The sequence below is a fragment of the Paenibacillus camerounensis genome (assembly GCF_000723885.1).
Lineage (GTDB): Bacteria > Bacillota > Bacilli > Paenibacillales > Paenibacillaceae > Paenibacillus_AQ > Paenibacillus_AQ camerounensis.
The window spans coordinates 1-42,729 of sequence record NZ_CCDG010000096.1; the positions used below are offsets into that span (position 1 = coordinate 1).

28 protein-coding genes are annotated in these 42,729 nt (G+C 53.2%); 11 read left to right on the forward strand and 17 right to left on the reverse strand.

Annotated features, from left to right (window positions below; translation table 11 throughout):
* Positions 1-122: 122 nt before the first annotated feature.
* From BN3772_RS27880 to BN3772_RS27905, 6 genes are all read right to left on the reverse strand, one after another.
* The gene (locus BN3772_RS27880) at positions 123-968 is read right to left on the reverse strand and encodes a carbohydrate ABC transporter permease (protein ID WP_042203674.1); all 846 of its coding nucleotides are present in this window, start codon (positions 966-968) and stop codon (positions 123-125) included.
* Positions 969-984: 16 nt separating this feature from the next.
* Entirely contained in the window at positions 985-1,863 is an 879-nt protein-coding gene (locus BN3772_RS27885) for a carbohydrate ABC transporter permease (RefSeq protein WP_042203676.1), read from the reverse strand.
* An 84-nt stretch (positions 1,864-1,947) separates the two neighbouring features.
* Positions 1,948-3,219, reverse strand: a complete 1,272-nt coding sequence (locus BN3772_RS27890; protein WP_086074798.1) for an extracellular solute-binding protein — start codon at positions 3,217-3,219, stop codon at positions 1,948-1,950.
* A 153-nt stretch (positions 3,220-3,372) separates the two neighbouring features.
* Positions 3,373-4,194 (reverse strand): hypothetical protein, encoded by an 822-nt coding sequence (locus BN3772_RS27895; protein ID WP_042203679.1) that lies wholly within the window; start codon positions 4,192-4,194, stop codon positions 3,373-3,375.
* Positions 4,195-4,392: 198 nt separating this feature from the next.
* Positions 4,393-5,505, reverse strand: coding sequence for a response regulator transcription factor (locus BN3772_RS27900; protein WP_042203681.1), 1,113 nt, complete (start codon positions 5,503-5,505; stop codon positions 4,393-4,395).
* On the reverse strand, positions 5,483-7,315 hold the full coding sequence (locus tag BN3772_RS27905; RefSeq protein WP_042203682.1) for a sensor histidine kinase: 1,833 nt from the start codon (positions 7,313-7,315) through the stop codon (positions 5,483-5,485). The genes BN3772_RS27900 and BN3772_RS27905 overlap by 23 nt, the downstream gene beginning before the upstream one ends.
* Positions 7,316-7,505: 190 nt before the next feature.
* Here BN3772_RS27905 and BN3772_RS27910 point away from each other — a divergent pair, with 190 nt between their 5' ends.
* The 3 genes from BN3772_RS27910 to BN3772_RS27920 all read left to right on the forward strand — a co-directional run bounded on the left by BN3772_RS27910 (position 7,506) and on the right by BN3772_RS27920 (position 12,753).
* On the forward strand, positions 7,506-8,492 hold the full coding sequence (locus BN3772_RS27910) for a LacI family DNA-binding transcriptional regulator (protein ID WP_042203684.1): 987 nt from the start codon (positions 7,506-7,508) through the stop codon (positions 8,490-8,492).
* Positions 8,493-8,547: 55 nt separating this feature from the next.
* Complete coding sequence (locus BN3772_RS27915; protein ID WP_042203712.1) at positions 8,548-10,827, forward strand: alpha-galactosidase; 2,280 nt, start codon at positions 8,548-8,550, stop codon at positions 10,825-10,827.
* Between the two features lie 213 nt (positions 10,828-11,040).
* Positions 11,041-12,753 (forward strand): methyl-accepting chemotaxis protein, encoded by a 1,713-nt coding sequence (locus BN3772_RS27920; protein ID WP_042203686.1) that lies wholly within the window; start codon positions 11,041-11,043, stop codon positions 12,751-12,753.
* A gap of 77 nt (positions 12,754-12,830) precedes the next feature.
* Here BN3772_RS27920 and BN3772_RS27925 read toward each other — a convergent pair whose 3' ends face one another.
* Together BN3772_RS27925 and BN3772_RS27930 are read right to left on the reverse strand one after the other, a co-directional pair.
* Positions 12,831-13,322, reverse strand: coding sequence for a pyridoxamine 5'-phosphate oxidase family protein (locus tag BN3772_RS27925; protein ID WP_042174350.1), 492 nt, complete (start codon positions 13,320-13,322; stop codon positions 12,831-12,833).
* A 174-nt stretch (positions 13,323-13,496) separates the two neighbouring features.
* On the reverse strand, positions 13,497-15,029 hold the full coding sequence (locus tag BN3772_RS27930; protein ID WP_042203688.1) for a glycoside hydrolase family 31 protein: 1,533 nt from the start codon (positions 15,027-15,029) through the stop codon (positions 13,497-13,499).
* A gap of 114 nt (positions 15,030-15,143) precedes the next feature.
* Here BN3772_RS27930 and BN3772_RS27935 point away from each other — a divergent pair, with 114 nt between their 5' ends.
* The 5 genes from BN3772_RS27935 to BN3772_RS27955 all read left to right on the forward strand — a co-directional run bounded on the left by BN3772_RS27935 (position 15,144) and on the right by BN3772_RS27955 (position 22,314).
* Positions 15,144-16,013 carry a helix-turn-helix domain-containing protein gene (locus tag BN3772_RS27935; protein WP_086074794.1) on the forward strand — a complete coding sequence of 290 codons (870 nt, stop codon included), beginning with the start codon at positions 15,144-15,146 and terminating at the stop codon, positions 16,011-16,013.
* Between the two features lie 111 nt (positions 16,014-16,124).
* A complete protein-coding gene (locus BN3772_RS27940) occupies positions 16,125-18,494 on the forward strand; it encodes a helix-turn-helix domain-containing protein (RefSeq protein ID WP_042203690.1) in 2,370 nt (789 codons plus the stop codon).
* Positions 18,495-18,754: 260 nt separating this feature from the next.
* Positions 18,755-20,386 (forward strand): extracellular solute-binding protein, encoded by a 1,632-nt coding sequence (locus BN3772_RS27945; RefSeq protein WP_042203691.1) that lies wholly within the window; start codon positions 18,755-18,757, stop codon positions 20,384-20,386.
* Positions 20,387-20,460: 74 nt separating this feature from the next.
* A complete protein-coding gene (locus tag BN3772_RS27950) occupies positions 20,461-21,420 on the forward strand; it encodes an ABC transporter permease (RefSeq protein WP_425280470.1) in 960 nt (319 codons plus the stop codon).
* Positions 21,421-21,432: 12 nt separating this feature from the next.
* Positions 21,433-22,314 carry a carbohydrate ABC transporter permease gene (locus tag BN3772_RS27955; RefSeq protein ID WP_042203694.1) on the forward strand — a complete coding sequence of 294 codons (882 nt, stop codon included), beginning with the start codon at positions 21,433-21,435 and terminating at the stop codon, positions 22,312-22,314.
* Between the two features lie 89 nt (positions 22,315-22,403).
* Here BN3772_RS27955 and BN3772_RS27960 read toward each other — a convergent pair whose 3' ends face one another.
* The 5 genes from BN3772_RS27960 to BN3772_RS27980 all read right to left on the reverse strand — a co-directional run bounded on the left by BN3772_RS27960 (position 22,404) and on the right by BN3772_RS27980 (position 29,056).
* On the reverse strand, positions 22,404-23,252 hold the full coding sequence (locus BN3772_RS27960; protein WP_042203696.1) for a carbohydrate ABC transporter permease: 849 nt from the start codon (positions 23,250-23,252) through the stop codon (positions 22,404-22,406).
* Positions 23,253-23,257: 5 nt separating this feature from the next.
* Positions 23,258-24,160, reverse strand: coding sequence for a carbohydrate ABC transporter permease (locus BN3772_RS27965; protein ID WP_042203697.1), 903 nt, complete (start codon positions 24,158-24,160; stop codon positions 23,258-23,260).
* A gap of 66 nt (positions 24,161-24,226) precedes the next feature.
* Positions 24,227-25,579 carry an ABC transporter substrate-binding protein gene (locus BN3772_RS27970; RefSeq protein ID WP_042203699.1) on the reverse strand — a complete coding sequence of 451 codons (1,353 nt, stop codon included), beginning with the start codon at positions 25,577-25,579 and terminating at the stop codon, positions 24,227-24,229.
* Positions 25,580-25,737: 158 nt separating this feature from the next.
* The gene (locus tag BN3772_RS27975) at positions 25,738-27,306 is read right to left on the reverse strand and encodes a response regulator (protein ID WP_042203701.1); all 1,569 of its coding nucleotides are present in this window, start codon (positions 27,304-27,306) and stop codon (positions 25,738-25,740) included.
* Positions 27,299-29,056 carry a sensor histidine kinase gene (locus BN3772_RS27980; RefSeq protein WP_086074797.1) on the reverse strand — a complete coding sequence of 586 codons (1,758 nt, stop codon included), beginning with the start codon at positions 29,054-29,056 and terminating at the stop codon, positions 27,299-27,301. The genes BN3772_RS27975 and BN3772_RS27980 overlap by 8 nt, the downstream gene beginning before the upstream one ends.
* Before the next feature lie 336 nt (positions 29,057-29,392).
* Between BN3772_RS27980 and BN3772_RS27985 the strand changes: the two genes are divergently transcribed.
* Positions 29,393-33,181 (forward strand): S-layer homology domain-containing protein, encoded by a 3,789-nt coding sequence (locus tag BN3772_RS27985; RefSeq protein WP_042203703.1) that lies wholly within the window; start codon positions 29,393-29,395, stop codon positions 33,179-33,181.
* Positions 33,182-33,299: 118 nt separating this feature from the next.
* Here BN3772_RS27985 and BN3772_RS27990 read toward each other — a convergent pair whose 3' ends face one another.
* Positions 33,300-34,652, reverse strand: a complete 1,353-nt coding sequence (locus BN3772_RS27990; protein WP_042203705.1) for a sodium-dependent transporter — start codon at positions 34,650-34,652, stop codon at positions 33,300-33,302.
* A 270-nt stretch (positions 34,653-34,922) separates the two neighbouring features.
* On the opposite strand from BN3772_RS27990, the gene BN3772_RS27995 reads away from it, so the two are divergent.
* Positions 34,923-38,321 carry an S-layer homology domain-containing protein gene (locus tag BN3772_RS27995; protein ID WP_052380734.1) on the forward strand — a complete coding sequence of 1,133 codons (3,399 nt, stop codon included), beginning with the start codon at positions 34,923-34,925 and terminating at the stop codon, positions 38,319-38,321.
* 316 nt (positions 38,322-38,637) lie between these two features.
* Here BN3772_RS27995 and BN3772_RS28000 read toward each other — a convergent pair whose 3' ends face one another.
* The 3 genes from BN3772_RS28000 to BN3772_RS28005 all read right to left on the reverse strand — a co-directional run bounded on the left by BN3772_RS28000 (position 38,638) and on the right by BN3772_RS28005 (position 40,707).
* Entirely contained in the window at positions 38,638-39,348 is a 711-nt protein-coding gene (locus BN3772_RS28000) for a DNA alkylation repair protein (RefSeq protein WP_042203707.1), read from the reverse strand.
* Between the two features lie 295 nt (positions 39,349-39,643).
* On the reverse strand, positions 39,644-39,796 hold the full coding sequence (locus BN3772_RS30815; protein WP_157643669.1) for a hypothetical protein: 153 nt from the start codon (positions 39,794-39,796) through the stop codon (positions 39,644-39,646).
* A 2-nt stretch (positions 39,797-39,798) separates the two neighbouring features.
* On the reverse strand, positions 39,799-40,707 hold the full coding sequence (locus BN3772_RS28005; RefSeq protein WP_042203708.1) for an ArsR/SmtB family transcription factor: 909 nt from the start codon (positions 40,705-40,707) through the stop codon (positions 39,799-39,801).
* 171 nt (positions 40,708-40,878) lie between these two features.
* On the opposite strand from BN3772_RS28005, the gene BN3772_RS28010 reads away from it, so the two are divergent.
* Positions 40,879-42,375, forward strand: coding sequence for a glycoside hydrolase family 43 protein (locus BN3772_RS28010; RefSeq protein WP_042203709.1), 1,497 nt, complete (start codon positions 40,879-40,881; stop codon positions 42,373-42,375).
* Positions 42,376-42,729: the final 354 nt, after the last annotated feature.

Genomic DNA, 42,729 nt, shown 5'->3' on the forward strand with positions numbered 1-42,729 from the left:
AACCGGACCTCTAATGATTCGTCCCAAGCGTAAAATCCGGTTTACATCATATTAGTCCTGTTAATTCTGTCACTCCTGTTAATCCTGCTGTTAGTCCTGCAAAATGCATTCCTCCGGAACAATCAGCCCTTTACCGCCGAGCCCACCGTCATCGCCCGCTCCACCTGCTCACTCAGCAGCAGATAGACGAGCACCATAGGAAGCGATGCAATCGTCATAACTGCACCCATCGCTCCCCAGTCCGTACTGTAAGAGCCCTGGAAAAAGAGCAGCCCGAGCGGCAGTGTCTTCATATTTTCATCGGATATCAAAATATAAGCCAAGGTGAATTCGTTCCAGTTGTTCAGGAATTGGAAAATCGCAATGGTAGCAATCGCCGGAAGCGCCAATGGCAGAATAACCTGCCCAAACAGCCGGTAGATGCTGGCCCCGTCAATGCAGGCCGCCTCCTCTATTTCCCGGGGAATGCTCACGAGGAATCCGTAGAATACCATTGTTGAGAAGGGCAGACCAATGGCTATGTAGGGAATGATAAGCGCCCCATAGGTATTAGTAAGGTGGAAATCACGCACCAGAATGGCCAAAGGTATCATAATTACCTGCAGCGGCATGAACATCCCGACAATCATATACGTTCTGACCGCCGAGCGGAATCTCCACTGCATCCGGGCTACCGCAAAAGCGAACATCAGCGCCAGCAGTAGAATAAATAATGTAGATATAATAGATACAATGAAGCTGTTCATAAAATAACGCGGAATGTTAAACTGTGTCCAGGCATTTACATAGTTCTCGAACCGGAAATGGGTCGGGAAGCCAAACGGGTTGGTGACGAAGATTTCGTCATTATTTTTCAGGGAATAGGAGATCATCCAGAACAGCGGGTAGACAGAGACAATAAAGTACAGCCACAGCGGAATTTGCAGCAGGAAGCTGCCGATGGACCGGAATGCAGTTTTTGAGTTCATGTTGTGCTCCTTTCCATTAGGCATGCTGTCCGCGGTCGAATACTTTGTTAATGACAACAGTCGCTACAAGCGAGATCATAACAAGCAGAACCGATACAGCGCAGGCATAACCATAGTTACTCTCCATAAAAGCATACCGGTAAATCATAAAGGTCAACGTATAGTTGGTCGTACCCGGTCCGCCGTTGGTCATAATCAGCATCTGTACAAAGGCTCCGATACCGGAAGTAATCGCGATCGTGAAGCAAAACTTGAATGTCTCGCGCATCAGCGGCAGGGTGACATGCCAGTGCGCCCGCCATTTACCGCAGCCGTCTATTGTCGCAGCCTCGAAGTAGTCCTCAGGTACAGCTTTAACACCCGCGTACAAAAGCGAGAACTGATAGCCCATGAACTGCCAGGCGTTGACAAAAGCAATCGCAATAATCGACTGTGTCGGCGAAACCAGCCAGTTTTGCTGATAAGGAATGCCCAGCACATCAAACAGCTTGTTCACCAGCCCGTTCGTCGGGTCGTACATCGCGATCCATAGCTGGCAGACAACGGTCACCGACAGAACTACGGGGATAAAATAAGCCGTCTTCAGCAGCTTGCGTCCGCGGACCTTCGGATTGGCGCAGACCAGCGCAAGTATGGTACCCAGCCCGATCTGGAATACAGCAAGTACAAGAGCGAACAGTCCACCGTTCTTAAGCGAAGTTGCCAGCAGCGGATCACCGAACAGCTCACGGTAATTGGACAGGCCCGCAAAGGTTGCGGTGCTCAGCCCGTCCCAGTCATAGAAGCTGCGAACTACCGACTGCAGCACAGGATAGATCAGGATAACACTGTATAACAGCAGGGCAGGGAGCAGAAACAGCGCCAGTGCCGGTTTATTTCCCAAGTATTTATTCATGCGGTTCTTTCCCTCCAAGTTCCTGTCACAGCCTGACCCCGGGGCAAGGGCCACAGGGTCGGGACTGTATCAGAGTTCCTTAAATTACTGATTTTCTTTACTAAGCGTACGGTTAAGGTTGGTTACAAAATCCTCTGCAGTAAAGCCGTCTACCAGCATATTCTGCGTGTTGTCATTGATGGCATTCTGAATCTGGGTATTGCTCAGCAGCTTCGCATATTCTTTGGCATTGGGCAGCAGCTCATCGGCGATCCGCTGCATCATAACCGGTACATCGGATGCGATTGGCTTATCGGTTTTAGGCGAAACGATCGGGCTGCCCAGCTGGGTATATTTATACTCGGCTGATTTGGCTGCCAGGAAAGCGGCTACCTTAACTGCGGTTTCTTTGTTATCGCTTGCCGGAGATACAGCGTAGCCCTGCGGGGAGCCTGCTCCCGCGATGTTATATTTGGACGCCTCGTACGTGGCTTCGTCCTTAGCCGGCCAGTACATCCAGTCTACCTGGTCACCGAGCTTCTCAGCCGAGCTGTAGATTTCCCATTGGCCGTTGACGAACATACCTGCACGCCCCTGGTAGAATTGGGAGGACGCCTGGTCATAGTTCGTATTGGTTGCGTTCGCGTCGAACAATCCGGCCTGCTGCAGCTTTTCGAGCTGCTGGGCTGCTGTTACGAACGACTGCGGCAGCTCTGCCAGCCCCTGCTCATCCAATGCGCCGAAGCCGGCAGCCTCCTCACGGGTTACGAGACCGTTGTAGAACGCGGAGGTAATCCATTTTTCTTTTGCAAAGATCGACATCGGCACATAGCCCGCTTCCTTCAATTTGCCGGCTGCAGCCGCCAGCTCATCGTAGGTCTTGATTGGGGTGGCAATGCTTAATTCTTCAAAGATGGTTTTGTTGTAATAGATCACCTGGAATTCAATGCCCGTATCGGGATAGGCGTATACATGTCCGTCCGGGGCAATCAGGCGCGATTCTACGCCGGGGTTCAAGCTGTTTTTGTAATCGGTGGTGGCTTCGTAATCATCAAGCACTTCTACATTTTTGGATTTGGCAAAAGTCTGCAGTGTCGCCCAGTCCGTGAAGTAAATATCAGGCATGTTCCCGGTTGCGGCATAGGTCTTCAGCTTCTGGTTGCCGTCCTGCACCGCCGGATCAAGCTCGATCTCCACCTCCGGCATTTCCTTCTGCAGCTCGGCCACCGCATAATCAAACGGCCCTTTGGTGTCATCGTCAAAATGCTGGGCATACACCTTCAGTTTGACCGCACCGCCCTCTGCCGCTGTATCTGCTGCCGGATTATTATTGGAAGCCGTATTGCCTCCTCCGCAGGCCGAGAGCACCAGTGTCATGGAAAGCGTTATCATGATTGCACTTAAACGTTTGCGCTGATTATTCAATTTTGTTTCCCCCTCGTGCGAGTATATGTCTTTAGGCTAGGCTGTGCGTGCTACATTCACATTATAGCCTCAGGCCGCTGCTGATCTTAAGGCACAAAACGGGCATTACCCGTAAAAAACGGGACAAAAAGAAAAGCCACCCCTATGGAGTGACGAGATCATTCCGCCAACTGGCCCGCTTTCGGCGGAATTAAAGGCATTTTTGCCTCTCCTTCCGCCAACTGGCCTGCTTTCGGCGGAATCAAAGGCATTTTTGCCTCTCCTTCCGCCAACTGGCCCGCTTTCGGCGGAATCAAAGGCATTTGTGCCTCTCATTTCGCCAACGTGCCTGCTTTCGGCGAAATCAAAGGCACTTTTGCCTCTCATTCCGCCAACTGGCCCGCTTTCGGCGGAATCAAAGGCATTTATGCCTCTCATTCCGCCAACGTGCCTGCTTTCGGCGAAATCAAAGGCATTTGTGCCTCTCATTTCGCCAACGTGCCTGCTTTCGGCGGAATCAAAGGCATTTGTGCCTCTCATTTCGCCAACTGGCCCGAATTCGGCGGAATTAAAGGCATTTGTGCCTCTCATTTCGCCAACTGGCCCGCTTTCGGCAGAATCAAAGGCACTTTTGCCTCTCATTCCGCCAGCATGCCCGCTTTCGGCGGAATCAAAGGCATTTTTGCCTCTCATTTCGCCAACTGGCCCGAATTCGGCGGAATCAAAGGCATTTGTGCCTCTCATTTCGCCAACTGGCCCGCTTTCGGCGAAATCAAAGGCATTTGTGCCTCTCATTTCGCCAACGTGCCTGCTTTCGGCGAAATCAAAGGCATTTTTGCCTCTCATTCCGCCAACTGGCCCGCTTTCGGCGGAATCAAAGGCATTTGTGCCTCTCATTTCGCCAACTGGCCCGCTTTCGGCGGGATCAAAGGCATTTGTGCCTCTCATTCCGCCCCTGGGCACGGAAAACGGGAGCTAAGGGGGCTGCTGCAGACAGCCGGAGCGGTTGTGACTTGGCATGAGAAGAATAAGCCTGGTGCGCCGCCCCCTGGCAGGCTGAATACTTTTTCCAGCCAGGTTCAATCGCCTCACACCAGATTATATCCGCCAGCAGGTACAATCGCCGCCCCCGCCCGGCACCCCGGGCTACTTCCGCACCAGCTGCTCATATTCGGTCGGAGTTACACCGAAGCGCTTTTTGAAGCTTTTACTGAAATAGCTCGGGTCCGCATAGCCTACACTCTCGGAGATGTCGGCCAGCCTGCGGTTGCCGCCGAGCAGAAGCTCACGGGCTTTTTTCATGCGGATATGGGTGACGTGGTCGACAATGGAATGGCCGGATTCCTTGCGGAAGACGCGGCGCAGATAACTGGAGTCTACAAAGACGCCGCCTGCCACCTGCTCAGCCGATAGCTCCGCATCCGCATAATGCTGCTCGATATAGCGGATAGCGGCGTTGAACAGATTCGAGGCCTTGGTCGGCTTCACGTCCTCCGTCAGCTGGATCACCCTGCGGTACAGGGCGGTCAGCCATTCCTCCGCTTCATCCCAGGAGACACAGGCCTTCAGCCTGTCATAGGGTGCTTTGTCTTCACCGCTGTCCCAGACCCGGCTGTACGAAAATCCGCGCTCCCCGGCAAAGGTCAATGCCAGCGAGAGCAGCCCCATCATCATTGCGTCTGCATATTCGTCTCCCCAGGTACTGCCGCGCAGCTGGCTGACTGCCTTGCGCACCTCCTCCAGCACATCGGCATCCTTCATGCGCAGGCCCAGCACGATGGCATCCCGCACCGAGCCCAGCTCAGGCATATCCTGTCCGGAGGCGTGCTCCGCCGTCCCGCTGCCGTCTGCCGCCTGCTGCACCGCTTCCCGTCCGCCGGACAAGCGCGGCAGCTTCGGCCGGATGCGCTCCAGCATCTCCGTCATTTCCGCTTCGTTGAAGGGCTTAAGCAGATAATCCTGCACACCTGTGCGGACCGCCTTCTGTACATACTCAAATTCATTGTGCCCCGAAATGAACACAATCACGATCCGCTCAAAGCGGTCCTTCAGCTTGCCTGCCAGCTCGATTCCGTCCATAAAGGGCATATTAATATCGACTAGCGCCAGATGCGGCCGGTGCTTCTCCGCTTCCACAAGCGCCTCCTGCCCGTTCCTGGCCTCGCAGCATACCTCGAAGCCCAAGCGCTGCCAGTCCATTTTGAGCCTCAAAAAATCACGGAACAGCGGCTCGTCATCAACAATCATCACCTTGTACATCGTGCACATCCCTCTTTTCATTTCCAAGCATCGGCAATGCCAGCTCTACAACCGTTCCCTCACCGGCGGCACTCCGCACGCTCAGGCCATATTCCTCACCGAAGTACAGGCTCAGCCGCTGCCGGACACTGTATGTGCCGATTGACCGGGTCTCCTCCCCGGGAGAGTATCCGGACATAACCGCCTCAATCCGCTCCTCATCCATACCCACACCGTTATCTGTTACAGTAACGATTACCTTGCCCCCGGCTATCCCGGCCTGGATCCGGATGAAGCCCTTGCTCCCCTTCTTTTTCAGGCCATGGTAAATAGCGTTCTCAACCAGCGGCTGCAGCGACAGCTTCGGAACCGGGGTTCCCGACAGCCCGGGCGGGATATCAATCTCATAACGGAATACGTCAGGGTAGCGGATCTGCATAATTGCCAGGTAATCGTCCGTAATCTGGGCTTCTTTTTCGAGAATGATCAGCTCCCGCCCCTTATTGAGCACCATCCGGTAAAAATCTGCCAGCGCCTTGGTCGTATCGCGTGCCTCCTCGTTGCGGTCCAGCTCATTCAGCACATAAATGGTATCCAGTGTGTTATACAAAAAATGCGGCTTAATCTGCGCGCTGATCAGAGCCAGCTCATACTCACGCTTACGGTTCTGCTCCTCGGTTACCTTGTCCAGCAGCTCTCCAACCCGGCCGACCATGAAGTTAAATGCCTCAGCAATGGTACCGATCTCGTCCTCCGTCTTAGCCGCGGGAACCGGACGGAGGTCTCCGCTCACTACCTGGCGCATCGCCCTTGTCAGCCGTTCCAGCGGACTTGCCACCTTCCGCGAGAGCAGATTGGCCCCAAACAGGGAAAAAATCAGGCAGAGCGCCCCGACCAGCGCAGTCAGCCGCACATTCTGCTGCACATCCGCTGTCAACAGCTTAAGGGAAACAACGTTAATCAGCTCCCAGTTCATCCGGCCGTAATGACTGACCGTGACCAGATTCCCTCTCTCCTGATAGGAAAAGCTGGCCTGACCGGCAAGGCCGCCGGCCGCCCCGATCTCCGCTGCTACCGATTGCTCCACCGGCTGGAGCAGACTGCTTTTGTCCGCTGCGGCTACAATCCGCCCCCGCTCATCCATGAAATAATAAGCTTTGGGTGCAGCCGGATCGCTTGACTTAAGAAATGCCGACAGCTGCTCCTCATCAACCATCAGAAAGAGCGTTCCCAGCGGCTCGCCGCTGCCGATGTTAATGACCATTTTGCCCAGTGTCAGTACAGGCGATGATGGATCAGCTGTCAGGTAGCTCCGCTGCTCCATCCCGAACCAATGGGAAACGCCATAGCTGTCCGAAGTGAGCACCTGCTCCAGCATGCCGCTCGCGGCAAGGCCCTCCTCATTAACGCCGGAGGTATACGATGGGTACACAGTGCCGTCATTGCTGACGAACACCGCCGCCCCCACTTCCCGGAAAATTGACAGGTCCGTAGACAGCCGGCTCTGCATGAGGTTGGCAAAACGCACCTGCTCCAGCGGAACCGTCTGCACACCCGGATACATTTCATACAGCCTGTTGATATTCGTAACCATAATATTGGCTGCAGTCTCGGCACTGCGCAGAATATAATCGGTGCGCGACAGAATCAGCTGCGATTCATCCGCTACATTGCGTGTTGTCCGCTCAATCAGCGAGCGGCTGAATAAATGACTGGACAATACGCCCAAAATAAGCAAAGACAAGATTAGCAGGGGAAGAAAAATAGCAATGACCTTACTTTTAAAGCGGAGCCTTCCAAACCATCTCCCGATAAGTGCTGTAATCTTCACGCCGGTTCTCCTCCGCCCTCAAATGAATATTCAACATGGTAACATAATCATCCCGGCTTTAGAAGCCGTCATCACAACGGATTCCAGCCGGCCCCGCTAAAAGTCTGCTTGAAAATTCGCCATCCGGATGGTAGGATAAAGGCGTGAATAATATTTAGTAAATTTATTAACTAAAAAAGGCGGGAGCAGCTTGGCAACGATTAAAGATATCGCCCGCGAGGCTGGAGTGTCGGCAGCCACCGTATCACGGGTGTTAAATAATGACCTGTCCCTGTCTGTCAGCGAGGATACGCGGACCCGGATTTTTGCTGTTGCGGAGCAGCTTGATTACAAGCCTGCGAGGCTTAAGCAGCTGAAACGGGATACCGAGCTCAGCGCCAAGAAGGTTTCGCTTCTGCTCTGGTGCTCTCCTGAAGAAGAACGGGATGACCCGTATTACGGCTCGATCCGCCGCGGGGTAGAGCTGCGCTGTGAAGAGCTGGGCATCCGGCTTGATCAGACGCTGCGCGGACGGGCGCCGCAGCATATGCTGCGGCCCGGCGACGGCCTTATCGTTGTAGGCGGCTTCGATCCGAACGATCTCAAGGGGCTGCATGATGACCCGGATACAATCGTGCTTGTAGACCAGTATCAGGAGCGTTCCGATTATGATTCCGTGCGGACGCATTTCCGCCAGGCGGTGGATCAGGCGCTCGGTCATCTGTTTGCCCTCGGCCACCGCGATATCGCTTTTATCGGCGGCGGTGACGGCGGCGAGCGCCGGGCTCATCATTTTGCGCGGATAATGCAGCAGCAAGGCTGTTATGATCCTACGCTGATCCGCACCGGCAGCTGGAGCAGCGCCGACGGCTACCGGATGATGGACGAGCTGCTCTCCGGCGGCAAACGGCCGACAGCCTGCTTCGCAGCCAGCGATCCGCTCGCCGTCGGTGCCCTGCGGGCGCTGCACGAGCATGGCGTGCAGGTGCCGCAGGAGATGGCCATCGTCGGCTTCGACGATATCGAGATGGCTGCTTACGTCCAGCCGCCGCTGACCACCATCCGCGCTTACCCGGAACAGATGGGTAAGGCTGCTGTCCAGCTGCTTGCCGAGCGTTTCGAAGGCCGTGAGGCACCGTCGCATACCATTATCGGCACCAGGCTTATCATCCGGGGAACCTGCGGGGCATCGGAATAATTACACCGAATAGACATCATCATTACTTAAATTAAGGAGAGTTAATAACATGAGCATGAACATTTACGTTGAAGAAGCGTCAGGCCTGTTTCACCTGCAGTCCAAGGATACCAGCTATATTATCCAGCTCGTGGAAGGTTATCCTTCCCATGTATACTGGGGATCACGCCTGCGTCATGACAGCAGTCTGACTGATGCCCTCCAGCTACGCGAGCGGTCGTCCTTTTCCCCGAATCCGGTGCCGGGTAAGCCTTCCCTGTCGCTGGATGCCCTGCCGCAGGAGTATCCGCAGTATGGAACAAGTGACTTCCGCCGTCCAGCCTACCAGGCCCGGCTTGCCGACGGCAGCCGAATCACAGAACTTAAATATGCAGGCTACGCGATTTCTTCCGGTAAGCCGGTTCTTGAAGGGCTTCCCGCTGTCTATGCAGAAAGCGATGAAGAAGCGCAGACACTGGAGCTTACCCTGAAGGACGACTTCGCCGGACTTACTGTTAAGCTGCTGTACACCGTCTTTGCCGGTCACAGTGCAATTGCCCGCTCCGTACACTTCGAGCATAACGGCACAGAGCCGCTGCGGCTGGAGCAGGCGCTAAGCGCCTCGGTTGATTTCGCCGATTCGTCCTACGATACCCTGCACCTTAGCGGAGCCTGGGTGAGAGAGCGTCACATCCAGCGCCGCGCGCTTGTTCCCGGTGCTGCAGTGTCGCTGGAGAGCCGCCGCGGCTCAAGCAGCCATCAGCTCAATCCGTTTCTGGCGCTGCTGCGTCCGGGTGCGGATGAAGACAACGGCGAAGTATACGGCTTCAGCCTTGTATACAGCGGCAGCTTTGCAGCTGTTGCTGAAGTGGAGCAGTTCGGTACAACCCGTGTGAATATCGGAATTAACCCGTTTGATTTCTCGTGGCTGCTGGAGCCGGGCCAATCCTTCCAGACTCCAGAGGCCATTCTGGTTTACTCCGGCGAAGGGCTAGGCGGCATGTCTCGCACGTACCACCGGCTATACCGGACCCGTCTGTGCCGCGGCGTACACCGTGAGCAGGCCCGTCCGATCCTGGTCAATAACTGGGAAGCGACTTATTTTGACTTTGATGCCGACAAAATCACCGCCATTGCCAAAGAAGCCGGACCGCTCGGGATTGAGCTGTTTGTCCTCGATGACGGCTGGTTCGGCAAACGGGATAACGATAACAGCTCACTTGGCGACTGGTTCGAGCACAGCCGCAAGCTGCCCGGCGGTCTCGCTGATCTTGCCGGCCGTGTGAACGAAGAAGGCCTGCAATTCGGCCTGTGGGTTGAGCCGGAGATGGTCTCGCCGGACAGCGAGCTGTACCGCAAGCACCCGGACTGGTGCCTGCACGCTGAAGGGCGCCGCCGGACCGAGGCACGTAACCAGCTGATCCTTGACCTTTCGCGTCCGGAGGTCTGCGATTATCTGTATGAAACCTTGAGTGCGGTCTTCTCCAGCGCACCGATTACGTACATCAAATGGGATATGAACCGCAACATGACTGAGGTTGTCTCAGCATCAGCCGGTCCTGAGCGCCAGAAGGAAACTGCACACCGCTACATGCTCGGCCTGTACAATCTGATGGAGCGCCTAACCGCGCGCTTCCCTGATATCCTGTTCGAGAGCTGCTCCGGCGGCGGCGGCCGGTTTGATCCGGGCATGCTGTTCTACATGCCGCAGACCTGGACCAGCGACGACACCGATGCAATCGAGCGCCTCGCGATTCAATACGGCACCAGCATTGTGTACCCTGCCAGCAGCATGGGCGCGCACGTATCTGCAGTACCGAACCATCAGGTAGAACGGACAACCTCGCTTGCGATCCGCGGCGATGTGGCCATGAGCGGCAACTTCGGCTATGAGTTGGACCTGACTGCCTTCACCGAAGCAGAAAAGAGCCTGGCTGCACAGCAGATTGCCCAGTACAAGGAGATCCGCACACTTGTTCAGCAAGGGGACATGTACCGTCTGCTGAGCCCGTTCGAGGGCAGCGGCGATACCGCCTGGATGTTCGTCAGCGAAGATAAGACGGAAGCCTTCGTAGCCTATTTCCGTGTACTTGCCAAGCCGAACGCTCCAATAACGCGTCTCACACTAAAAGGGCTTGATCCTGAGCTGGACTATGTGCTTGAGACCGGCGCTGCCGGCAGCTCTGACAGCCACGGCGCTGCGGATATAGCTGCTGTCAGCACTGCTCCGTTCCAGTCTGCCTTTGGCGGCACACCTTACGGCGGCGACCGTCTGATGCGCATCGGGCTCGTTGTCTCCGATCTGCGCGGCGATTTCACCAGCTGCACCTACCGTCTGAGAGCAGTACAACGCTAAGCTTGCTCCAAGACACAGTCTGCTGATTACAGCAATACCACTGGATCAAAAAAGGGTATTTATCTCCGTCCCGGGGATGAATACCCTTTTTCTTATTCTGCTAATTCAGAAGGTCTGGAATTCCCCTTATCTGCTCAACAAACAGCTGTATTCTGTCGATATATATTCAGTTAAAATAATTAACATTATAGAGAAACAAAGGGGACATCCTGTATGAGACTGTTAAAAAACCTGGGTATTGCAAAAAAGCTTATGATTCTCATCCTGGTGAGTGCAGCTTCTCTTCTTACCATCGGAACAATCGGGCAGGTCTATACGAATATAATGGCCGATAAATCTACAGTAATGTACGAGGAGAATCTTATCCCGCTCAAAACCGTCATGCAGATCCGGATCAACGCCAGAGCAAGTGATGCCTATACGCTTGAGCTGCTGACGACCAAAAAGGCTGAACGTATAAAAGAATTAAATGAAGAAATTATTTCCGCATGGGCGGAAATTGACGGTATGATCGGGGAGATTGAAGCGACACATCTCCGGGAAGAGGAGCGTCAGCTTATAGCGCAGTATCATGAGCAGGCTGCGGTGCTCGAAGCTTCAAGACTTCAGGTCATTGAATTAGCCTCACAGAACAAAAATGAGCTGGCCTATATAGTCTATACAGAAGAAATAGAATCCCAGCGCAAGCTGGTCAATGACACGCTAAAAGCCTTGCAGCAATCCAAGGTTGATGGAGCCGGGGAAATCAATTCGGAGAATCAGAGCCGGGTCACCCGGATTACGATTATTGCCTCATCTATCATGATGGGTACGCTCCTGCTGCTTGTGCTCCTCGGCCTGCTGATCTCGCGTATGATTGTCAGACCGGTCAAGGAGGTAAGAAGCCTGCTGCTGCAAGCTGAGCATGGTGACTTCACCGTGAAAAGCAGCTATGTCTCCAAAGACGAGATCGGCGGGCTATCCGCTTCCTTTAATGAAATGACCGGCAAGCTGCAGTCGATCTTCAGCACCGTCCAGGAATCCTCACATTTCGTCGCCTCCACCTCCGAACAGCTTAGCGCAAGCGCTGAGCAGAACAGCCATGCAAGCGGACATATTGCCGAGACCGTACAGGAGCTTGCCACCGGGACGGAAAAGCAGGTTCAACTCGTCGAAGGCAGCTCGGCTTCTATCACGGAGATAAACGGCTACACGCAGACTATTGCCGGCAATACAGAGCAGATGAAGCAGGACGCGCTGCATGCTTCCCGGTTGTCTGCAGAAGGCAACCAGGCCATTAACGAAGTAACGTCCCAGATGAATTCGATCTCCGCCAATGTGCATAGCCTGTATGAAGCAGTCACCAGCCTGAATCACCGCTCCGCCGAGATTGGACAGATCATCAGTGTGATCTCCGGCATTTCTGCACAGACTAATCTTCTTGCGCTGAATGCTTCTATTGAAGCGGCCAGAGCCGGAGAGCACGGACGCGGATTTGCTGTTGTCGCCGGAGAGGTCAGAAAACTGGCAGAGCAGTCGGACCGGTCAGCAGAGCAGGTTACACAGCTAATCCGGCTGATTCAGCAGGATACGGAAATCACCCTGTCCACCATGGACAAAACCTCACAGGAAGTAGAGTCCGGCTTAAGCATTGTTAATCATGCCGGCCGTTCCTTCCACAATATTGAAGAAGCCGTGAGCCGTTTTGTGGACCAGATTGCAGACATTGCCCAAGCTATCCAGATGCTGGCCGAGGGGTCCTCCGGCATCAATGATTCGATTAGCGAGGTCAGCGCTGTAGCCAGGGATTCCGCCTCTATCACCCAGAATATTTCTGCCGCAACCGAAGAGCAGCTGGCTTCCATGCAGGAAATATCCTCTTCGGCCCAGGCGTTAGCCAGTCTTGCTGATGATCTTCAGAAGATTTTGAACCAGTTTAAGATCTGACGTTATGCTTACAAGTTACTGTAATTAGAAAGGAGCTCCGCTTTTGCAGCGGGGCTCCTTTACATTCAAGGTTCGGACTATTCCAGCTCAACCGTCTGATTAAGATTGGAGTCTTCCGTATCCTGATTGGTTATTCTTTTGAACATATAACTCGCCTTCTCGGCAAGATTCCCGCTCTTCCAGTACTCCGCAGATTCGGCATGGACCTGGATCAGGATCACTTCCGGATCATCATAGCTGGTCTTCAGAAAAGCTTCATAGCCCGGATTCCAGTATTCCTTCTTCTTCGCTACATCATCCACAATTCTCGCCACGCCGCGGATCGAGACATAGGATTTATCGGCATATACTACATTCACCCGCGGGTCATGCAGAATCTCGCCGAACTTGCTGGTATCCTTTTTGGTCAGGAACCACAGGTCCCCGTCAAATTCAACCTCCTGCGTCTTCATCGGCCGGGACACCAGACCTTCAGGTGAAATCGTGGTGAACATCGCTGTATCAATACCCTTGATCAGCTTACGTACCGTTTCGACAGCCTCCTGGTGGCTATTGTTCAAAGTTGACATGCTTATCGCCTCATTTCTTCCGTATTAGGTAATAGGTTGTCCAAAGACATACCATTTATTAACCAAAACACGTTGGCGGCTATCCTGAGGGCCGGACATTCATCGAGGCGAAAAAGCTGTATTTAGCCCTAGCGGACACAGATGCTCTTATTATCAGGAAAAATGGACATTATTTCAGTCTAACGGATCCCTCCGGTAATAAGGAAGCCGGCTGAGCGGCACCTCGATTTCCAGCCCGGCCGGGCCGGTAACGGTGCTGCCGTCATCCCCGGTCCAGACGCCTTCAGGGAATATCACACGGCGCTGTCTGCCGCCTTTTTGGATAACCGGGGCAACCAGAACAGAGCTGCCCAGCATGAACTGGTCCTTAACGGCCTCCAGGCCCTGGCCCGGGAACTCATAAGCCATATGGCGCATAATCGGTTCGCCGGTGACGGAGGCGTGGCGGGCCAGCTCCAGGATTTCGCCGCCGAACTGTGCATGCAGCCGGGCTGCCTCTACGCAGATAGCCAAATGCGCCTCATCCAGTACCCGCCAAGGGGCTGCCGAGAACTGCATCATCGGAAACAGCGCCGAGCACTGGGCATACCGGACGAACAGCTCGGGATCAATCCTGGCCGAGGTCAGGCTGCAGAACTCGCCCCCGCCGATCATATCCGGGCAGGTGTAGGCATAACCCAGCAGCCCTTGGGCGAGCCCGTCAGGAATCAGGTCCCCCAGCCCGTTGCCTTGCCATTCATGGCCCTTGTCCTTCAGCCGCTGCACCAGCGGCTGGCCGCCCAGCTTCCAGCAGGCCCGGTACTCGTTCAGCCTGTATTTCAGCCCGGCTCTGGCCCAGGCTTCACTATGCCCGCTGCGCGTGGTAGCCGGAACAAACGCCTGGTCATCCGGCTCATAAAACTCGGCGTCGCCGGCATCCAGCTTAAACCCGTCAATCCCGTACTGCCGCTGCAGGGTATCCAGCTGTTCCTGAATCCACTTCACCGCATCTGGATTCGTACAATCCAGAACTGCGCTATAGCCGTTCCACCATTTCCGGAGGGCTGTCTTGCCTTCCCGGTTCTTCAGCAGAATTCCGGCAGGCTCCAGCTTACGGAAGGTGCGGGAATCCGGGCTGATGAACGGGCAGACCCATAGCATTACCTTGAAGCCGAGGGCGTGAAGCTCCCGGGTCATCCGGCCCGGATCAGGGAACCTTCCGGCATGAAAGGTCCAGGTGCCGTAAGGCTCGTGCCAGTTGTCATCAATCATGATGACGCCCGGCGGCATTCCGTGCTGAAGCACCTTGCGGGCATACTGCAGCACCTTTTCCTGGGTCGGCTCGTACAGCAGCTCGATCCACAGATTATATTGCGGAGCGGTGAACAGCAGCTCCTCCGGGATGCCGGCGGCTGGCGGAAAATAGCTGCGGGACACATGCTCAAACGCCCCTTTTAAGCTGCCGCAGCCCTCACCGGCTATCAGTTCCCCCTTCCCTGTTACCGTTACAGACCCGTCCTCAAAAAGAAATGCAAAGGGCTCTTCACTCCAGATATATCTTCCCAGGCTTGAGAGCAGCAGCGGACTGGCCTGATTACCGTTATGATGCTGGTCCAGATCTGCCCGGAACAGCTCCTGTCCGTAAGGCATGCTTTTGCCGTCTGCGGCACGTCCGCCCCACCAGAATTCACCCGGAAGCAGCCTGATAAGCTGTTCATGCGTTGACATTGAAATCACTCCTTTTTCTATTCCGATCTTACCTGCGGAGCCAGCCGGAGACAATCTAAAAGTTGTGCGCTATAATATAACAGTATTGACTTTTTAGATTCAGGAGGATGAACGGTGACTGAGCCTTCGGCATATGCTTTTCATAACGATGATATCTCAATCTTGATGCTAAGCTCCATCGGGTGGCAGAGGATAAGAAATGCTGAATACAGCTTTGACGGCAATGAGCGCCCGGACTCCGGGCATGTCATTTTTCAATATACGCTCAGCGGGCAGGGCTGGATCGAGGTGGACCAGCAGCTTATTCCGCTGACTAAAGGCTCAGGCTTTCTGGTCAAGGTTCCCGGCAATTACCGCTACTTTTACACGCCGGACAGCCAGCCCTGGGAAATTCTCTGGCTGAATATCAGAGGAGCTGAAGCAGCCCGGATCTGGGATATGATTATCGCCCAGGAGGGCCATGTCATCCGCAGAGAGGCAGATTCCCCGCTGATTACAGCGTTATGGGAGCTGCTGCGGGCCATCGGCGAGGATAAGGTGACCGACAAATACCTGCTCTCCGCCCAGGTCTACAGCTGGCTGCTGACTCTGGTCCGGACGAGCGGTGAGATTTCCAAGGATATCAGCGCGGCTACCAGCTCGATCATTCTAAAGGCCAAAAAATACATGAGGACGCACTACGCCGAGCCGTTGACTCTGGAACTGCTTGCAGAGCATTGCGGGGTCAACAAGCATCATCTGTGCCGGCTGTTCCAGAAATCGGAGCAGACCTCCCCGCTCGCCTATCTAAGGGAACGGCGGGTGGAAGCGGCCGTCTCCCTGCTGCGTACCACCGATCAGTCTATACAGGAAATCGGCCGTGAGTGCGGCTTTGACAGCCCAAGCTACTTTGGCAAGGTATTCCGCGATTATATGTCTATGACCCCGAAGGATTACCGTCTGAAAAAGCTGGAATTTCCATATGATGCGATTTATTATGAGTAAGCCTTGCCTGCGCTCCGGCAGAATTGCCTCCAGAATGTCGATTGTAATCCGCCGGGCGTCCCTGTACAATAAACCATGTCAAAGAATGGAAGTGCCGACAGGAGAATGCGGATGGGGAAAACAAACAAACGCTGGTGGGCCAGCCGCAGCGTGCTGCTCACCTGGACTTTATCTTATTTGGCTGTGCTGCTGCTGCCGGTCATGCTCAGCTCGATTGTCTATTACCAGTCCAGCAGGATGCTGGCTGACGAGATCCACCTGGCTAACAATTCCTTGCTCAGGCAATTAAGAGAGCTGATGGACAAGCAGATTGAAGCGGTCAACCGGCTTGATTTTGAGCTGAGCTGGAATACCAAGTTCCGGGAGCTGGTCGATCAGCACAAGTATGCTATTTTTCCGGAAGAATACATGTATGATCTGTACGATGCCACCAAGGATATGTCCCTCTATCAGTCGGCTTACGGCGAAACGGACCTTTTCTATATCTACCTGGCAGCGAGAGAAACCGTCCTGCTTCCCGGCGTATACCGGAGTTCGAGGTTTGCCTACAATGAGCACCACAAATCAAGTATGCTCAGCTACGAGGAATGGACGGATATTCTGCAGCGCCAAAGGTTCAAGGGCTTCGTGTCCGTGAAGCGCAACAATGAGAACGGCGTTTCTGTGGATGCCCTTGCCTACGTAAGCACTTATGATTACGAGGAGGGCAAACCGTCGGGTGCCAACGTTATCCTGATCGACAAATCCAATATCCTTACCTCCCTGCTTAACATTGAGGCTTTCAGCAAGGGGCATGTGCTGATAGCAGACTCCGATAATAATGTGCTGGTATCCAGCTCTAGTGAGGAGCTTCCCGCCAGGCTTCCCTTTGATACCCAGTCAGGCGGCATGTTCATCTGGGAGTCGGGAGGACGGCAATACGAGGTGTTTTCCATCCAGTCCGGGGTATCCAATCTTAGTTATATCTCTCTTGTTCCCAGCGAGGTGTACTGGAAAAAGGCGGAGCTTGTCCGCAAGCTGACCTTTATCAGTATTCTGGCCAGTCTGCTTGGCGGCGGCTGTCTCACCTACATCTTTTTGCGCAAAAATTATAATCCGCTCCGGCAAATTGTAGGCGCTTTCAACAATAAAGCGGCTCTCCGGGAGAAAGCAACGAACGAATTTCATTTTATCCAGCAGGCTGTGGACAGTACTCTGAATGAAATGGACAACATGATGCTGGAGATGAAAAAACAGCATCACAGCCTGCGCTCCGGCTATATGCTGAAATGGTTCAAAGGCAAACGGGACAATGAGCTTCCGCTGGCTGAAGCTTTGACTGCCTTTGATATCCGCCTGCTGTCGGAGGATTTCGGGATTCTCCTGCTCTACTTGGAGGATGTGGATATTTTTCTGGAAAGGATTCAGGGAAAGACGGCTGCGGAAAAGCTGCGGCTGCTGCATTTTATCGTGTGGAATGTAGTGGAGGAGCTGGTGAATGTCAAACACCGGGGTTACCTGGTTGAAAATGATGACGCCATGCCTTGCCTAGTCAGCCTGTCCGGGCTTCCCCCGGAAGAGCAGGCAGCGGATTTGCTCCAGGCAGCCCGGTCCGCCCAGGAATTCCTCGCCCAAACCTATAGCATCTATATTACTGTGTCAATCAGCCGGGTTCACAGCGGCCTGGAGCAGATTCCCCAGGCCTATCAGGAAGCGCTGGAGGCTATGGAATATAAGCTGGTCATGGGTAAGCAGGAGATTCTCGCCTATGAGGATATTCAGCAGTACAGCATCCAGGCCGATACTGATTCCGGTTATTATTTCCCGCTTCAGAGCGAGCAGCAGCTGATCAATTACGTCAAGGTCGGGGATTTCCCGGCAGCCAAGGCTGCGCTGGATGAAATTGTGCGGATGAATTTCTCGGCTCACCCGGTCAAGCTGCCGCTCGCCCGCTGTCTCATTCTCGACCTGGCCGGTGCACTGATTAAAAGCATGGGCGAGCTTGGCGCGGGACGGGATAATATCCTGACTCAGAATCCCAAAATGATTGACAGGCTCTCCTCCTCCGAGACGCTTTCAGAAATGCAGGAGCAGCTGGAGAGTATGCTGAGGGAGGTCTGTGATTACGCCGGGGCCAGACGCCTGCAGAATGTCCAGGAGAACCGCCAGCGGGCACTGACGGAGCTGATCAGCGAAGTATCCGCTTTTATCGATCAACATTATACTGATCCCGGCTTGAACGTCTCCCAGCTCGGCCAGCAGTTTGATATGAAGCCCACCTACCTGTCCCGGCTGTTCAAGGAGCAGTCCGGTGAAGGTCTGCTGGATACAATCAACAAGAAACGGATTGACTGGTCCAAGCAGCTGATCGCGGATAAACGGCTGACCGTCCAGGAGGCGGCGGAGAAATCCGGCTTCAATGATGTCGGCACATATATCCGTACGTTCAAGAAGCTGGAGGGCATCACCCCCGGCAAATATAAAGAGACCATCGATGGTTGACGCCTCCCTTCCCTGCCTGCCATCCTGTATGGCGGACGGGGATTTTTTATACTGCTTTAGGCGAAAAAAGGCCCCCGAACCCCATTCGCCTATCCCATTGTCTATTTTGCCGATGCTGAACCTGCAGGTTTCAATCCCATTGGATATACTGCGCATGTACAGTCACGCCGGACCAACCTTATAGTTATGGCATGAGCCGCCGCCGTACGGCAGGTTCAGAAAGATAAGCGAATGAAGCACACTCAGGGAGGTTAACAAGAATGAGAAGAGCAAGCAGAACAATCATGTTTTCGCTCATGACATTCCTACTGGCGGGAAGCGCGCTTACAGGATGCTCGGGCAACAGCGGGAACAAGGAGGCCGCCCCATCCACGGACTCGTCTACAGAAGCTGCGGCAGTGACGTATCCCATCAAGACAGATAAGACGCTTACGTATTGGGGAGCACTGCCGAATGCGCTGACCGGGGTAAGATCAGAGCATGCTGAGGTTCCCTTCTATCAGGAATGGCAAAAGCAGACGGGAATCAAAGTAGATTTCACTGCGCCTCCAACCAACCAGATCGATGAATCCTTTAACGTCATGCTGGCATCGGGTGAGCTGCCGGATATGCTGGAATATAACTTTTTCGGTTTCCCCGGCGGACCGGAGAAAGCAATCAAGGATGGCTACATTCTGGAGCTGAATGACCTGATCGACAAATACGCTCCGAATTACAAAAAGTATCTGCAGGAGCATCCCGAGGTCGAGAAAATGGTCAAAACCGATAACGGAAGCCATTATGCCTTTCCTTTTATCCGCGGGGATGAATCTCTCCTGACCTTCCAGGGCCCGGTAATCCGCAAGGACTGGCTGGATGAGCTTGGCCTGCCTGTGCCGGAAACGATCGATGAATGGACAGCAACCTTGAAAGCGTTTAAGGAGAAAAAGGGGGCAGCCGCACCGGTCTCCTTCGTCGGTAAGCCGCGCGTATTCAATGAACTGGGCAACGGCGCTTTTGTAGGTGCGTTCGGCGTTACCCGTGACTTCTATCTGGAAGACGGAAAGGTTAAATTCGGCCCTGCCGAGCCGGGCTATAAGGATTTCCTGAGCCTGTTCCGCCAATGGTATGCTGAGGGGCTGCTGGATAAAGATGTGGCTACAGTGGATTCCAAGGTGATGGATGCGAATATTACATCGGGCGCAACCGGGGCAACCTGGGGCAACTCCGGCGGCGGCATCGGCAAATGGACCCCGATCATCAAAGAAAAGGACCCTAAGGCTTCAATTATAGCAGCGCCGTATCCGGTGCTCGAAAAAGGAACAACTCCTAAGTTCGGACAACGGGATTACTTCATGTCCACCGGCGGTATGGTAGCGATCTCGGCCACCTCCAAGAATGCCGAGCTTGCAGTAAAGCTGCTGGATTACGGCTACAGCGAAGCGGGCAACAGGCTGTTTAACTTCGGAACCGAAGGCGTCAGCTATACTCTTGAGAACGGCGTACCCGTATTTACTGATCTGCTGATGAACAATCCTGAGAAGCTGGCTCCGGCCCAGGCGATGTCACTCTATATCCGCGGCAATACCATGGGGCCTTTTGTTTCTGACAAGGGGGTCTCCGAGCAGTATCTGAACCTGCCTGAGCAGCAGGAAGCAGTAGCAACGTGGCAAAAAACGGATATGGCCAAATACCAGATTCCGCTCGTTACCCCAACCCCGGAGGAAAGTGCAGAATTCGCCAACATCATGGCGGATGTGAACACCCTTGTTGATGAAATGACCCTGAAGATCATTCTGGGGACTGAGCCGCTGGAAGCTTACAACGGGTATCTGGATAAGCTCAATTCCGTCAAGCTCTCCCGGGCAATCGAAATTAAACAGGCGGCGCTGGAGCGGTATTTGCAGCGTTAGACCCCAGAAGGTATAACGGAGCAGGCGGGAGACATCCTCTCCCTGCTTCCTTTAAGGAGGAGGAGCAGAAAACCATGTCTAAACTGGCACCGATGAGCGGATACAAAACCACGGCTTCGCATAACAGCTTTAAACAGCGCTTCATACGTGATTTTAAGCTGAACAAGCTGCTGTATTTTATGATGATCCCTGTCTTGCTTTATTATGTTATTTTCCACTATGCACCTATGTACGGAGCGGTCATCGCCTTTAAGGATTTTTCACCGATGAAAGGGATTATAGGCAGTGACTGGATCGGACTCCAGCATTTCAAGGACTTCTTCTCCAGCTATTACTTCTGGCGCATTCTGAAGAATACGGTGGTCATCAGTGTGTATTCCATTATCTTCATGTTTCCGGCTCCGATTATTCTTGCGCTGCTGATCAACGAAGTCAGACACCAGGCCTTCAAACGGGTCGTTCAGACCGTTTCCTATATGCCTTATTTTATCTCGCTTGTTGTTATCTGCGGTATGATTACCGATTTCACCAACAGCAACGGAGTCATCAACTCGCTATTCTCCCTGTTCGGCTATGACGGAGCCGCGATGCTGCAGAAGCCGGGCCTGTTCCGTCCGGTCTATATCCTGTCCGAAATCTGGCAGAAGATCGGCTGGGAATCCATTATCTACATTGCCGCACTTGCGGGCATCGACCAGGAGCAATATGAGGCCGCCCGGATCGACGGTGCCAGCCGCCTGAAGCAGATGCTGTACATCACGCTGCCGGGGATTCTGCCTACGATCACCATCATGTTCATTCTGCGGATGGGCAACATGCTGAACGTCGGCTTTGAAAAAATCATCCTGCTCTACAGCCCAATTACCTATGAAACCGCTGACGTCATTTCCTCCTTTGTCTACCGCAAAGGTCTGCTGGAATTCGGCTGGAGCTACAGCTCGGCAGTCGGCCTGTTCAACTCGCTTGTGAATCTGATTCTGCTCATCTCGGCCAACTATATCAGCCGTAGGGTCAACAAGAGCAGCTTATGGTAGGAGGAAAATATGATGCAAGCCGAAAACGGCCTTAAGAATAAAGCTTTTGACTGGATGATCAACACCGCACTCATTCTGCTGGTCATCGTTACCCTGTATCCGCTGCTGTACGTCACCTTCGCTTCCTTCAGTGAGTCCTCGCAGCTGGTTGCGAACAAGGGCTTTCTGTTTAAGCCGCTGGGCTTCAGCCTTGATGCCTATAAGAGTGTATTCAGCAATCCCGGCATCATCAAGGGGTATGGAAATACACTGTTCATTCTCGTTGTCGGAGTCACGCTCAACCTGTTCCTGACTGCGGTCGCAGCCTACGTATTATCCAGACGGAACGTGATGTGGAACAATCTGTTCACCTTCCTGATTATCTTCACCATGTTCTTTCATGGCGGACTGATTCCGCTCTACCTGATCGTCAAAAATGTCGGCCTGATCGACTCTCTGTGGGCCACCATTGTTCCGTTCGCAGTCAGCACGTTCAACCTGATCATCATGCGTACCTCCTTCTCGGCTATCCCCGAGAGCCTGGAGGAATCAGCAAAGATTGACGGAGCTAATCATCTGACGATCCTGTTCCGGATCATCCTGCCGCTGTCCAAGCCGGTAGTAGCCGTTATGATCCTCTATTATGCAGTAGAGAAGTGGAACGCATGGTTCTATGCCTCCATTTTCCTGAAGGACCGGAACCTGTTCCCGCTGCAGCTGGTGCTCCGCGAGATTCTGATCGCCAATTCCACCGACAATATGTCCACCGGAGCCAGCTCTGCCGACCAGTTCATGATCGGGGAGACGATTAAATACGCTACGATTATTGTAGCAACAGTACCGATTCTGGTTGTGTATCCTTTTGTGCAGAAGTATTTCGAGAAGGGCGTCATGATCGGTGCGGTGAAGGGGTAACCGGGGCCGGATATTCTGGTAAAAGCAAAACATGCGGTACGCTGTTATCGGCGCACCGCATGTTTATTGTGCTGCCGGAGCAGCCGGGCTTATCCTTTCAATCCGGTTGTGCTGATTCCTTCAACAATATAGCGCTGGAATATGAAGAAGACCAGAATTGGCGGAATGAGCGACAAGGTAGCCATTGCGAACATCGCGGACCAGTCCGTACCGGAGCTCGGGTCGGCGAACAGCCGGAGGGCCACACTGAGCGTGTACAGCTGAGGTCTGCCCAGATAGATCAGCGCACCGAAGAAGTTATCCCAGGCCCAATAAAATTCAAAGATAGCTGCGGTGACCAGCGCCGGCTTGATCAGCGGCAGAATAACCCGGTAGAAAATACCGAACCGGCTGCAGCCGTCAATTTTGGCCGCTTCATCCAGCTCATAGGGAATAGTGCGGATAAACTGCAGCAGCAGGAAGATAAAGAACGCTGAGCCGAAAAAGGCCGGAACAATCAATGGCAGGAACGTATTGACCCAGCCTATTTTATAAAAAATGATATACTGCGGAATCTGCACAATCTGGCCCGGCAGCAGCAGCGTCAGCATGACGGTTGCGAACCAGAAGCCCTTCAGCCTGAACGGTATTCTGGCGAAGCCGTAAGCAATCAGGGAGCAGGAGACAAGCGTCCCTGCCACAACGGAGCAGACAATAATAACGGTATTCTTGAAAAAGGTCCCGAAGGTAATCCCGGCGAACCCGCGCCAGCCGCTGATATAGCTGCCGAAATCCCAGCTGGTCGGAATCAGCGAATGCGCACTTACAAACACCTGGGAGCTTTCTTTCAGGGAGCTGGCTACCATCCAGACAAGCGGATACAGCGAGACGATTCCGATCAGGAGGCATACCAGATGTACCGTCAGCCTGCTGGCATTCTTTTGTGTATTTGGCATCATAGCGGCTATCCTTTCGACTCGTAATGTACCCATGCGGAGGATGACTTAAAGACAAGCGCGGTCAGTACAGCAACAATAAGCAGCAGGAAGCAGGATAAGGCCGCCGCATAGCCCATGTCCAGAAACTCAAAGCCCTGCCGGTATACATACAGCTGATAGAATAAGGTCCGGTCCAGCGGTCCGCCTGACGTAATGATAAGCCCCTGGGTAAAGGTCATGAAGCCTCCGATAATCTGCATCACCAGATTGAACAGGATGACCGGGGTCAGCAGGGGAAGCGTGATTTTGACAAACCTGTGGAAGCCGTTCGCCCCGTCAACAACCGCTGCTTCGTAATAGGAATCGGGAATATTTTTGAGCCCGGCCAGAAAAATGATCATCGGTGAGCCGAACTGCCAGACTGCCATCAGGATCAGTGTCCACAGTGCCGTATCCGGATTGGCAATCCACGAGGTATTGGGGCTGGTGCCGGTGAACAGGCCGATGATTCCGTTAACGGCCCCATTCAGGCCAAACAGTTGGCCCCACATGACCGCCACCGCTACACTGCCTCCGATGATGGAGGGAATGTAGAAGGCCGTGCGGTATAAGCCCACAAACCGGATCTTCATATTCAGCAGCATGGCAATGAACAAAGCAAAGATAAGGCGGAGCGGAATCGCAGTCAGCACATAGAAGAACGTAACCTTCAGGCTGGTCAGGAACTTCTCATCCACCGTGAACATGCGGATAAAGTTATCCAGCCCGACCCAGCCGGGTGATGACAAGAGATCATAATCGGTAAAGGCGAAATAGAATAAAGCTACAAACGGGATGAGCGTAAATGCGGTAAAGCCTATAATCCACGGTAAAATAAACAGATAGCCGGTCCCGTTCTCATAACCTGCTCTGACGGCCTTTTGTGTCATTAGCTTCATCACACCTGTCTGCGGCCGGCTGCTTCTCCGTAATCAGGAGCCGGCCGCTGTTGTATGTTATTGCTTGTTTCTGGCTACGATCGCCGCCGCTTCCTGCGTCAGCTTCGCATAGGCATCCTTGATGGAGGTCTGCTCGTACATAATCTGCTGCTCCAGATCCACCATAAGCTTATCAATTTCAGTCGCTCCTGCCGGGGCAGGCGGATCAAGCGGTCCGCTATGCTCTGCTACGACTTCCATATAATCCGCTACCGCCTTCATTTCAGGCTCGAATTGCTCCATCAGGGCAGCGCGCACTGCGCTTGAGACCGGCATGCCGCGGTTGGCGTTCAGGATTTTGTTCGCTTCCACATCGTTGACGAAATAGCTGATAAATTTGGCAGCCGCCTCTTTTTGGGTGGAATTGACCGAGATAGAGAAATGCATTCCCGGCCGCACATCCATCGCTTTATCCGAATCCGGACCAGGCATCAGAATCATCTGCAGCGGTCTGCCCGCAGCCTTGACAATACCCGGATACTGGTTCGTGTAGGCGACCATGACCGCAGACTGGCCTTTTACCAGGAAGGATTCCTCCGGGTTCTTGACTGACAGGGAGGCATCCATTTTGGGAATCAGCCCCTCCTTGGACCATCCCTGCCGGTAAGTAAAGAAATCCGTGTACAGCTTCTCGTCAAAGCCGATTCCCGTCTCCTCGGCTGCAATCGTCTGGCCAAACTGGCGGGCATAATAAGCAAGCGTAAAATTGATGTTGAACAGATCGTCTGCACCGTAAGCCCCGGTAACCTCCTTCAGCTTGCCCAGATCCTCATGCAGCGCTTCCCAGTCTGCATATCCTTTCTCGGGTATGGTCAGGCCGGCTTTATCGTACACTGCCGGATCGACGATCATCACCCTGGCATTAACGCCAAGCGGTATCCCGTACAGCTTGCCGTCAGCGGCTCTTCCGCCGGACAATGTATTTTCCCCGATATCCGCAACATTGATGGTACCGTTTTCAACATATTGATCCATCGGCTCCAGCAGCCCTTTGTCCAGGAACTGGTTCGAATCGCTTGAGCCCACGTAAAAGTTAACGACATCAGGCATATTGTTGGAGGCCGCGAGCAGCGTAAGCTTTTGGAAATAGCCGTCAAAGCCCTGATATTCCGGTGTGAAGGTAGTCCCCGGGTTGGTCTTGGAGTAGAGATCGAGCACCTTGGACGTCAAATCATGCCGCTCCTGGTTGCCCCACCAGATGATCCGGAGATTGCCGCCGCCCGCATCCGGTGTACTGCTGCTTGCCGTTTGACCGGCAGGCTGCGCGGTTCCGTCCGGCTCTGCCGTATTGGAATTGCCTCCTGAACACCCGGTCAGCGCAAGAATACCGGCAGCAGCCGCAATCATCATACTGGAAAAACGTCTCTTCATTGGTTAGCGCCCCTCTATTGTTGTTATTTGGTAACCTGAACGTATCTGTGTTGTCCGGGCCCGGATGCTGCAATACGTTTCTATATCTAAAATACACCGCTTCACGCTTCTCCAACATGGAAAAAACAGAGGTTCTTCCTGAAAGAAATCGAGTTTTTTCAAAAAGGCTGCTGCTTCTGCCCCTCACTTCCGCGCATATATTCCGTCGGCGTCATGCCGGTATATTTCTTGAACAGCTTGGAGAAATATTGGGCGTCCTCCGGATACCCCAGCATGACCGCAATATCATAAATCCTCAGCTCCCGCTCCTGCTCCATCAGCCTTTTGGCCGATTCCATCCGCAGCTGCAGCAGGTAACCGGAGAATTTACTGCCGGTTTTCCGGGTGAACATTTTGCCCAGATAATCGACATTTACATAGAGCAGCTCACTGCCGATCCACTTCAGCGATAAATCGGGATTGCCGAGATTATCCTGCACGATCCGCAGCACGGAGTCGATCAGATCATTCTGCCGTTTAGCTGTCCGGCCGGAATGGCGTGCAGCCAGCTCCAGCGCCGTTTCCTCCAGCAGCTGAAAGGCTTCGCGCAGGGAAGGCATATTATACAGCTGCGGAATTGCGGTGACATACTCATCCAGCCCTCCTTCACTCTGCCGGATCACCGCCAGAAACAGCTCCAGGCATAATTTCCGTGCAGCCGCTGCATCATGTACACCGTTTCCCAGCAGTCCCCCCGCTTCATTAAGCGTGTCCCTTATCTCCGCTGCATTACCGGCGCGGACAGCCAGCACCAGCCGTTCCGATACATTGGCTGCATCGACTGGAAGCTCCTTTTCGGCATCCGGCACATCCTGCGGAGTCACAATAAAGCCCTCCTGAAAAGACAGTCCAAAGCTCAGGCAGCGTCTCACCGTATCGTACATGGAGCGGATGGCTGTGAAGCCCCCTTCATTGCTGACGGCTACAAAACATTCAAGCTTGTAATAAGCTTTATAAATCCGCTGAACCTGCTTGACCTTTGCCGAGAGCTGTCCGAAATCAACAGCCTTTACAAGCAGGAGCATCTGGTCCCGCACCACTGTCGTTAGATAGGCCCCCTCGTCCCTGAACACCTCTCCGGCAATATTCCTGAGCGCAAATTTATGAATATACTCCGTTTCCCCGTGGAAGCCAAACAGCACCAGCTTGAACAGCTGCTGCTCGATCATGAACAGATCCATGAAATAATCGCAGTCCTGCTTGTTGTACATGCCGGTGAGCACAATATCGCGCAGCAGCTGTTCTTTTACATGGGGCAGCACCTTTTTAAAATCATTCTGCAGCCGCTCCACAAATTCCGCATGCTCTGACCGGCGTTTCAGCTCGGCGGCCACGGTGTGGAGAACCTCAAGAATTTTCATCTCATTGCTCGGCTTCAGCAGATAATGCTTCACTCCCTGGGCCATCGCTTCGCTTGTATAGTCATATTCGCCGTAACCTGACAACACAATATACTCCGTGTGCGGAGACTCTGCCCTGAGCTGCCGGATCAGGTCCAGTCCGTTCATCAGCGGCATGCGGATATCTGTAATGACGATGTCAGCCGGCTCCCGGCGGAACCGCTCCAGCGCCTCCGCTCCGTTATAGGCCGGCTCAAGCAGCCGGAACCCGTTCTTCTCCCAGGGAATCAGGCTCGAAATCCCCTGCACCACCAGCTCCTCATCATCAACGAGCAGTACTTTATACATCGCCGCTGCCTCCTTTAGGTATCGTAATCCGCACACAGGTTCCTTTGCCGGGCTCGCTCTCCATGCCAATGCCATATTCCCCGCCAAAAGCCAGCTGCAGCCGCTCATGGATATTCCGCAGGCCGATTCCTGTCCCTTTGGCCTCATAGTCCAGACTCCGCAGACGCTCCAGATAATCCGCGCCGATGCCGGGCCCGTCGTCACTGACGGCAAAGACCAAGTCACGGCCGTTATTAACGGCTTCAGAATGAATGGTAATATGGCACACCCCGGCTGTCTGGTCTACGGCATGGTACACCGCATTTTCAACGACTGGCTGAAGTGCGAACTTCGGAATCAGACTGTCCATTGCCCCGCTGTCCACCTCCGTGCTGAAATCAATCCGCTTGCCGTAGCGCACCTTCTGGATATACATATAGCTGGTAATCAGCTCAAGCTCCTCCCGCACAGTCACCATGGTACGCTTGTTATCCATCGCCCCCCGGAGCAGCTGGCTGAGGGACTCCACCATGGTTGAGATGACCTCATCGCTGCGCATCCGGGCCATCCAGTTGATTGAATTCAGCGTATTGTAGAGAAAATGCGGATTGATCTGCGCCTGCAGCGCCCGGTACTCCGTATCCTTGATTACTATCTGCTTCTTATAATTGTCATCGATCAGTTGCTCGATATTTCGGATCATGCTGTTGAATCTTTTATGCAGATACCCGATCTCGTCCATTTGCGCGGCCGCACGGATGTCCAGCAGGGAAGCGCTGAAATCCCCCTTTTCGGCACTTCGCATCTGTCTGGCCAGCTGGTCAATCGGGCGGGTGAAGCCTTTGGCGAACAAGTAGCTGATGGTACAGGCAATGATAAGGAGGGCTCCGGCAATCAGCAGAATGGTGTTTCGCAGCACTTTTTTCTCCTGGAACACTTCGTCATAGGGAATTAAGCTGATATAGGTCCAACCCGTCGCCGGGGATTGCTTATAAGCAAGAAAATAAGACTTACCGTTTATATGCTGCAAAAGGGAGCCTGTGCTGCCGGTCAGCGGGATTGCCGCAGTGTCAAAGCGCTGAAGGCTCTCTGCCGCAGGACGGTACAGCATACGTGCCCCGGATAAAACAAACAGCTCCGTTGCTGTGCCCGCTTCCGGCCTGAAGTGGCGCTCAACGAGTCTCTGGTAATCAATCTGAAAGATCAGCGTGCCCAGCGGCTCCAGAATCGGCTCAAAAATCGAACGGACCTCCCGGGCCAGCGTCAGCCCCTCCTCCGTCTGCTGCGGTTCAATCCATACGCCTGACCCCTGCCGTTCATGTGCGGTCCGGACAATTCCGTCCACATCCTCCTCCTGATTCAAGACTCTATTTTGCCCGACCAGAAAGTCGTAGCCGCTCGTATTCAGGAACCGTATGGAAGCGATGCTCTCTTCGGAGAACATATATTGTGCGATTTTATTCTTGAAATCCGTTGTCCGGACTGTGCGCTCGTAGTCGGAGATTCCCCCCTGTATGCTTACCAGCTGCTCCTGGATTCTGGAATCCAGCGCCATGTTCATCGACAGCTCCTCAATATTGCTGATCTCATTCTCAATGCCGGAGACAGACAGGTTCATAGCGCGGGAGGCCTGCTCATACAGCATTTCATCATAGGTTTTAAAAGAAAGCGTCGTGACCGCCAGGAATCCGGCACAGACCAGCAGGATCAGCAGCAGCATAAAAAACACCAGCCGGTGGAAAATCTTCATCCGTTTGATTAGTCCTAGCATAGGTAGCTCCTTTACGTCTGGAGTTGGTTAGCGCTTACATAAAAGCAGGTCAGCCTGCCCTGAATTGATTATTAAGTATGTGAAGTGCTCTGTACTTTGTCAAGCATTAAGGGGGGGTTGAAGGCGGGATTGGCCGGGTCACGTGCTAGCTGCTCACGGCTCCCCGCTCCCCGCTCTTCCCTGCCATCTGCTCTTTTACTATCCAAAATTCCAAAGCTCTCTGCCCTTTCCGGTCTGATTATTTTTTTGAAAAAACACTTAACAATTTACTGAAGCGGTGTCGATATATTACTACATCCATACAATTAAAATTTGAAGTAGATTGGGGCAAACAGCATGAGATTAAATAACAACAAATGGCTTCCGGGGCTTCTTGCAGTGCTCCTGGCAGTAATGAGCCTGGGTCTGCCTGCACGCCTCAGCACCTCCGCCTTCGCAGGGCCGGGAATGCCGGTGTACACCGATTATGCCCTGCCGGCCAGTGACAGCGCGCAGCTGCGGGCTGAAGTACTGCAGTATGATACTACTAACCCTATTATTCAAAAAGGGTTTGAGCTCTGGCCGGCAGCTGACGGTCCTACTCCGCCGGCCAATGTGCAGACAATCAACACAGGCGCGGGGCTGGAATCGCAGTATTTCGGCTATGCAACAGGGCTTACCGAGAGCAGCGATTACTATTTCCGGGCTTTCATCCAGACTCAGGACACTGTAATCAGCTACGGAGAGCCTAATTCGTTCACGACAGTCTCTGCCGAATCAATGAACGGAGAACAGTGGATTACTAACTACGTTCCGTTCGAAGATCTGGAATATGAGAACGGGACGCCGGCTGCCGGCGTACAGTGGCCTTCTGAGATTGAGGCGATTCTCTCCGACGGCACATACAAGAAATTCCCCATAGCCTGGGATAACCAGAGCGATTATGAATATATGATGGAGGACGGCGGCAAGTTTTCTTTTCAGGGAACCATACAGCTTCCGGCCGGCAGCAAGGATGTGCTTCATCCGAATCTGATGGGTCAGATCTTTATTTCCCAGACCATCAAAGTGCTGGGCTCTAAGATTGTTGATGTCGCCCCCTTATCTTCCGTTACCGTACCTGTAGGCACAACGCTCCAGCAAATAATGCAAAAGCTGCCTGCGAGAGCAGAAGTTACACTGAAAAACGGCAAACATGAAACCCCCTCCCCGCAGTGGGATAGCGGTGCACCGGCCTTCGTACCGGATACTGCCGGAACCTATGTTTTTACCGGCCTGATCGGCCCGGGAGATCCGCCGCTGCGCAATGACGACAACCTGACGGCTTCAGTTACCGTTAATGTTGTTCCTTACCTGTGGCAGCTGGTCGGACCGGCCGGCTTCACCGGGGATGAAGCAGACTCTGTATCGTTTGCTTTTGATCAGAGCGGTAATCCGTATGTGGCTTTTAAAGATAAAGCAAATGGCGGCAAGGTTAGTGTTATGGTCTATTATCAGTCACAGTGGAAATATATTAACGGGGCAGGACATTCGGCGGGAACGGCAGATTCGGTGTCGCTGGCCTATGATTCAGCTTCAGACTCCCTTTATCTTGCCTATGCAGACGGTAGTGCAGCTAACGCGGTCACGGTAGAAGTACTGGATTTACAGACGGCTACCTGGTCAACCGTCGGCACGGCCGGCTTCTCTCCGGGAGCTGCGTCCAATATCTCACTTGCGGTCGACAGCTGGGGAAGCAAGCCTTATGTGGCTTTTACTGATGAAGCTAACGGGGGTAAGGTCTCAGCAATGACCTTTAACGGGACAGCATGGGAGCTGCTCGGATCGGCAGGCTTTTCTGCTGATGCCGTTCAGCAGGTAAATCTGACCGTCAGTTACGGCAGCCTGCTGCTCACCGCCGAAGCTGCGGCGGCTCCTCACGCCGTTTCAACATGGGAATGGGGCTATTATACTCCTTCCTGGAGTCTGCAAAACTCCAGTATTACAGCTTCTGAATATTCCGTTCATGTCGACGGCAACGGTCAAAAAGCACTTGTCTATCAGGATGGACAAGGCGTGCAGTACAGCTCTTACTATTATGGCTCCTGGAATTCCGGTTCAGCACAGCCTGTAACGGATGCGCAGGTACAGGCTCTTGACCTGACTATGGTTCCGGCAGGCAAATATAGTTATGCCCCTTATGTCGCGTACGCCGACAGCATGGACAGCGGTAAAGTAACTGTCAAGACGCTGGATACAAGCACTGACAGCTGGATAACGATCGGCCTGCCTGCTTTTACAGCCGGATCGGCAGAGGAATTGAAGCTCCGTGTCTATGACGGTACGCCCTATGTCGCCATAAAAGACGGCGCACAGAGCGGCAGGCTGACTGTCCTGAAATATGGCCCAATCGGCAAGCTATCCGTTGAGACGCTGCCGGCTGCACAGATTACTGAGACATCCGCCTCTGTCAGCGCAAGCCTGCATAATGCGGCGGCTGCCAGCATCACGGAACGCGGAATCGTCTACTCGACTGCCGCAGCTCCGGCGGTAGGCAGCGGTACAACAGCAGCCTCATCCGGCAACGCCGGCGAGTACCAGCTGCAGCTGTCCGGTCTTCAGCCGGCAACCCTGTACTACGCGCGGGGTTACATTGTAACTTCGAACGGGATTGTATACGGAAATGAAATTACCTTTACAACACTGGAGTCAGGTACGGTAATTCCGCCTGTTGACCAGGCTGAGCCCGGAGAGTCTGCCGGACCTTCACCAACGCCTACTCCCGATCCTGGTCCTGTGAGCACTCCGGCTCCTTCCAGCCAGACAGGCACCGGAGCTGTAAGCGGAAGCAGTTCACCGGTCTTAACAGTAACCGTCAAGGACCCGGACGATCAGTCGGTCAAGCCGGCTAACACCTCAATCACACAGCTCATTGGAGACAAGCTGGATATGACAGCAACACTGTTCACGGCTGACGGCAAGCTGCTGAACCTTCCTGCCTTTACTGTGAAAGCGGGAACGGGCTTCCAGCTTCCAAATATCCCGGCAGGCACTTACAGAATGCTGCTTAATGTCATTGCCCCAACCGGTGAAAAGCTGGCGGGAACGCTGGCTAAATTGACTGTATCTGCAGACGGCAGTGCGTCGATTGAATCGGAGCTGATTGACCCGTACGGGATCATTACAGATTCGGTAACAGGCAAAACGGTTGATGATGTGAAGGTCACGCTGCACTGGATGGATACGGCACTTAATAAATCAAAGGGCCGGACAGCAGATGCGCTGGTTGAACTGCCGGAGCTGCCGGATTTTGCGCCTAACCAGAACAAAGATCCCCAGTTCAGCAAGGACGGGGGGCAATACGGCTGGATGGTTTATCCGGACGGAGACTATTATATTCTGGCTGAAAAAGCAGGCTACGAGACCTTCGACAGCCGCAAAGAGAGTCACGAGGCCGCATTTGGGGATGACAGCTATATCAGAAACGGAACGATTCACGTGGGACAGTCCATCGTAGAGTACAGCTTCGAGATTGATCCCAAGCTAAAATCAACCGGCAAGCATACTCCATACATGGTCGGTTACCCGAGCGGGCTGTTCCTGCCGCAGAACAGTATAACAAGAGCTGAGCTCGCCGCCATTCTGAGCCGTACGATTACAGCCGGTGCTTCTGCGCCGGGACATGCTGCATTTAAAGATGTATCTGCATCGCATTGGAGTGCTTCCGCTATACAGACAGCTGCTGCAAACGGCTGGATGAAGGGTTACTCTGACGGCAGCTTCAAGCCTGAAGGCAAGGTTAGCCGCGCCGAATTAGCCGCTGTACTGGCCCGTGTAACAAGCCCTGTGCTTGCAGTAACTGCTAATTCATCCTTTGGAGATGTACAGGGACATTGGGCTGAAGCCTCCATCCGGGCTGTTACGGCAAAAGGCTTATTCAAAGGCTATGAGGACGGCTCCTTCAAGCCGGATCAGGCAATTACCCGGGCCGAAACGGTGCATATTTTCAATCAGCTGCTGGAGCGGCAGACTGAGAATATGAACCTGATTCCAGTCTGGCCGGATGTGCCTAAAGAGCTGTGGAGCTTTGTTGATATTATGGAAGCCTCCACGGCACACTCCTACAATTTGTATGAGACAGGCAGCGAGGTCTGGAGCGGACAATAAGGGTATAACAAATCAACGTCACACCTCATGAATACCGGGAGATAGTTATTAGATCGTATTTCCCGCATCCAAAAAGCCCCCGGGACATGTCCCGGGGGCAAGTGTGCGTACATTCAGCTTAGAATTTGATGATCCCCGACGTGTGCAGCAGTACCAGGAAGACCAGCACCGGCGCAACATAACGCAGGGTGAACAGCCAGATGCGGAACCAGCGGGCATTAAGTCCGGCGGCATCCGCCGCGCCTTTCCAGAAGTATCCGGCAAAGAGGGTAATCAGCAGGCCGCCAAGCGGCAGCATGATGTTGGAGGTAATAAAGTCCATCCAGTCAAACAGCGCTTTGCCCCCGAACGCAAGCTCAGGGAACATCCCCAGCGACATGGCTGACGGAACACCAAACAGGAAGCAGACCAGCGACAGAATCCAGACCGCACGCTGGCGGCTCCAGCTGAAACGTTCCATAGCGTAGGATACAGGAACCTCAAGCAGCGATACTGCCGAAGTCAGAGCCGCAATTGCCAGCAGAATGAAGAACAACCCGCCGAAGAAGGCGCCGAAAGGCATCGCAGAGAACGCCGCAGGCAGCGCAACAAAGATCAGCGAAGGCCCCTGGTCGGGAGCAATGCCAAACGAGAATGTTGTCGGGAAAATAATCAGGCCGGCAATGAACGCATAGAGCAAATCACCTGCGCCGATGGCCAGTGTGGCACTTCCGAGTGACTGGTTTTTGTCCACATAAGAGCCGTAAGTCAGCAGAATCCCCATCCCGAGCGACAAGGAGAAGAAGGCATGTCCAAGAGCTACCAGCGCAGATTCCGCTGTCAGCACGGAGAAGTCCGGTTTAAGGAAGAAGGCAACGCCTGCAGAAGAGCCCGGCAGTGTAACGGCACGGATCATGAGGACAATCAGCAGCACGACAAGGCCCGGAATCAGGACTTTGTTAAATTTCTCAATTCCCCCCGATACGCCAAGAATAACGACAGCCGCTGTGATCAGCATCGCAATACCCTGCCACACAATAGGCATATACCCGGAGACGAAGGAACCGAACTCCCCGGCATAATCTGTAGTGCTGAACAGCTGCCCGTTGAAGGAGATGACCGCATACTGCAAAGTCCAGCCAGCAACAATGACATAGAAGGAAAGTATCAGAAACGGTGCGATTACCTGTAGAATCCCGGCAGCCTTCCAGCCTTTACCGCCGCCTGCGCGGATGAATGAGGTTGCGGCGCTTCCGCGTCCGCTGCGTCCGATAGCCAGCTCAGCCAGCAATACCGGCAAACCGATTAGTACCAGACAGACAATAAAGAGCAGGAAGAAGGCTGCGCCTCCGTTTTCCCCCGTAATATAAGGGAACTTCCACATATTCCCGAGTCCCACCGAGCTGCCTATGGCTGCAAAAATGAAGCCGCTGTTTGAGAAACGTTCTTTTTTCTCCGTCAGCAGGCTTTGTTGACCTTTTTGTTGATTCATGTACTGACCCCATTTTTTTATTTTTTAGACCCTATTATAGCTTATATAACGCGTATATGTTAGCTATTTTTTTAATTCATTGCCGCGCTAAAATCTGGCAGAGCAACTTAATCGCGTTAATACTTTAATTTTTTTTTATAACATTTTTAGGTACAAAGGCCGATAAATGCTTTATATCTTTAATACATACCATCGCTAAAGGAGGCAGGCGTACCCAGCAGAGCGAAAAACGCTTCCAAGTCATTCAAAAAAAAACCAACATCAAGGGAGATGAACACACTGAAGACCAAATCATTATCGTTCAAGCTGTCTGTATTGTTCCTCGCTGCGGCAATGCTTGTCAATCTGACTGGCCTCACAGCCTACACCTCAGCAGCCGAAGCACCGAATTTGCTGCATAAGGCCTATATTACCAGCTTTAATACAGGCGTAGTGGATGTTGTTAATCTTGAAAACAATACAGTGGAAAAAGGAAAAATCCAGGTGGGAAGCCAGCCTAACAGCGCAGGCTTTAATCCAACCGGTACACAGATTTATGTTACTAACCGCGGAAGTTCAAGTGTATCCGTTATTGATCCGGCTACCGACACTGTAATTAGTACTATTCCTGTGGGTGCATCACCGCATGGTGTTGCTTTTAATGCCAGCGGAAGCAAGGCTTATGTTGCTAATCTTGGCAACGGTTCAATTTCTGTCATTGACACCGCAGCACTGGCTGTAACCAATACGATCGCCGTATCCGGCAGCCCTTCAGTTAATGTCGTTGTAGGGAATAAGCTGTTCGCCGCCTCCCAAACCGATCACTCTGTAAAGGTAGTAGATTTGGCTCAGGAGAAGCTGGTGACAAGTATTTCTATCCCTGCGGCTTCCACTTACGGACTGTCTGTCAATCCGGCTGGCACCAAGCTTTATGCAGCTAATAAGTCGGGAAACTCGGTATCCGTCATCAATGTTTCTGACAACACGGTTGAAGGAACTATTGCCGTTGGCTCTTCCCCTCATGCAACAGAGTTCTCTCCCGACGGCAGCCGCGTCTATGTCGCAAACGCCTCATCGAATAATGTGTCTGTAATTGACACTGCAACGAACACTGTAATTAAGACAATACCTGTCGGCAGTAACCCTTATGTTATCGGGGCATCTGCAGACGGTAAGCATGCTTATACCATTAATTACTCAAGCAGCAACATGTCTGTGATTGATACGGACACTCTGGCTGTAACAGATACAATTACGCTGAGCAATGGACCGTTCATGGTCGGAACGTTCATGGTTTCTACCGCAGCTGCCGCAACTCCGGTCACTCCGCAGGTTGCTGCCCCTGAAGCTAACCCGGCAGCGGGTGCCCTGCCTTCCGGTACTGAGGTCGCTTTGACATCCGCAACGGAAGGTGCATCAATCTACTATACTACTGACGGCAGCGCTCCTACTTCTTCCAGCCAGCTTTACAGCAGTCCAATCGCCGTGACACAGGCACTGACGCTGAAGGCAATTGCTGTTAAGGCAGATATGAAGGATAGTGAAGTCATGATCCAGGATTATACACTTACTGCTCCAGAGAACAGCACCATTGAGCCGGACACCGCTGTCTTTGACAAACGTATGGGTGCTCAGGCTGATATTGCCGTCAGCATGACGCTCAAAGGCAACACGTTGACAAGCATTGAATATGCAGGCAAACCGCTTACAGCGGGAACAGACTACACCGTTTCCGGCAATAACGTTATCCTTTCTGCCGCCTATCTGGCGAAGCAGCCGGTTGGAAGTATGCCGTTCACCTTTATTTTCAGTGCCGGAGCCTCACAGGCTCTGACCGTTTCAATAGCGGACACCACACAAATTCCCGGCGCCCCTGTTCTCCAGCCGGCTGTTGCCGGTAATGGACAGGTTCAATTGACCTGGACTCCTGTAGAGGGTTCCGCCTCCTACACAATCTATCAGAGTGTAAGTTCCGCAACCTACGGTGAGGCGCTGGCCACAGTCTCTTCGTCCGTATACACCTATACTGCTGCCGGTCTGACTAACGGCACTGCTTATTATTATGCAGTCCAGGCCGTCAATTCCGCCGGTGACAGCCCGGTATCCAACCAGGCAAGTGCAACACCCATTACAGTACCTGGCGCACCACTGGCAGCCAGTGCAGCTGCGGGTGACACAACGGCTGTCATCCAGTTCACCCAGCCGGCAGATAACGGCGGAAGTGCGGTTACAGGCTATGAGATCAGCTCAGATACAGGCGGCATTAAAGTGAGCTCTGCTTCAAGCCCGGTAATCATTACAGGCCTGCAGAACGGCACAGCTTATACCTTCACTGTAAAAGCAATTAATGCAGCAGGGACAGGCATTGCTGCTGCTACGAACACGGTGACTCCTGCCGTTGCTGTAGTTACGACTCCGGGTCCGGCTGCAAGTCCGCCGCCAGTTGCAACAGGCACAGCAGTACTTGTCAACGGACAGCTGCAGACGATCGGACAGTCTGCAGTAACACAGTCAGATAACCAGACGGTGACTACTCTGACCCTTGATGAAGCCAAGCTTCAGGAACAGCTCAATGCCGCAGGTAACGGTGCAGTCATTACACTGCCATTCACAGCTGCCTCGGATGTATTTGTCGGCGAGCTGAACGGGCAGATGGTGGGCAGCCTGGAACAGAAGCAAGCCGTTATCAAAATCCAGACTCCGCAGGCCAGCTATACCCTGCCTGCCAGCCTTCTGCGGATAACCAGCCTTTCACAGCAGCTGGAACAGACCTCGGAGCTGCAGCAGATTACACTGCAGATCCGTATTGCAGCCCCGGATGCTGCGCAGCTGCAAGCTATCAACAACATTGCAGCTTCAGGCAACTTCACCCTGGCAGCCGCACCGCTGGAATTCACAGTCACCGCATCTAGCGGCGGCAAGACAATTAATGTAAATACCTTCAACACTTATGTTGAGAGAAGCATTAAGCTGCCAAGCGATGCAGATGCAAGCAGAATTACCACAGCACTTGTCATTGAACCCGATGGTTCGTTACGTCATGTTCCTACAAAGGTACTGACTGAGAACGGCGGACAGGTTGCCCTGATTAACAGCTTAACTAACAGCACTTATGCTGTAGTGTATCACCCGGTTTCCTTTGCAGATGTTGCGGGACACTGGTCACAGTCTGTAGTTAACGATCTGGCATCGCGTATGGTCTTGAACGGAACTGAGGATGGTGCATTCCATCCCGGCCAGGATATGACCCGCGCTGAATTTACAGCATCGCTCGTAAGAGCACTTGGACTCAAGCTGGAGAACGGCACAGCCGCCTTCACAGATGTCCAGTCCTCCGCCTGGTACAGCCAGGCAGTGCAGACAGCGGTAAGCCACAATCTGATTCAAGGCTTCGAAGATCAGACCTTCCGCCCGCTGGACAAAATCACCCGTGAGCAGGCAATGACAATCATTGCCAAGGCTCTTGCCTACAGTCCTGTCCAGACAGCCGGCAGCCAAGCTGCACCACTCAGCTCCTTCAGTGATGCTGGACAGGTATCCGGCTGGGCAGCTGCCGGTGTCAGTGAAGCACTCACATCCGGAATCGTATCCGGCCGCACTGAGAGCACGCTGGCTCCAAAAGCCAATGTTACCCGCGCAGAGGTAGCCGCATTGATTCACCGCTTCCTTGTGAAGTCCGGCCTCATCTAACCGCCGGAAACGGATGAAGCTTCATCCGTTACAGCTGCATCCATTGCAGCTCCATACGATTAGAGCTACATCTATTGTTGCCTCACACGCTCTGCAAAAAACTCCCCGGACGGGGAGTTTTTTTGCTATACAGACTTCTGCTGTCCGCGGTATCCTGGCAGTTATCAGCCTCATCCGGGAGAGCGGCGCGCACACCCCGAATTAGATAGACTCCCGCTTATTTCAGTTGAACACCAATAAGGCCCGCAGCTCTGCGGACCTTCCATTCTTCCAGCTATAAGGCTGTACCTTTGTACCATCCTATATCAGCAAATCCTCAGCATCTCACATGCCGGCGTTTAAACCCGATCTTCTGTCCTTTATCCATCGCCTTTTCAATATTCGCGTAAGCATGAATGTACTTGCTCTTCCCATTAACGTCCCCGACTTCTACCGGACCTACCTCCTTGGCAGTTGCAACAGCCTGCTCATGAAGCGGCGCATAGGATATGCTAACGGTGTAGAGGAAGTTATTCATGGAATATCGGGTCCGTTCAGGCGCATCATGAATCGTATTCTTTACCAGCTCCAGCATGCCAGCCAGCTTATTTGTATCAAATTCCGCATCCTTCCGGCTGCCGAGCAGCCAGCAGTAACAGCTCCAGCCCGCCGATCTCCGCAGGTCCTCCCCGCCGGCAATCCATTTATCAGCCACCTGCTGGGCAATATCTGCCTCCGCCAGCGTCACCGCTACCACAAAATCGGACAGCATGTAAAAGTAAGCATCATCCATCCACCGGTCGTAATCTGCCTCGGTCATGCCACTCGGATCAGCGATAATTCCGGCAAAATACATGGCGTCGTAATTACCCGTTGCGTATAGCTGTTCGGCCAGCTCCTGACTAATCCCGGTCTGCTTGAAAATCGGCTTCATCGCCCCAGTCGCCACGCCAAACAGCGGCTCCTGCGCCCCGTTCGAACAGTATATCTTCTTCGTACGTTCCTTGCCGAGGGCTTCGAGCTCCTGCATTACCGTCTCTGCATTCATCCATAACACGTCCTTAGCTTTAGATACTGAAAGTGTACTTCACAGCTTCTCCAGCTGCAAGCGGGACCGCATGTGAGACTGTTAGTTTGTTAGTGAGCAGAACGTAGTGGACTGAAATTTGTTGAGTAATGGCGGAACAATTCATACGGGTGGCCCACTACGATTAGTTGGATTTTCGCTGCCTAATTCCGTCATTCTCCAGGATTTTTGAGACTTAGATGGAAAAATGCCACTTAATTTCAACCAAAAAGCCACTTGAGCGCAAAAACAGCAGGATTAGGTTACCTTTTTCCATCTAAATTCCTTCCCTTTGCAGATTGTCCGGAATTAGATGGCGATTTTCCACTTCGTTCAGTATTCTTTTAGTCGCCCAAGGCACATCCATTCCCAGCAATCGCAGTACTTCCAGCACTCTCAGCACTCTCAGCACCCCCAGCACTCCCAGCACTATCAGCCCTCCAGCTGCACACGGATCACAATATCCTGGTCATGATTGCCGAACCCGGCTCCGTAGAGTGTGAGCCCGCCGATATTGGCAGCCTGCTCGTCGACACCAAAGCGCAGCGTCCAGAACGGCTCCTGGAGCCGTACATCATGGACAGTCACCTCCGACATCCGCTCCCCGTCAATCCAGGTGCCTGAGCTGTCGATGCGGATGGTCTTGAGCAGACCGTACTGGTTCACATTCCGGTGCCACCATGACGGAGTGTATTTGCCGCGGGCGGCCCGGCCGAAGTCAGCGGGGCTGGTCCAGGTGCCGAGCGGGATACCGTTGAAGGTGAAGCTGATATCCGACGGCCAGTCATCCTTCAGCCCCGGCGCCTCCGAGGCAAGCTCCATCGAAATTTCAAGCGCTTCGACATGCTGCCCGGGCAGCAGATAATTCGGGGTTTTATACTCTACATACCCTTTGCCGAACCACAGGATTGCCGCATTCACCCGCTCGGGGTCATAGAAGTAGCGGGGATCATCCCATACTCCGATTTCCATCTCCCGGGTACCCAGTCCGCAGGTAGGATGAACCTCAAAGGAGGTATAGTGTCCGACAGAAATACTCTGTTCCCTTACTCTTGCATTGCGGTTAGCCGATGGCAGCTCGACCTCAACATGCTTTTCCTTGAGAAAACATATCTTGTGCGTCCCCCCGTTCAGCCGGACTCTGCGGCTCCCCAGCAGTCCGGCCCGCTCCAGCTTGCGGATATGCATTGTGACAATAGAAGGGCTGAGCTCCAGCCTGGAGGCGATCTCCTTCATATTCATCTCCTGGCCGGCAAGCAGGCCCATGATCCGCCATCTCACCTCACTTGCCAGTGCTTCATAGAGCGGCAGATACTTTGCTTCCCCGTTTGCCCTAATCATAGGTGTCATCCATCCTCTGTAACTGAATTCATATTTATATTAATTTAATTGATTTAACATCTCAGGGCAACCCTAATCCATTGCAAGATCATTGTCATTATTGTTTAATTTCATTAGTTAGTGCTTACATTAGATTCATATATATAAGAATTCATAGACGAGGTGGATATTATGATATACAACAATCCGGTCATCAAGGGCTTTTATCCCGATCCGAGTGTCTGCCGGGCAGGAGATACTTATTATCTGGTCTGCAGCTCCTTTCAATTCTTCCCCGGCGTCCCGCTGTTTGAGAGCAAGGATCTGATCAACTGGACGCAGATCGGCCACTGCCTTACCCGGGAGAGCCAGGTACAGCTTGGAGAAGTGGGCAGCTCCGGCGGGGTCTTTGCCCCTACGATCCGCTACAACAACGGACGTTTCTATATGACAACAACCAATGATTCCTTGCGCCAGAACTTTTACGTATGGACTGACGACATTTACGGTGAATGGTCGGAGCCAATTTTTGTTGATCAGGGGGGAATTGACCCGGATCTGTATTTTGAGGACGGCAGAGCTTACTTTATGAGCAACGGCCAGGACGACAACGGCGCAGGCGGAGTTATCCAATGTGAGATTGACATCGCTACCGGACAAAAGCTCTCCCCAAGCCGCATGATTTGGCAGGGTACCGGCGGACGTTATCTGGAAAGTCCCCATATGTACCTTATCAACGGACGTTATTATCTGATGGCGGCTGAAGGCGGCACCGAGTATGGGCACATGGTTATTTATGCCCGGGGTGAGCAGCTGTCCGGCCCGTTCGAATCCTATGCGCACAATCCGGTGCTGACTAACCGCAATCTCGGCGGCTATGAGCTGCAGGGCGTCGGTCACGGCGACCTCATTCAGGACTCTGAAGGTAACTGGTGGATGCTGCATCTGGGCTTCCGTCAGACCGGCCGCTGGCTGACCTTCCATCACCTGGGGCGCGAAGTGTTCCTTACTCCTGTTACCTTTGATGAGGACGGCTGGTTCACCGCAGGGCATAACGGCACCACACTGAGCATCTTCGAGACAGACCGTTTCCCGGAAAATACTGTTCAGGAGGACCAGAAGCACTATACCTTCGGCAATACTGACTGGAGCCTTGACTGGTGTTATCTACGGCACCCGGCAACGGAGAATTACACGCTGGAGCCTGAAAAAGCTACCTTGACAGGAACTGGAATTACTCTGGATGTTCCGGCTTCTCCGACCTTTATCGGCATCCGGCAGAGAGACTTCGATGCCGTTATTTCCTGCAAGGTGAAGCTCACCGGCAGCGGCGAGGCCGGCCTCACCCTGTACATGGATGAGCTGCATCACTATGATCTGGCAGTCATCCAAGACCAGGATGGCTGCCGGGTAATAGAGCGGCTGAACATCGGCGATATCAAATCGGTTGAGCATACCGCTGAGTTCAATGACCAGCAGGAAGCGACGCTGATTATCAAATCTGCAGCTGAACGCTATAGCTTCTTCCTTAAGCAGGCAGACGACGGAGAGCTGCCGCTCGGTACAGCGCATACCAAATACCTCTCGTCCGAGGTGGCCGGCGGCTTTACCGGCGTGCTGATCGGGCTGTATGCCACAGGTGAAGGCTCTGCAGCTGAATTTACTGATTTTGCGTGCGAGTATAAGTAGAACGATTCAATGTGTGTCATAAAATCCCCCTCCCAAAAGCGGCGCCTTAACATGGAAGCTGACTGCTGTCCTTTGCGGGGGTACCAAAAACATATCCTTTCTTAGCCTTATTAGAGAAGCCCCGACTTCAGCAGCGTGCTGACTGACGGGGCTTCTTATATATAAGAAGTAGTTTAATCTAATCCAGCTGCTGATTAACTGCTAATCTACTGCTATTAAACTGCTACTCCACTGCTACTCCACTGCTACTCCACTGCTACTCCACTGCTACTCCACTGCTACTCCACTACTACTCCACTGCTACTCCACTGCTACTCCACTGCTACTCCACTGCTACTCCACTGCTACTCTACT

Bases quoted from the DNA above. Each gene is read 5' to 3' on its own strand.
- BN3772_RS27880 (WP_042203674.1), bottom strand. From the start codon at position 968: ATGAACTCAAAAACTGCATTCCGGTCCATCGGCAGCTTCCTGCTGCAA.
- BN3772_RS27885 (WP_042203676.1), bottom strand. From the start codon at position 1,863: ATGAATAAATACTTGGGAAATAAACCGGCACTGGCGCTGTTTCTGCTC.
- BN3772_RS27890 (WP_086074798.1), bottom strand. From the start codon at position 3,219: ATGACACTGGTGCTCTCGGCCTGCGGAGGAGGCAATACGGCTTCCAAT.
- BN3772_RS27895 (WP_042203679.1), bottom strand. From the start codon at position 4,194: ATGAGAGGCACAAATGCCTTTGATCCCGCCGAAAGCGGGCCAGTTGGC.
- BN3772_RS27900 (WP_042203681.1), bottom strand. From the start codon at position 5,505: ATGTACAAGGTGATGATTGTTGATGACGAGCCGCTGTTCCGTGATTTT.
- BN3772_RS27915 (WP_042203712.1), top strand. From the start codon at position 8,548: ATGAACATTTACGTTGAAGAAGCGTCAGGCCTGTTTCACCTGCAGTCC.
- BN3772_RS27920 (WP_042203686.1), top strand. From the start codon at position 11,041: ATGAGACTGTTAAAAAACCTGGGTATTGCAAAAAAGCTTATGATTCTC.
- BN3772_RS27925 (WP_042174350.1), bottom strand. From the start codon at position 13,322: ATGTCAACTTTGAACAATAGCCACCAGGAGGCTGTCGAAACGGTACGT.
- BN3772_RS27930 (WP_042203688.1), bottom strand. From the start codon at position 15,029: ATGTCAACGCATGAACAGCTTATCAGGCTGCTTCCGGGTGAATTCTGG.
- BN3772_RS27940 (WP_042203690.1), top strand. From the start codon at position 16,125: ATGGGGAAAACAAACAAACGCTGGTGGGCCAGCCGCAGCGTGCTGCTC.
- BN3772_RS27945 (WP_042203691.1), top strand. From the start codon at position 18,755: ATGAGAAGAGCAAGCAGAACAATCATGTTTTCGCTCATGACATTCCTA.
- BN3772_RS27950 (WP_425280470.1), top strand. From the start codon at position 20,461: ATGTCTAAACTGGCACCGATGAGCGGATACAAAACCACGGCTTCGCAT.
- BN3772_RS27955 (WP_042203694.1), top strand. From the start codon at position 21,433: ATGCAAGCCGAAAACGGCCTTAAGAATAAAGCTTTTGACTGGATGATC.
- BN3772_RS27960 (WP_042203696.1), bottom strand. From the start codon at position 23,252: ATGATGCCAAATACACAAAAGAATGCCAGCAGGCTGACGGTACATCTG.
- BN3772_RS27965 (WP_042203697.1), bottom strand. From the start codon at position 24,160: ATGACACAAAAGGCCGTCAGAGCAGGTTATGAGAACGGGACCGGCTAT.
- BN3772_RS27970 (WP_042203699.1), bottom strand. From the start codon at position 25,579: ATGAAGAGACGTTTTTCCAGTATGATGATTGCGGCTGCTGCCGGTATT.
- BN3772_RS27975 (WP_042203701.1), bottom strand. From the start codon at position 27,306: ATGTATAAAGTACTGCTCGTTGATGATGAGGAGCTGGTGGTGCAGGGG.
- BN3772_RS27980 (WP_086074797.1), bottom strand. From the start codon at position 29,056: ATGCTAGGACTAATCAAACGGATGAAGATTTTCCACCGGCTGGTGTTT.
- BN3772_RS27985 (WP_042203703.1), top strand. From the start codon at position 29,393: ATGAGATTAAATAACAACAAATGGCTTCCGGGGCTTCTTGCAGTGCTC.
- BN3772_RS27990 (WP_042203705.1), bottom strand. From the start codon at position 34,652: ATGAATCAACAAAAAGGTCAACAAAGCCTGCTGACGGAGAAAAAAGAA.
- BN3772_RS27995 (WP_052380734.1), top strand. From the start codon at position 34,923: ATGAACACACTGAAGACCAAATCATTATCGTTCAAGCTGTCTGTATTG.
- BN3772_RS28000 (WP_042203707.1), bottom strand. From the start codon at position 39,348: ATGAATGCAGAGACGGTAATGCAGGAGCTCGAAGCCCTCGGCAAGGAA.
- BN3772_RS28005 (WP_042203708.1), bottom strand. From the start codon at position 40,707: ATGATTAGGGCAAACGGGGAAGCAAAGTATCTGCCGCTCTATGAAGCA.
- BN3772_RS28010 (WP_042203709.1), top strand. From the start codon at position 40,879: ATGATATACAACAATCCGGTCATCAAGGGCTTTTATCCCGATCCGAGT.